The sequence below is a fragment of the Lacihabitans sp. LS3-19 genome, assembly GCF_024343575.1.
Lineage (GTDB): Bacteria > Bacteroidota > Bacteroidia > Cytophagales > Spirosomataceae > Leadbetterella.
On the sequence record NZ_RJUA01000013.1, the window covers coordinates 1 to 57671 of the forward strand.

46 protein-coding genes and 1 pseudogene (1 of these 47 running past the window's edge) are annotated in these 57671 nt (G+C 34.5%); 25 read left to right on the top strand and 22 right to left on the bottom strand.

What is annotated here, in order from left to right; genetic code table 11:
• The 10 genes from EGI22_RS10890 to EGI22_RS10935 all read left to right on the top strand — a co-directional run.
• Positions 1 to 1542: SprB repeat-containing protein (locus EGI22_RS10890; protein ID WP_255068386.1), on the top strand; the 1542-nt coding region annotated here is incomplete at its 5' end.
• Between the two features lie 15 nt (positions 1543 to 1557).
• Entirely contained in the window at positions 1558 to 2934 is a 1377-nt protein-coding gene (locus tag EGI22_RS10895) for a hypothetical protein (RefSeq protein WP_255068387.1), read from the top strand.
• 522 nt (positions 2935 to 3456) lie between these two features.
• Positions 3457 to 4227 (top strand): LuxR C-terminal-related transcriptional regulator, encoded by a 771-nt coding sequence (locus tag EGI22_RS10900; RefSeq protein WP_255068388.1) that lies wholly within the window; start codon positions 3457 to 3459, stop codon positions 4225 to 4227.
• 79 nt (positions 4228 to 4306) lie between these two features.
• A complete protein-coding gene (locus tag EGI22_RS10905; RefSeq protein WP_255068389.1) occupies positions 4307 to 6631 on the top strand; it encodes a TonB-dependent receptor in 2325 nt (774 codons plus the stop codon).
• A gap of 183 nt (positions 6632 to 6814) precedes the next feature.
• Positions 6815 to 7102 (top strand): hypothetical protein, encoded by a 288-nt coding sequence (locus tag EGI22_RS10910; protein ID WP_255068390.1) that lies wholly within the window; start codon positions 6815 to 6817, stop codon positions 7100 to 7102.
• A gap of 13 nt (positions 7103 to 7115) precedes the next feature.
• Complete coding sequence (locus EGI22_RS10915; protein ID WP_255068391.1) at positions 7116 to 7343, top strand: hypothetical protein; 228 nt, start codon at positions 7116 to 7118, stop codon at positions 7341 to 7343.
• A gap of 207 nt (positions 7344 to 7550) precedes the next feature.
• The gene (locus tag EGI22_RS10920) at positions 7551 to 8060 is read left to right on the top strand and encodes a hypothetical protein (RefSeq protein ID WP_255068392.1); all 510 of its coding nucleotides are present in this window, start codon (positions 7551 to 7553) and stop codon (positions 8058 to 8060) included.
• Between the two features lie 218 nt (positions 8061 to 8278).
• Positions 8279 to 8884, top strand: coding sequence for a hypothetical protein (locus EGI22_RS10925; RefSeq protein ID WP_255068393.1), 606 nt, complete (start codon positions 8279 to 8281; stop codon positions 8882 to 8884).
• 1 nt (position 8885) lies between these two features.
• Complete coding sequence (locus EGI22_RS10930; protein WP_255068394.1) at positions 8886 to 10568, top strand: CocE/NonD family hydrolase; 1683 nt, start codon at positions 8886 to 8888, stop codon at positions 10566 to 10568.
• A gap of 282 nt (positions 10569 to 10850) precedes the next feature.
• A complete protein-coding gene (locus EGI22_RS10935; protein ID WP_255068395.1) occupies positions 10851 to 13259 on the top strand; it encodes a TonB-dependent receptor in 2409 nt (802 codons plus the stop codon).
• A 226-nt stretch (positions 13260 to 13485) separates the two neighbouring features.
• On the opposite strand, the gene EGI22_RS10940 is transcribed toward EGI22_RS10935, so the two are convergent.
• Positions 13486 to 14001 (bottom strand): PepSY-like domain-containing protein, encoded by a 516-nt coding sequence (locus tag EGI22_RS10940; RefSeq protein WP_255068397.1) that lies wholly within the window; start codon positions 13999 to 14001, stop codon positions 13486 to 13488.
• A gap of 142 nt (positions 14002 to 14143) precedes the next feature.
• Between EGI22_RS10940 and EGI22_RS10945 the strand changes: the two genes are divergently transcribed.
• Positions 14144 to 15094 (top strand): hypothetical protein, encoded by a 951-nt coding sequence (locus EGI22_RS10945; protein ID WP_255068398.1) that lies wholly within the window; start codon positions 14144 to 14146, stop codon positions 15092 to 15094.
• An 8-nt stretch (positions 15095 to 15102) separates the two neighbouring features.
• Positions 15103 to 17790: a CHAT domain-containing protein gene (locus tag EGI22_RS10950; RefSeq protein WP_255068400.1), complete on the top strand. Its 2688-nt coding sequence runs from the start codon at positions 15103 to 15105 to the stop codon at positions 17788 to 17790.
• Here the strand turns inward: EGI22_RS10950 and EGI22_RS10955 are convergent.
• The 6 genes from EGI22_RS10955 to EGI22_RS10980 all read right to left on the bottom strand — a co-directional run bounded on the left by EGI22_RS10955 (position 17756) and on the right by EGI22_RS10980 (position 26408).
• On the bottom strand, positions 17756 to 18472 hold the full coding sequence (locus EGI22_RS10955; protein WP_255068401.1) for a hypothetical protein: 717 nt from the start codon (positions 18470 to 18472) through the stop codon (positions 17756 to 17758). The two genes, EGI22_RS10950 and EGI22_RS10955, sit on opposite strands and share 35 nt — an antisense overlap.
• Before the next feature lie 5 nt (positions 18473 to 18477).
• Positions 18478 to 19086: an RNA polymerase sigma factor gene (locus EGI22_RS10960; RefSeq protein ID WP_255068403.1), complete on the bottom strand. Its 609-nt coding sequence runs from the start codon at positions 19084 to 19086 to the stop codon at positions 18478 to 18480.
• Between the two features lie 439 nt (positions 19087 to 19525).
• Positions 19526 to 20065 (bottom strand): hypothetical protein, encoded by a 540-nt coding sequence (locus tag EGI22_RS10965; RefSeq protein WP_255068404.1) that lies wholly within the window; start codon positions 20063 to 20065, stop codon positions 19526 to 19528.
• Between the two features lie 275 nt (positions 20066 to 20340).
• Positions 20341 to 23490, bottom strand: a complete 3150-nt coding sequence (locus EGI22_RS10970) for a glycosyl hydrolase (protein ID WP_255068405.1) — start codon at positions 23488 to 23490, stop codon at positions 20341 to 20343.
• A gap of 71 nt (positions 23491 to 23561) precedes the next feature.
• On the bottom strand, positions 23562 to 25490 hold the full coding sequence (locus EGI22_RS10975) for a T9SS type A sorting domain-containing protein (RefSeq protein ID WP_255068407.1): 1929 nt from the start codon (positions 25488 to 25490) through the stop codon (positions 23562 to 23564).
• Positions 25491 to 25634: 144 nt separating this feature from the next.
• On the bottom strand, positions 25635 to 26408 hold the full coding sequence (locus EGI22_RS10980; protein WP_255068408.1) for a hypothetical protein: 774 nt from the start codon (positions 26406 to 26408) through the stop codon (positions 25635 to 25637).
• Positions 26409 to 26823: 415 nt separating this feature from the next.
• On the opposite strand from EGI22_RS10980, the gene EGI22_RS10985 reads away from it, so the two are divergent.
• Together EGI22_RS10985 and EGI22_RS10990 are read left to right on the top strand one after the other, a co-directional pair.
• Complete coding sequence (locus EGI22_RS10985; RefSeq protein ID WP_255068410.1) at positions 26824 to 28392, top strand: hypothetical protein; 1569 nt, start codon at positions 26824 to 26826, stop codon at positions 28390 to 28392.
• 168 nt (positions 28393 to 28560) lie between these two features.
• Positions 28561 to 30081, top strand: coding sequence for a glycosyltransferase family 39 protein (locus tag EGI22_RS10990; protein ID WP_255068412.1), 1521 nt, complete (start codon positions 28561 to 28563; stop codon positions 30079 to 30081).
• A 240-nt stretch (positions 30082 to 30321) separates the two neighbouring features.
• On the opposite strand, the gene EGI22_RS10995 is transcribed toward EGI22_RS10990, so the two are convergent.
• Genes EGI22_RS10995 through EGI22_RS11005 form a run of 3 tightly spaced genes read right to left on the bottom strand, consistent with a single transcriptional unit; the run spans position 30322 to position 34066 of the window.
• On the bottom strand, positions 30322 to 31947 hold the full coding sequence (locus EGI22_RS10995; RefSeq protein WP_255068413.1) for a DUF262 domain-containing protein: 1626 nt from the start codon (positions 31945 to 31947) through the stop codon (positions 30322 to 30324).
• A complete protein-coding gene (locus EGI22_RS11000; protein ID WP_255068415.1) occupies positions 31944 to 32957 on the bottom strand; it encodes a hypothetical protein in 1014 nt (337 codons plus the stop codon). Before EGI22_RS11000 ends, EGI22_RS10995 begins: the two co-directional genes overlap by 4 nt.
• The gene (locus tag EGI22_RS11005; protein WP_255068416.1) at positions 32954 to 34066 is read right to left on the bottom strand and encodes a DUF3696 domain-containing protein; all 1113 of its coding nucleotides are present in this window, start codon (positions 34064 to 34066) and stop codon (positions 32954 to 32956) included. Before EGI22_RS11005 ends, EGI22_RS11000 begins: the two co-directional genes overlap by 4 nt.
• Positions 34067 to 34347: 281 nt before the next feature.
• Here EGI22_RS11005 and EGI22_RS11010 point away from each other — a divergent pair, with 281 nt between their 5' ends.
• The 3 genes from EGI22_RS11010 (at position 34348) to EGI22_RS11020 (ending at position 36345) form a co-directional block, all read left to right on the top strand.
• On the top strand, positions 34348 to 34608 hold the full coding sequence (locus EGI22_RS11010; protein ID WP_255068417.1) for a hypothetical protein: 261 nt from the start codon (positions 34348 to 34350) through the stop codon (positions 34606 to 34608).
• A gap of 93 nt (positions 34609 to 34701) precedes the next feature.
• Positions 34702 to 35052 (top strand): DUF2200 domain-containing protein, encoded by a 351-nt coding sequence (locus tag EGI22_RS11015; RefSeq protein WP_255068418.1) that lies wholly within the window; start codon positions 34702 to 34704, stop codon positions 35050 to 35052.
• Positions 35053 to 35070: 18 nt separating this feature from the next.
• On the top strand, positions 35071 to 36345 hold the full coding sequence (locus EGI22_RS11020; protein ID WP_255068419.1) for a Xaa-Pro peptidase family protein: 1275 nt from the start codon (positions 35071 to 35073) through the stop codon (positions 36343 to 36345).
• Between the two features lie 312 nt (positions 36346 to 36657).
• Here the strand turns inward: EGI22_RS11020 and EGI22_RS11025 are convergent, their stop codons facing one another.
• The 4 genes and pseudogenes from EGI22_RS11025 to EGI22_RS11040 form a co-directional block, all read right to left on the bottom strand.
• On the bottom strand, positions 36658 to 36969 hold the full coding sequence (locus EGI22_RS11025) for a helix-turn-helix domain-containing protein (RefSeq protein ID WP_255068420.1): 312 nt from the start codon (positions 36967 to 36969) through the stop codon (positions 36658 to 36660).
• A pseudogene (locus EGI22_RS11030) lies at positions 36966 to 37145 on the bottom strand (type II toxin-antitoxin system RelE/ParE family toxin); the annotation flags it as partial. The pseudogene EGI22_RS11030 and the gene EGI22_RS11025, both read right to left, overlap by 4 nt.
• Positions 37146 to 37157: 12 nt before the next feature.
• Positions 37158 to 37313 (bottom strand): hypothetical protein, encoded by a 156-nt coding sequence (locus tag EGI22_RS11035; protein ID WP_255068421.1) that lies wholly within the window; start codon positions 37311 to 37313, stop codon positions 37158 to 37160.
• A 464-nt stretch (positions 37314 to 37777) separates the two neighbouring features.
• Positions 37778 to 38122, bottom strand: coding sequence for an ACT domain-containing protein (locus tag EGI22_RS11040; RefSeq protein WP_255068423.1), 345 nt, complete (start codon positions 38120 to 38122; stop codon positions 37778 to 37780).
• 176 nt (positions 38123 to 38298) lie between these two features.
• Between EGI22_RS11040 and EGI22_RS11045 the strand changes: the two genes are divergently transcribed.
• From EGI22_RS11045 to EGI22_RS11060, 4 genes are all read left to right on the top strand, one after another.
• Positions 38299 to 38802 carry a rhodanese-like domain-containing protein gene (locus EGI22_RS11045; RefSeq protein WP_255068424.1) on the top strand — a complete coding sequence of 168 codons (504 nt, stop codon included), beginning with the start codon at positions 38299 to 38301 and terminating at the stop codon, positions 38800 to 38802.
• A gap of 144 nt (positions 38803 to 38946) precedes the next feature.
• Positions 38947 to 39303 (top strand): VOC family protein, encoded by a 357-nt coding sequence (locus tag EGI22_RS11050; RefSeq protein ID WP_255068425.1) that lies wholly within the window; start codon positions 38947 to 38949, stop codon positions 39301 to 39303.
• A 131-nt stretch (positions 39304 to 39434) separates the two neighbouring features.
• The gene (locus EGI22_RS11055) at positions 39435 to 39980 is read left to right on the top strand and encodes a pyridoxamine 5'-phosphate oxidase family protein (protein ID WP_255068426.1); all 546 of its coding nucleotides are present in this window, start codon (positions 39435 to 39437) and stop codon (positions 39978 to 39980) included.
• Positions 39981 to 40044: 64 nt separating this feature from the next.
• Positions 40045 to 40809: a hypothetical protein gene (locus EGI22_RS11060; RefSeq protein WP_255068428.1), complete on the top strand. Its 765-nt coding sequence runs from the start codon at positions 40045 to 40047 to the stop codon at positions 40807 to 40809.
• A 35-nt stretch (positions 40810 to 40844) separates the two neighbouring features.
• On the opposite strand, the gene EGI22_RS11065 is transcribed toward EGI22_RS11060, so the two are convergent.
• From EGI22_RS11065 to polA, 4 genes are all read right to left on the bottom strand, one after another.
• Positions 40845 to 41477, bottom strand: coding sequence for a hypothetical protein (locus tag EGI22_RS11065; protein ID WP_255068429.1), 633 nt, complete (start codon positions 41475 to 41477; stop codon positions 40845 to 40847).
• A 71-nt stretch (positions 41478 to 41548) separates the two neighbouring features.
• Positions 41549 to 42181, bottom strand: a complete 633-nt coding sequence (locus EGI22_RS11070) for a hypothetical protein (protein ID WP_255068430.1) — start codon at positions 42179 to 42181, stop codon at positions 41549 to 41551.
• An 18-nt stretch (positions 42182 to 42199) separates the two neighbouring features.
• Positions 42200 to 42664 (bottom strand): hypothetical protein, encoded by a 465-nt coding sequence (locus EGI22_RS11075; RefSeq protein WP_255068431.1) that lies wholly within the window; start codon positions 42662 to 42664, stop codon positions 42200 to 42202.
• A 170-nt stretch (positions 42665 to 42834) separates the two neighbouring features.
• The gene (gene polA / locus EGI22_RS11080; RefSeq protein WP_255068432.1) at positions 42835 to 45639 is read right to left on the bottom strand and encodes a DNA polymerase I; all 2805 of its coding nucleotides are present in this window, start codon (positions 45637 to 45639) and stop codon (positions 42835 to 42837) included.
• A 63-nt stretch (positions 45640 to 45702) separates the two neighbouring features.
• Between polA and EGI22_RS11085 the strand changes: the two genes are divergently transcribed.
• From EGI22_RS11085 to EGI22_RS11095, 3 genes are all read left to right on the top strand, one after another.
• A complete protein-coding gene (locus EGI22_RS11085; RefSeq protein ID WP_255068434.1) occupies positions 45703 to 47097 on the top strand; it encodes a vanadium-dependent haloperoxidase in 1395 nt (464 codons plus the stop codon).
• A 375-nt stretch (positions 47098 to 47472) separates the two neighbouring features.
• Complete coding sequence (locus EGI22_RS11090; protein WP_255068435.1) at positions 47473 to 49920, top strand: DUF1549 domain-containing protein; 2448 nt, start codon at positions 47473 to 47475, stop codon at positions 49918 to 49920.
• Positions 49921 to 51339, top strand: a complete 1419-nt coding sequence (locus tag EGI22_RS11095) for a DUF1501 domain-containing protein (RefSeq protein WP_255068437.1) — start codon at positions 49921 to 49923, stop codon at positions 51337 to 51339. It abuts the gene before it with no gap.
• A gap of 70 nt (positions 51340 to 51409) precedes the next feature.
• Here EGI22_RS11095 and EGI22_RS11100 read toward each other — a convergent pair whose 3' ends face one another.
• Complete coding sequence (locus EGI22_RS11100; protein WP_255068438.1) at positions 51410 to 52963, bottom strand: GMC family oxidoreductase N-terminal domain-containing protein; 1554 nt, start codon at positions 52961 to 52963, stop codon at positions 51410 to 51412.
• Positions 52960 to 53544 carry a hypothetical protein gene (locus EGI22_RS11105; protein WP_255068439.1) on the bottom strand — a complete coding sequence of 195 codons (585 nt, stop codon included), beginning with the start codon at positions 53542 to 53544 and terminating at the stop codon, positions 52960 to 52962. The genes EGI22_RS11100 and EGI22_RS11105 overlap by 4 nt, the downstream gene beginning before the upstream one ends.
• A 428-nt stretch (positions 53545 to 53972) precedes the next feature.
• Between EGI22_RS11105 and katG the strand changes: the two genes are divergently transcribed.
• On the top strand, positions 53973 to 56189 hold the full coding sequence (gene katG, locus EGI22_RS11110; RefSeq protein WP_255068441.1) for a catalase/peroxidase HPI: 2217 nt from the start codon (positions 53973 to 53975) through the stop codon (positions 56187 to 56189).
• Between the two features lie 57 nt (positions 56190 to 56246).
• Here katG and EGI22_RS11115 read toward each other — a convergent pair whose 3' ends face one another.
• Together EGI22_RS11115 and EGI22_RS11120 are read right to left on the bottom strand one after the other, a co-directional pair.
• Positions 56247 to 56876, bottom strand: coding sequence for a DUF1080 domain-containing protein (locus EGI22_RS11115; RefSeq protein WP_255068444.1), 630 nt, complete (start codon positions 56874 to 56876; stop codon positions 56247 to 56249).
• Between the two features lie 356 nt (positions 56877 to 57232).
• Positions 57233 to 57671: the final stretch of an aldehyde reductase gene (locus EGI22_RS11120; RefSeq protein ID WP_255068445.1), read on the bottom strand. 629 nt of this gene lie beyond the right edge of the window; the window shows 439 of its 1068 coding nt (coding positions 630-1068); its start codon lies beyond the right edge, outside the window — the gene reads right to left on this strand; its stop codon occupies positions 57233 to 57235.

Genomic DNA, 57671 nt, shown 5'->3' on the forward strand with positions numbered 1-57671 from the left:
AATCCTGTTGGAGATGGTACAAAAAGTGTTTCGGGCTTATCGGCAGGAACGTGGATATGCACTGTAACCGATGCAATCGGAAATACTGCAACCAGTTTGTTTACTATCTCTCAGCCTTCTTTGTTAACAAGTACTGTTTTGTCTAAAACTGATGCAAGTTCGCAGTCTGCAAGTGATGGAGCAGCAGAAATAACTCTTGCCACAGGAGGTACTTCTCCATATATCTACAATTGGACTCCAGGAAATCCTTCTGGCGATGGAACTCCGGCTATAAGCAATTTAACAGTAGGCACATACACTTGCACAATTACAGATTCGAAAAGTTGTATAAAAACACTGAGCGTCGCTATTGGATCACCATTAACTCTAAATGCTGCCAGCCAAACAAATGTGAGTTGTTTTGGTGGTTCAAATGCTACAGCATCTGTAAATGAAGCAGAAGGTGGAACAGCTCCATATTCTTACAATTGGACACCCGGAAATCCAGTTGGAGATGGTACAAAAAGTGTTTCTGGCTTATCGGCTGGAACGTGGACTTGTACTGTTTCTGATGCGTTAGGAACAACTGCAATTGCAATTTTTTCCATTAGTCAAGCTACAGCTATAACGTTATCTCGCTCCCAACAAACCAATGTTTCGTTTTTTGGAGCGTCAGATGGAGCTGCTGTTGCAAATCTGCCCAATGGAGGCACACCTCCTTATTCTTATAATTGGACACCTGGTAATCCCATAGGAGATGGTACTTTATCTGTAAGTGGTTTAAATCAAGGAACTTGGACATGCCATGCCTTTGATTCCCAAGGATGCACGGGCTCTGTAACCTTTGAAATTGTCGAAAAGCTCAAAATAGATAATACAACGCAAACCAATGTTTCCTGTTTTGGGGGAGAAGATGGTGCCGCATCGGTAGGCCTAGTTGGGGGAAAAGCACCCTTTAGTTTTAATTGGACACCCGGAAATCCTGTTGGTGATGGGACCTCATCGGTATCTGGGCTAACGGCAGATAATTGGACATGCACCGTTACCGATGCTCAGGGTACAGTTTTGATTCAAAATTTTACGATTTTTCAACCTACTTTATTAAATATAAGTGCTTCTGAGTTTACCAATACATCTTGTCCAAATGGATCAAATGGTACAGCAAGTATTTTGTCTTTTGGAGGAGGCACTGGTCCTTACGCTTTTAATTGGACACCGGGAAATCCTGTAGGAGATGGTACTCCAAGCGTTAGTGGACTTCAGAACTTAACCTGGACTTGTACACTAACTGACTCAAAAGGTTGCTTTGTAAACAAATCGTTTGAAATCGGATCTGATTACGCAACAGGAAATATATTATTATCAAGTCCTGACGATAATTTAAATTCTGCTAGTTTAACTAAAAAGACAACTGGCACAATTGAGGCTAATATTATTTCTAATCAAGGCTCTACTCTTTCACTCATTTCAGAGAAGTCTATTCTTATGGATGGTCAACAGGGTATATTCGAGGTCAAAAAAGGGGCAGTTTTTGAGGCGAAGATAGAAGGATGTGAAAATTAAAATAAAACATTTATTATGAAAAAATACCTAATTGTAATTGCTCTTTCAACTATTGGATTTCTAAAAGTTTATTCTCAATCTATTGAATTGGTTCCAGCCAATGACTTGAACACTCCTGGTTTGCAAGTCAAAACTGACAATAGGAATTACGGTTTTATGTCCACCAAAAATAGCTTTGGCATTTTTGATTTCTATATTGATCGAGGTTTAACGGGCTTAGGTACAAGAATATCAAGTATCGATTTTGGGCCAGATTACGCAGCGATGTCCTCTTTCAGTGATAACTTTTTTTTTAATACTGCCAAAAGTTTCACTTTCGATAAATTGACAAACTCTTCCATCAGCCCAATTCTTCATTTAGATACAGACCTCGGTGTAGGTATTGGTACGTATGATCCTAAAAAAAGATTGCATGTAATGGGGGCTAACAATGGCAATAGTGGAGTAACACCACACCCCAATGGCCATGTTTTTTTTGAAAATAATAATGCATTTTATTTAGGGTTTGGCGTTCCAAATAACAAAGAATCAGGAATATTGTTTGGACGGCCTGATAAAGGAAGTACAAGTGGTGGGATAATTTACACACAAAATAAAATGCTACAGTTTAGAACCTTAAACAATGCCAATCGAATGGTAATTGATTCACTTGGAAATATCGGGATTGGCACGACAATTCCTTTAAATAAACTCCACGTAGAAGGTGATGCTTTTTTTAATTCAAATTTGTTTAAGGTAAATGCATCAACTATCGATTTAGATGGTACTGTATTCGCTAACAGGCTTATGATTGGGAATTTGGTTGCCAATACCCAGCTTCATGTTAGAGCAACAAACCCCACCATCAGACTCACTGAAGAAACCGGAGGCGACGGCCCAACAGATGGATTTGAGATAAATATGGATGCCACCAATGCCAACTTTAATAATTTCGACAACGGCAATATTTCTTTTCAAATCAATAATGGAGAAAAAATGAAGATTTTACCCAATGGAAATGTTGGGATAGCCGACGGTCTCCCTACCGTAAAACTTGCTGTTGGGGGTGATTTTGCTCTAAGCAGTAAAACCTCGAGCCACAGTACGGGTCAACTGAATAATTTCGCAAGAAACAACAAATCGGTAATAAGATTTAGTAGTGCTGGAGCTGTCACACTCACTGGTATTGAAGCCGGACCAGACGGCACTATTTTGTATATTTATACTACAGCATCAGTGAGTAGTTTAACTATTAAAAATGAAAATGCTTCAAGTGCTAGTGCAAACCAAATCATTACGGGTTTCCCTCCAGGACTTCCCACTGCCGACGAACAAATATTTGGTGAAGGTGCAGTTACACTTATTTATGATTCCACCTCTGAGAAATGGCGGATATTAAGTATAAAACAGTAATTCATGTCGTAGAATTTTCATAAGAATAAAAAATTGCTTTTTTACACTCTTCATTTTTTTAAAATTCTCTAATTAGTTAATTTCCATTTAGTTATCTTATAGCTTGTAAATGATTTATTGATAAAGGCTTAGGTAAAGCTGAATTCATCAGACATTAATTCTTTAATTTTTTTATTAGCATTCGAGTAAATACTAAAAATTGAATTTACAATTCATAAACAATTGAAAACCCGAAGGGGTGATGTTATTATTATAAAAATGCCCCCCATTCCAATAAAATAACCTGAAAGGGTTTAATATTCAAATAATTATAATAGGTTTTTTTATTTAGTCGTACGCCAGTAATTTTTTTTCATTAAAAATGTAAAAAAACATAACGAATCCCGTTTTTACTTGGAAGGTGTTAGAGAAAAGTCGAAAATGAACAAATACACATTGGAAAATTCCTTCATTTGCTTATTAAAAGGTAATTGATACTATTTTTGATTTTCTACCCTATATTGCCAATTGATTAAAAAATTTATGGAAGGATCAAATAATATAGCTGAGGTTTTTTTTAAATATCTTTTAACTTTTGGCTATGAAGAGGATACACTCGACTATCAAAAGGTTGAGAAACATACGAAATCATTACAAGTTTTATCTGAAATAGGAAATTCAGGAACCGGTATTTTTGATCTAAATAAAAGAGAATTTATTTTTTATTCTTCTAATTTTGGTGGACTACTAGGTTATAATTTGTCAGATTATGCCGAAAAAGGGCAAGAGTTTTTTGCTCAAAAAATTCATGCTGAGGATATTTTAAAGTGTAGTTTGAACGGAATTTCTTTCTTGAAAATATTGAATAATATTGATAATCAAGAAAAGCTAAATCATAAGCTTATTAGTGAATACAGAATGCTAAATGCTAAAAATGAGTACGTTAGATTAATAGAGCAATATCAGATTCTTGAATTGGATCAAAAAGGGCAAATTTGGCTAATGATGAATATTGTGGATGTTTCGCCCAATCAAGATGAGTTTGAAGGTGCCAAAAGTCAATTGCTTAACTACCGGTCTGGAAAAATAACAAATTTAGAAGATATTCCCAAAGCTCAAATAGAGTTAACTCCAAGAGAGATCGAAATTTTGAAATATGTAAAAGAAGGGCTTTTAAGTAAAGAAATATCCGATAAGCTTTCAATAAGTGTACACACTGTAAATACCCATCGCCAAAGATACCTTGAAAAACTAGGGGCCAATAATTCCTTAGAAGCAATAGTTTTTGCTTCTAAGTATGGGCTAGTAAATTAACCCATACTGATTTTTCAGTATTGTGCATAATAGAGCATAACCTGACCTTTGTGAATATTATCACATTAAATCAAGGTTTATGTTAGCTAGAATTTCATTATTTATTTTGTTTTCGACAAACATTTATTGTCAACATTATGCCCAATCTATAAGAGGAGTGGTTTTGGATATTTCTTCAAATCAACCCATTGCCTTTGCTAATGTTTCCATTAATTCATTAAATATTAGAACACAATCTGATAGTTTAGGGAATTTTCATTTAAAAAACGTACCTATTGGTAATCACAGTATTTTGGTATCTTCGGTAGGATATGAGTCATTTTTAGCAAATGAAATTGTTGTTATTTCGGCAAAAGAAACATTTTTGAATATTCAACTAAGAGAAAAACGAGCCACTTTAAAAGAAATTACGGTAAGGCCGAGAGTTAGTAAAGAAGAACCTTTAAATTCTACAGCTTCGGTTAGTGCCAAAATGTTAAGTGTTGAAGAAGCGAGACGTTTTGCTGGAGGATTTGATGATCCTGCAAGGTTGGTATCGGCATTTGCTGGTGTAAGTAGCAATGTCGGAAATAATGGAATCGTTGTAAGGGGAAACAGTCCGAAGTCTCTCCAGTGGAAATTTGAAGGAGTTGAAATATCAAACCCTAACCATTTTGCTGACGATGCGGCATTTGGAGGAGGCGTTTTGTCGGCATTGAGTAGCAATACCCTCGCAAATTCTGATTTTTTTACGGGGGCATTTCCAGCTGAATACAGTAACGCTCTATCTGGTGTTTTTGATATTTCAATGCGAAAAGGAAACAATCTAAATAGAGAAAATACTTTTCAGATTGGCATAACAGGTATAGACTTCGCTTCTGAAGGACCATTGAAAAAAGATGGGCTTTCCTCTTATATTGTTAATTATCGTTATTCTACATTAGCACTTTTAACCCCAATTTTGCCAGAAGGAGGAGGAAATGGTGTAAAATATCAGGACTTGTCTTTTAAGTTCAATTTGCCATCAAAAAAAGCGGGTACCTTTTCTGTTTGGGGACTTGCTTTAAAAGATTATACCGGCATTACAGCCAAATCAGATACTTTGAATTGGGAGTCGATTGACGATAGGCAGTCTCAAGATATAAGCTTATACATGGGTGCTTTTGGAGTTGGACATAAATATTTTATCAATGACCGTGTATATTTAAAATCTACTTTGGCTGCTACTTCCAATGGCTTTGATTTTAGCATAAACGAACTGCAAAAGAGTGGTAATCTTAGGCCTGAAAGCAATGTGAAAACTACTTTGACAAACTTTATATATACCACGTATATCAATTCAAAATTCAATGCTAAACACACCAATAAAACCGGAATAGTCTTTACCAATTTAAGGTATGATCTATTGCTTAATAAAAGAGTGGGGCAAAATATGGAATCGATATCGAATGAAAACGGAAGTAGTTTTTTACTAAACGCTTATACCAATTCTTCATTTAATATTTCAGATAAATTATTCATAAATATGGGCGTAAGTTCCCAGTTTTTTACTTTAAATAATAATTATACAATAGAGCCACGTTTGGGATTTAAATACCGAGTCAATCCTATACATCAGTTAAGTTTTGGTTATGGATTGCATAGCCGACTGGAGAAAATAAACTACTACTTTGCAAAAGACCAACTGAATAACAGTGAGTTAGTAAATAAAAATATGGATTTCACAAAAGCACATCATCTAGTGCTGGGTTATGATTTTAATATTTCAGAAAGCTTACATCTAAAAGTTGAATCGTATTTCCAAAGTTTATATAATGTGCCCGTAATTAAAGACAGTTCATATTCTTTTTTGAATTTAGTCAATGATTGGTTTTTTAATGAAAAACTTCAAAATACTGGGAAAGGAAGAAACTATGGAATAGATATTAGCCTTGATAAGTACCTTACCAAAGGTTGGTATTATACAGTCACGTCTTCTTTATTTAATTCTCAATATACTGGGGGCGATAATGTTTGGAGAAATACCCGATTCAATAGGAATTACGTTTTTAACCTTTTAATCGGTAAAGAAATCGTTTTTGGAAATTCAAATCAAAAATCTTTGGGGATAAATGGGCGGGTGAGTTTCCAAGGGGGTGATAGATATTCTCCTATCAACGTAATCACATCAAGTCGAATGCAAACTGTGGTTTTTGATGAAACGAGGGCATTTGAAAATCAACTTTCGGCCTCTACAGTCTCCCATTTAACTATTTCATACAGGGTAAATAAGCCAAAAACCACTCGGGAAATAGCACTGAAGGTTCTAAATGTAGGTCAATACCATGAGTTTTATGATTTTCGCTTTAACTATAAAACCCAGCTTGTAGAAGAACATCGAGAGGCTATTATAGTTCCAAATCTTAGCTATAGAATTTCTTTTTAATATTTTGAATATAGTTCTATATTTTAAGTATTGACGCTGAATTTAGCATGGACAGTTAACCAATTTTATGAAATTAATATTTCGCCTATCAGATTATAGTTCTTTGGTAAATTATTTACTGTTTTTAATTTTAAAATTCAATTTATGAAAACATCAATTTTAGTACAAATATTCAATTAGGTATTGGCATTTAGTTTTGCTCAATCAAAGCCAAGTGAACCTGAATTAAACAACACCGAATTAGAAGAAATGATGATCGTTAACCAAAAAATAAGAGAGTATTTTTATGAGGGTTTTACAAGTGAAATTGACGAAAAACACCGATTACGGGCGTTTGAATTATTGGCTGACAGAAAAGTTATCACCAAAAAGGATAAGTTTAATGCTGCTATTTTACGGCAAAATACCGATGCAATACTTTGTGATGGAAAACTAAAAAGTCTTGGTCCTGGATACTATTATTTAGCCTAGTGTATAGCCAAAAATGGATTTGGAGGAAGTATTATTACTATCACTACTTATTGATCGCTATTTGGTTTTTACGACAGGAATTCAAAAATATGGGACTCAGAAGTATTGGGACGAAGAAAAGAAAAAGCTTTTTTGGAGTCCTATTATTGAAAAAACAACTGATGAGGAAAGACGGAGAAATAAGACAAAACCATTAGCTGAGTTATTGAAGGAAATTAAAATAGCAAAGGGCCAAAACTGAACTTTTGATCTATTTTTATAAAAAGACGCTTGAAACTTGACTATTAAATTTAGGTAATTTATTCTAACTTTCTCAGCCGTTTTGAAATCTATTAAATATGAATACAAGTATTTGTGTATCCATTTCATAAGTATTAAAAAGAAAAAAAAATACAACTCAAATTTGCATTTAAAATGCTGTTAATTAACAATTTAAAAAAAATGATATATGAAAAAACAAAGTTTTATTAAAATAGGCTTGGCCTTATTAACCTCAATGATAATACTAAGTTTTGTTAAAAAAGACAAAATATTAATAGAAGGAACGTGGACCATTGCAGAGGTGAAAACTATTAGAGCAGACGGGTCTTCTTTTTCTACAATTCCACACCAAAGCCATGTTATATTTTCAAAAGATAATTATAGTTTTTGTTGGACAAGTGACACCACAAAGCTCAAAGATTGGTTTTTAGGTGATACAGAGAAATTGCAGCGTTTTAACCTATCAATCATTAATACAGGTACTTTTGAATTAAAAGATTCAATTCTTACAACGAAGGCAATTTTCGCTATGCACCCAATGTTTGTCAATGGGGAGGCCAAATTTAAATGCACTTTTATAGGAGATACCCTTGTATTAACAGGCTTAAGTGTTTTTTCTGAAGACAAACTTTCCCATCCAGTTTATGCCAATGGCTCTTATTTTATTAATAAACTTTTGAAGGTCAAAAAACAATAAAGCAAATTATTCAAAGGGATATTTTCGGTTTAAAATGAAATTAGTCTTAAAAAAATCTAATTATTGTGAGCTAAATATCAAATAAAACTGTGCAAAACTAAAAAAAATATTCCCTGGCAATGGAGAGTGTAGGGAAATTGGGGTGCTCAACTCTAGAATTAAGCTATTCAATAACCAATAATTTTATTTTGAATTCGAAGGATATAAATAATACCTTAATGACCAAAAAGCTTCATTATTTTTCAGGTTTAGTTTTAAGTGTTTTTGTTGGTTTTCATTTATTTAACCACTTCTGGAGCATATTTGGAGCCGAGGCACATATTGAAATGATGGATTCATTTCGCTTAGTTTATCGAAATCTAATAATTGAGTCGCTTTTGCTTTTAGCTGTAATTATTCAAATTTTCAGCGGCATTAAACTAATGGTATTTAAAAACGTTTTGAGTTCCTTTTTCGATCAACTTCATCATTGGTCTGGGATCTATTTGGCTTTTTTCTTACTTATTCATGTTTCTGCGGTTATAATAGGTAGATTGTTTTTAAAACTAGACACCAATTTTTACTTTGGAGTAGCGGGATTAAATACTTTTCCATTTTACTTTTTCTTTGTTCCTTACTATTTATTTGCCATTTTTTCTTTTTTTGCTCACATTGCTGCTATTCATCGCAAAAAAATGAAATATCATTTATTAGGTTTTTCTCCTGAAAAACAGTCTTTATTAATTTTAACTTTTGCCTTAATCTATTTAGGATGTACATTTTGGGGTTTAACAAACCATTTTGATGGCGTTTCAATTCCAGCTATTTTTAAGCTAAATTTTTAATATGATGAAGTATTTTTTATTATTCTTTATTCTATTTTCCTGCTATACTACAATTTATGCCCAAACAGCTATGCAAAATGGTGCTGAATACACCGTTCAAGATAGTGTTTTGATACCGACAAGAAGTGGTATTGACATTTCTGCAACTATCGTCCACAAAAGGACAAATTTTCAACCTTTGCCAGTTGTTCTTTTTTATACTACCTATTATCAAGGTAAAACTGATGATTTTTTTGCCAAGCTTTCAGCTGAGAGAGATTATATAGGAATTGTAGCTTATGCTCGTGGAATTCGGTCAGATTTAAAAGAATATGCACCTTACGAACATGAGGGGACTGATGTTTATGATATTATTGATTGGATAAGTAAACAATCTTGGTGTAATGGAAAAGTGGGAATGTTTGGAGGAAGTTATACTGGATATTCGCAATGGGCAACAGTTAAGCATATTCATCCTGCCTTAAAAACCATAGTTCCTCAAGTAGCAGTTATGCCAGGTTTTGATGCTCCCATGGAAAACAACGTACCTTATGGTAATATTTTAGGTTGGGCAAACGATAATATTTACAAAAATAAACTCTACGACAGAGGTTTAGTTTTTGAATGGTTTAATAGTGGAACTTCATTTAGAAGTTTAGATAGTTTAGGAAATCAGCCCAATCCAATTTTTCAGAAATGGTTACAACATCCAGATTACGATTCCTATTGGCAAGCTATGGTTCCAACACCTCAAGAATATTCAAAAATTAATATCCCAATTCTTTCTACCACAGGTTATTATGACGGTTCACAAATTGGTGCTATTGAATATTTTAAGCTACATAATAATTACAACAAAAAAGCTAACCATTATTTTGTGATTGGTCCTTATGATCATTGGGGTGGGCAAAGCAAACCACAAAAAAACCTTATGGGCTATGAAATTGATAGTGTTGCTAATATCAATATGAGAGAATTGGCCTTTCAATGGCTAGACTATATTTTAAAAGACCAACCCAAACCTGAATTACTTAAAGACAAGGTAAATTATCAGGTAATGGGAACAAATACATGGAAACACGCACCTTCATTGCAAGCAATTAATAATGACACCTTGACCTTCTATTTAGACCACGAACTATTGCTAAGTAAAAAGCCAAAAAAGAAAGCATACAAAAAACAAACAGTAGATTTTAAAAATAGGGAAAACCAAAACAATTATTATACTCCTGAAATTATTTTTGACTCTCTTGATGCAAGCAATGGTTTAATTTTTAAAACCGAACCAATTGGTACAGAATTCACTATAAATGGCTCTTTTACTGGGAATTTATTTACAACTATAAACAAAAAAGATATGGATGTTTCGATGGCATTATATGAACAAATGCCAGATGGAAAATATTTTTTCTTAACGCGTTATGTTGGCAGAGCAAGTTATGCTAAAGATAATTCGAAAAGACAACTGCTTAAATCAAATAAAAAAGAAAGCATTCCTTTTGATAATACCCGATTTGTAAGCAAAAAAATTAGTGAAGGAAGTCGCCTAGTTGTATTACTAAATATTAACAAGCATCCATTTGAAATTATAAATTATGGCTCTGGAAAACCAGTTTCGGACGAAACAATTATGGATGCAGGCAAACCCCTTCAAATAAAATGGCATAATGAAAGCTTTATCAATATTCCCATTTGGAAGAATTAAGGGGGGGCAAAAAGCTAAAGGTTTAAACAAACATAACTCATTTCAATGAGGTTATACATTATTGTATTTAAGTCTTTTGGTGATACTGATTTTGTTATCTTAAATCCCACCTACTTTTTAGGATTTAAACTTTCAATATTTCGAATGAAAAACTAAGTATTCTATTCCCAATTAAAATCACTAAAGGAATACTATTCAACTTAAAAAACGTTTTTCAAATATAAGCAAGTTTGTAGAAAGTTATTTTTACTAATATTGCAATTCATTTCATTTCCCTTCTCAATGAGCTTTAAAACAATTCTGAATTCTAGTTTTCTATTTTTATGGGTTTCGGGTGCAATAGCCCAAGGTTCGGTAACCGTTTCTGGTATTGTAGTTGACCAAAAAACCAAAGCTGGTTTGCCATTTGGAAATGTAGTTCTTAAAATTGAAAAAGACAGCAGTTTTGTACAAGGAACAGTTACTGACGAAGGAGGACGTTTTTCATTATCAAAGATAAAATCTGGCTTGTACCTTTTAGAAGTATCTTATATTGGGTATTTTACTAAAAAACAGACGTTATATGTCGGAAATCTAACACAGTTTTTGGACATTAAAGCTATCGAATTAGAAGAATCAGAAAAAGCTTTGAATGCCCTCGTGGTCACTGGAAAGGCCGAAGAAATTAGTGAAAAAATGGACAAAAAGACATTTTCACTTAAAGATAATATCAGCCAAAGTGGAGGCTCTGTTTTACAAGCCATGCAAAATCTGCCAAGCGTAACCGTACAAGACGGTAAAGTATTATTACGTGGAAGCGACAAAGTAACGGTTCTTATAGATGGCAAACAAACAGCCTTGACCGGTTTCGGAAGTCAGACCGGTTTGGATAATATTCCTGCATCTGCCATCGAAAAAATAGAAATTATCAATAATCCTTCTGCTAAATATGATGCCAATGGCAATGCCGGCATTATTAATATCATTTATAAACAAAACAAAAAAGAAGGCATCAATGGTAAAATTGGATTTACGACAGGCTTAGGTTCACTTTGGGTCAGGCGAGAAAACCTGCCCAATATCAGGCCTCAGTATACTTTCACACCTAAAATAAACCCAAGCGTATCGCTTAATTATAGAAAAGAGAAAGTCAATCTGTTTTTTCAGGGAGATTATTTATACACCGAAACCCTCAACAAAAACGAGTTTGTTACCCGTAATTACGACAATGGCGACATCATAAATTCACAGCTGAAACGTAACAGGAATACACACTTTACTACCATAAAAACAGGCATAGACTATACGATAAACGAGCAAAACTCATTTACGATTTCGGGACTTTACGGAGGCGAAAAAATTATAGACCGTGGCGATCAACCGTTTTTTAATGGCGATTTATCCGGCCGTTTGCGACTTTGGCAGTTTTTGGAAGATGAACTTAAAACCACATTTATGGCCACAGCAAACTTTCAACACAAATTTAAAGAAGCTGGACATTTGCTCAATATCGGCTTCAATTATACCTTTCACAGAGAAGACGAAAAATACTTTTACGACAATATTTTGTCCACAAGCACAGGAACAGACGCTTTCAAACTTTTGTCTGATGAGCAAGTTTATGATTTCAACATAGACTACATAAAACCCCTCAAATACGGTCGAATAGAAACTGGTGTAAAACTCCGCAACAGAAATATTCCCACCAATATGTTGTTTATACCCGGCACCAATTCAGTAATCGACGTCAATGCAGGTGGTTGGGCTACCTACAATGAGATTATTCCGGCGGTGTATGGCAACTATGTTTTTGAAAACAAAAAATGGGAAGCCGAGTTGGGCCTTAGGTTGGAATATGTAAAAATCCAATATGACGTAAATCCAGAACATATAGTATACAAAAGCGATGGCTATAATTACTCGCAGCCATTTCCAAATTTACGCTTGGCTTACAAAATAAACGACAACAACAAGCTATCGGTGTTTTATAACAGACGAGTTGACAGACCCAATGAAGTAGATATTCGAATTTTCCCTAAATATGACGACGCCGAAATCATCAAAGTGGGAAATCCGGCCCTTGGGCCGCAGTTTACCAATTCAGTGGAGTTGGGATACAAAACCAATTGGGAGAGTGGGAGTTTGTACAATGCCCTTTATCACAGATTTGCTGATGGTACCATAACTAGGATTTCGAGTACTGTGCCGGGTAGCAACATAATTTATGCTACTTTTCAAAACGTAAACAAGAGCTATAATACTGGTATTGAGATGGTTTTGGCTCAGAAAGTATCCAAAGTTTACGCTTTAAATTTTAACCTCAACGCATATCGAAATCAAATCGACGCATTTACAGTTACCAACAAATATCCGGTTACTCATACTTTTTCAGCCGAACAGAAGGAGGTTTTTTCGGGAAGCCTAAAGCTCAACAATACTTTTCGTTTTCAAAATGGTATCGATGCCCAATTGTCAGCCATCTATTTAGCACCTGATATTATTCCTCAGGGTAAAATCCAATCTAGGTTTTCATTGGACTTGGGTATAAAAAAGACCATTCAAAACGGTAAAGGCGAATTGTTTTGCAATGCTACCGACCTACTAAATACCATGATTATCAAAAAGGAAATTATTGGGCAAGGATTTAATTATACCAGCCAAGACTATTATGAAACGCAGGTAATTAGGGTAGGGTATAGCTATAAGTTTTGAAGCAGCACTCTTAAAAATTCTACAAAAGGCATGTCAGAACAAGATGAATGGGGTTTTTCAAATCAATTTTTATAAATAATTTTTAAGCTTTTTTTCTTTTTTGACAAAAAAATAATGTTGAATTATTTTCAATAGAACTACAAATTGTACCCATTTCCATTCAAAGTCTAAAATACGTCGAAAAGTATTTTATGATAAAAATAAAAGGAGCCGACGCTCCTTTTGATTACCAAGTTCTCACACGTAATAGTTTACCGTTTAGATCAAAATCTAACCTTATTCGGTTGCTTAGTTTCACCTCGTACTTGTTAGCTGATTTCTCCGCTTTTACAATATTTATGCCTGGGTAGTTTTTGGCAATATAGTCCAAAATTACCTGTGGTAGAGCGGCCATGGTGTCGTCAGATACTTTTGTGTCCTTTTTGTTACTTCCCGAAACCTCTATGAAAGCACCAGAAAGACTAAATTCAAGCTTGGTCAAATCCGACAATGTAACCTCAAATTTTGTCAAGTATTTTTCAGCCTTTGTTATAGTTTTGCCAGGATAGTTGGTGTTAATGTACTGAGTTATTACAGCTGGCAAAGAACTCGAAGATACCTTGACACCATCACCTGAAGCATTTTCTATTCCTGAAAAAACAGCTGAACTGTCGTCGGGAATGATGGAAGAATCTTCACACGAAGTAAACGATAAGACTATTAAGGTTAAAATAGCAAGGCCACAAAATCTGAATGTTTTCATAATATTAATTTAATTTAAAGTGATAATTGATTTTCATAACTAAGTATGAGCTGCATTTAAAAATGTAATCAGAATTTAAAATTATTTTTTTGCAACCTTCGTTTGTTTTAAACCGTAACCATATAAAAACTCCCAGATTTTAATGAATAAACATGTGAAAATATTATTATTAGTGCTAGCCGTTTGGGTGTTTGCTTGCAATCCCAACTTTACTAATGATGATATTTTGCCAGATGATAACACAAATTCTAGTTCCCAAAATAATAATCAAAACACTACAGGTCAGGGATCTACGCAGTCTGGAAATGGAGCAGCTATCCATCCAAGTTGCAATCTAATAGCCTATAGCGACACGCTTTTTTTCTTAGATAATCAAAATGACGATCTTAAAATAAAGCCTTTAATGAAACATGATGGAGAGTACGGAGCATACCCAGAAGGGCTCGAGATAAATGAATCGCACGGTGAAATAAACGTTACAAAAAGTGAATCAGGCCTTAGATATACTGTATTTTTTATTCCAAAAAACACAAAGGATACGTGTTTTACACACCTCACTATTTCGGGTGTGGACTACTTAAGTAAAATTTACTTATTGGATAAAAATGAAAAAATAGCTGCTCCAATATATAACAATAACCCAGCCTTTGCCATTCCTGGAGTAAATACTCGCACCTCGGAATTTGACGATGACGAAGACGATGACAACGGTAACGGAACACTAGACGAGCCACTACCTGGCCAACAGGTGATTGCCCAAGGATTGGATATTTCTAAAATTGATGGTAAAATTGTACTTGATAATTCAATTCGCAAAGGGCTCTTCGGTCCTAGTCCGAAAAACGGCTCCACAAAAAAGCTGAAACTTTTCTATAGATTAGATGATAAAAGTGGTAAAGCCCTTAACCGTATAGAGCTGGAGTTTCATTATTTCGAAAATGAGAGTGATGTGCCTAAAAGTTTGAAAGACAAGGTGTTGGAGAATCAAAATTCGTACTATAATCTAAATTCTGGCTTAAAATATGCTCGTATTTTTAGGATTTTCAGAAAACCTCGTCCACCTCAAATTGTGATAGTTGGCAGAAATTATTAATTTCGTTGATGAACCTTAAATATCTCTCTGTTCTTTGTGTTTTTCTAGCTGGACTTGCCATTTCGCAACCACAAATTAAAAATTTGCAAGGAGAATATAATAAAGGTCTTAGTTATTTTAATCAAGAAAACCCAACGGATGAAACAGATAATAAAGCTGTGGAGAGTTTTCTAAAAGTAGCCGAAATTACCCCAAAAAACTATGCAGAGGCCAAACTATTGAGTAGTGCTCTTGAAAAACTTGGGGTGCTTTACCAAACAAAAGAACAAAATCAAAAAGCCAAAAAGTATTATAAAAATAGCCTTTCTGTAGCCCAAAAATATCAATTAATAGATTCGCTTAGCTTTCCTTCTTTGTTGTATGTCAGTGGATTGTATTATTATGAATCGGCATATGACTCTTGCCTTTTTTATCTTTCAAAAGCCGAAAAGATTTTAGATAAATACCCGAAAATACCTGAGGCTGAGCGGCTCTATAATACAAAAGGAGTATTACTTTTTGAAGCGGGCAATTTTAGACAAAGTTTGGCTTATTTTAAAAAGGCTGGTTTTTTGACAAATGCGGTCGAGTTTGCTAACAAAAACAACCAGGCTTTAGCTTTGCAGTTTTTAAATCAGCCAGATAGTACTTTCAAGATTTTGAAACAGTTGGAAGTTAAATTTCCAGATGATTATCAAATCAAAATTAACCTCGCTTCTGTATTGATAGAAATGAATCAGGCACAAAAAGCACTTTCTTATCTCAAAAAAAATTACGGCGACTCAGTAGTTTTTTACAATACGCTTGGGAAGGCGTTTTTTAAATTAAATGAGCTAAAAAAAGCCAAAATGTTTTTTCAAACCTCTGTTTCATTGGCTAAAACTAAAAATCCAAATTTAGGTTTCGCTCATTACTATTTAGGAAAAATAGCAGCAAAAAGTGGTTATAATTTTCAGGCACTTTCGCATTTTCAGAACGCTTTACAAAACCTCGATTTTTTCTTTAATCAAAAGAATATCTACTTAAACCCTATATATAACTCTGATGGTTTCTATTCTTTTTTTATATTAGAGATTTTGGGCGAAAAAGCCGAAGTATTTGGTCAATTATATTTGAAAACCAAGGAATTGCGATATTTGAGAGGTGCCACTGGGACTTATGAAGCTTTCAGTTTAATTGCCAGTAATATTTCCAAAACTTACAATCAAGAGGATGCTCGGTTGGATATTGTAGATGATATTCATCCTAAATATCAGTCATTTACGAAAATTTTGTGGATGGCTTATAAAAACACAAATGACCAACAGTATGCCAAGAGAGCCTTTGAAGTGAGCGAAGAAAGTAAGGCCACGGTGCTGTCGTTGAGTATTAATGAAAGCCAAATAAAAAGGTCAAGTGATGTGCCTGATTCTTTAATCAAAGCCGAACAGAATCTTCAGATTTCTTTGGCCGCTCTTCGAAAAAACATTGAAAATAGCACGGAAAAACAGCAAGTTAATCAGTACCTCGCAGCGATATATGAAACCGAGATAAAATTGGGCAAACTCAACGAAAAGTTGGAGAAGTTTCCAGCGTATAAAGCCCGAAAATTTAGAGAAAATCAGAAATTGAAAATCGAAAAATTAAGAGGCTTTTTGGCGAATAATGAAGTCTTAATTTCTTATTGTGATTTGGGTGAAAAAGCTCTACTTTTTTGTATAACTAAGTCTGATTTTAGAATTCATGAGCTTACCGATAAGCAACTTTTGGAGACAGAAATCAAAAAAATGAAGGTAGATTTTAATACCTCAAGGTTTCAAAAAGAAGCAAAAACTGTATTTCAATTTCTATTTAAGCCATTTCAAGAAATAATAAAGAAGAAAAGTCATATTATTTTTGTAGGAGATGGTCTTACCAATGGTTTACCAACAGAGTATTTAATAAACGAGGAAAATAGATATTTGGTGGAAAATCACGCGGTTTCATATTTATTTTCTGCACAATTTATCCTTTCTTCAAAAGAACCTGTCGCAGTGCGGAATATTTTGGCATTCGCTCCTTTTTCAGCACCGAAATTTAGAAAAGACTTTTTGCCCAATTCTTTAAAAGAGATTCAAGAAATAGAAGGGGCTAATGTTTTAGAAGACATAAAGGCCACCAAACAGGCATTTTTTGAAAATGCCAATAAATATCAAATTATACATTTGGCTACACATGCCATAGCCAACGTTACTGCTCCTGAGAAATCTTTCGTTCGTTTTTCGGGTGGGTTGGATGACAAACTTTATTTATTTGAGTTTTCAGCAGGAATGCTAAAAAATACGCAACTGGTTTTTCTTTCGGCATGCGATTCATACGGAAACACAAATCTACAAGGAGAAGGCATTAGAGGACTCTCTAGAGGGTTTTATTTGGCTGGCAGTCAGAGTATTATTTCGTCATTATGGAAAGCAGAGGATTTTGCAACGGCCTACCTTAGCAAACATTTTTATGAGCATCTGTCTGAGGGTACTGAATTTTCAGAAGCACTTCAAATGGCCAAAGTGGATTTGTTAAATGACCCCATGATGGTGCAGTTCAGGCATCCAATGTATTGGTCTCACTTAATTTATGTGGGTTATCAGAAAAACAAAACATATGAATATGGAAATATTTTGATGTTTACGCTTCTTTTTCTCTTAATGGCATTTGTCATTTTGCTAATCAAAAAAGGCGTTCTTTTAAAGCCAAAATCTTGATTTTTGCCATATATTTCCAATTAAACGTTGCCTTGTACGGATTTTTTTCATCCATTTTTTTTATGTTTTTCAATGCTTCAGAGTATTTGTTTATGCCAAGTAAACTCTGACACATATAAAATTCATATTCATTAGCATATTTTGTCGACAGTTGCTGGTTTTCAATTTTAGTGATTAAATCTATAGCTTTTGCATAGTTTTTTAGGTTGTAGTAAGACATAATTGCCAGAAAATCAAGTTTTTCGTTTGGTGTTTTGGAAGAATTAAAAATTGCTACGACTCCATCAAAATCTTTGTTGAGGTAGCGTAATTCCGCCTCGACTTTTTCTTCATTTGCACCTCTATGCTGCGGTTCTATATATTGTATAGGTAGTTCTGCCAGCAGGTCTGACCCGTTTGTATTTCCAATCCAAAACGTACTTATACTTAGCAAACCGAATACCATCGCTGCGGCAATTTTTAGGAAGGGGATTTTTTTTGCTTTTTGAGATGAAAATTGACTGTGGGCCTTTTTAACTTCATTTTTTAATCCATTGTACTTCAACAGTTCAACAGCTGTTTGATAGTTCAAAAACGCTTCTTTCATAGCTCCATTCTCTGCCAAGTTTATTTCAAACAATTCCCTTTCTTTGGCGGGCATTTTGTCCTTCAAGTAATCATCAAAAATGTCAATCTTTTCCATCTAATCTAAAATATTTTTAATGCTTTATATAAGGATTCCTTCATTTTTGGATGCTGTTCAAGTTTTTCGGTAAGGGTCTTCATACATTTCGATTTTTTATTCCTCAAAACCTGTTCATTTTCGAAATCGGTAAAAGGCAATATCTCTTTTAGCGATAAATTTTCGTAATAATACTTATTCAAAATATTTTTACAAACCGAGCCTAGGCTGTCTAAAACATTCGAAATCAGCTCCAAGGCCTCATTTTTTTTTATTTGTTCGTTAATATCAGCTTCAAATTCGGGTTTGTCTTCAATCCAAATATTGGCTCTGTTACGTTCAGCGTTTTGTTTTTTTATTTTAACCAGCCAAATGTTTTTCGCTACAGAATACAAAAACGATTTTAAACTTGATTCTCCTTTGAATTTATCGTTTTGGATTATTTGTAAAACAGCCAAAAAAGTTTCTTGAATCACATCCTCAGCATCTTCTCTGGTACCACTGTTGTTTAAAACCATCCGCTCCAAAAAGCTATAGAATTCTTTGTATAAATACTTTAAGCAAGTATTTATATCTATGTTTTTTCTTATTTTTTCAATTACGTCGTTCTCCTTATTTAAGGTGAAAAGAGCCATGTTTTGTTTTTTAATATAACTGTTTGGTTGTTTTCGCTGTAAATGAACTTTGATACTAAGTATACACTGACACTCGAAAGGTAACCTTTAAGTGTTAAATTATTCTTAAAATTAAGTTTTATTTTTGATGTCTGAAATAAAGAAATAAAAGCCTTTATTAATTGGCTATTTCTTCACCATTTTTGGGTTTTAATCATTTATTACCGCAAGTAAAATATATCTCTTCGCTCTTAGATATATGTTCTGCAGAGCATCTCGAAGCTAGATAAATGAGATTTTCATTGCTAAAGCAATCAATTTAAAAAGGAAATCTTAGTCTCTTCTTATAAAATAATGCAAAAACTGAAGTTTTGTTTATATAGGATAAAAAATCCCTTTTATCTCGCTTCAAATTCTAAAAAATCATGAAAATATGGCCATGAATTAATCCAAAAATTACTTACTTTACTGGTAAGGGTGCACCTACTGCAACGGCACAATCGTGTCCTGGTTGACCATGAGCTGGGTTTATCTTTGCATTAGGATCAAGATTTGTTGAAGTCAAGGCAGGAGCCGCAACAGACTTGGTTTCCAAAGGCGTAGCAACAGGTATAGCTGGTGCAGCGGCTGGTTTTGCTGCCACACTACTTTTTAAAGGAGCACCTACTGCAATAGCACAGTCATGTCCGGGCTGTCCATGGGCAGGATTTAAGCGAGCAGTACTTGTAGCCGCTACGGGAGTATTAATTGGAGCACTAGAAGTGGCGAATGGTCCTGCTGGACTCAAGGATGTTGGAGGTGGTAAAGCGGCAGAAGGTGGGGGTGTTGACTCAGGAATTGAAGACAAAGGCGGATAATCATCAGGTGCTTCATTTGCTACAGCAGTAGGAGCAGGGTTGTCTATTACCACGGTTTGTTCGGTAGTATTGTCAGAATTACATGCAATCAATCCTAAAAAAACAAAACCAATGGCCAAGAAAGTACTTTTTTGATTTTTCATAAATTTAAATTTGATGTCCTAAATACTCTTATACAATAATATGGCCAAATTTTGTAAATATCAAATTTAGAGCATATTAAAGAAGTCCTCAGAATGAAGGTTAATCTTTTTGCCTTAACAATATATCGCTTTTGATAGCTATGAAAGAAACGTTTCCATTGTCCGACATCTTCCCGATGTCCAAAGGCTGAAAAAAAAATGAAATTCGGATTACCAAAAGCTCAAATTTATTTCACCTTTAAATACCTACTTGAAACAAAAACTCTTATCTAAATCTACTCCCAAACCGCCCCATAATTGGCCTCCCATAACTTTTTATTGAGTTCGGTTAATCGATCATTCTTAAGTTTAACTCCTTTTTCTTTAAAAGCTTGCCACTGAGGATCCATTTGGTTTCTTAAATCTATCGATGGCTGATTTAAGCGATACCAGTCGTTTTCGGTTTGATTGATGAGATAGAGATAGTCTGATGTAAATTTATTTGGAAAGTTCTCCACATCGTCGTAGGCTTTTGACTTACGTTGTACCAAGGCTTCGTCCCAAGTTTTGAGATCTTTAATCAATGAATCTACAGAAGCAATTAATTTTGAATCAGCTGCCTTTTTGCTTAGAGAGGTTTTTAATTTGCCTAACTGTAGTTGTTTTTTATACAATTCATTGATCATTTCATGCATTTCTTTGATGTTGCCGTGCATTTGTCCCATGGCTATTAAATAGGCTGTTTTATCAATATCGGCGTCCTTCAATCCTGGATTCGGAAGTAATTCAGCCTGTGTTTTTAAGGTGTCTTTATCTACAATCATTTGTATTTGATATTTGCCTTCAGCCACTTTATATCCTTTATAGTTTCCTTCAATATATACATCAGGTATGCCAGGTAGTGTGTTAGTACGCATATCCCATACGAATCTATTCAATCCCATTTTTTTTGTGAGTTTGGGCTCAATACTAGGCCCTCCATCGTATTTTTTATAGTCAGGATTGGCTTCAGAGCTTAAGGTCCTTACTGTTTTGCCATTGGTATCAAAAATATTCAAAGTAATCTTCTTTACGGAATCAGTTTTTGACAAATAGTAGTTCAAGACCAAACCTGTGGCAGGATTGATGCCGGCACTTTGGCCTTCTCCTTTAAACTCTGTTAAACCTTGATTCATAACACTGCTACTATTGGTAATCCATTGGTTTTGAGGCACAAATAGTTTATGTTTTTTAGGGGCTTCTTTCAGCAGTTGTCTTAGCAAATTCAAATCATCTAATATCCAAATAGACCTACCCGAGGTACCTGCTATTAATGAATTTTGATGAACCTTTAAATCTGTTATTGGGCTAACAGGCAGGTTTAACTGAAAGTATTTCCAATTGCTACCGCCGTCTGTAGAGTAGTAAAGAGCATTTTCTGTCCCGGCAAATAATAAATCTTTCTGCACATTATCCTCTCTTATTACCCTTGAAATACTATTTTCGGGTAAGCCATTGTTGATTTTAATCCAAGTTTTACCGTAATCTGTCGATTTGTAATAACCTGGTTTGTGGTCGTTGAATTTATATCTATTGGTGGCTATATACACGGTAGATTTGCTATTTGGCGAGACTTCGATCGCGTTTATTTGGCATTCTTCTAATCCTTTTGGTGTTACGTTTGTCCAAGTTTTGCCATTATCTGTGGTAACTTGTACCAAGCCATCGTCACTACCTGTGTAGATCACGCCTTTTTCTAAGGTAGATTCAGCAATGTAAGTAAGCGTTCCGTAGTTTTCTGCACCAACAGCTTCATTGGTAAAAGGGACTCCCGCTTTTCCTTGTTTCGATTTTTCATTTCTGGTCAAATCAGGCGATGCTTCACGCCATGTTTTGCCTAAGTCATTGGTTTCTAGAAGCATTTGTGAGCCGTGGTAAAATACTTTGGGGTCATGAATACTACAAATGATAGGGGCATTCCAATTAAATCTGTATTTCATATCTTTGGCATCCTTGCCCAAATATTGAATAGGTGCTGCCATAACATTCACAGAAGTTTTATTTTTAGTATCTAATACTTCTATAGTACCTTGGTAGCTGCCACCCAATACATATCTTGGATTGTTACGGTCAAAAGCCAGAAAAGCACTTTCTCCACCCGCTGAATATTCCCAGTCTTTGCGTTCTATACCACTTCCACTCATATTCCAAGAAGGTATTTTTACAGAGGTATTGTCTTGCTGACCTACGTAAATATTGTAAGGCAGTAAGTTGTCAGTATTTATTCTATAAACTTGTGCAGTGGCCATATCTTGGTGAGACCAGCTTCCACCTCCATTGAAGCTTACTGCCGAACCGCCGTCGTCAGAAATAATCATGTTTCGGCTATTTTTAGAATTAATCCACAAATCATGGTAGTCTCCATGTGTGCCAGACATTACTTTCCAAGTTACACCTCCATCCGTGCTATTTAAAGCCGGAGCACTCATGACATACACATTAAGATCATTGTTTGGGTCTACAAATAGCTCAATATAATACCACGACCTTTGAATCAGTCTGTGGTCTCCACTTACCTGAGACCATTTTTTACCTCCATTCATTGATACATAAAGCCCACCTTCATTTTTCTCCCAGTCGGCTTCTAGGAGTGCATACACTTTTTGTGGGTTAGATGGGCACATAGCTATAGCAGTTTTACCAAGCATTTTGGGCAAACCCTCAGTTAGTTTTACCCAGGTTTCGCCACCATCTGTAGATTTATAAAAACCACTTCCAGGCCCTCCGCTTTTTACTTCCCAAGGTTTACGGCCATGGTCCCACATGGCTGCGTATAGGATTCTAGGATTTGTAGGGTCGATAGACAATTCACTACAGCCTGTTGTTTCGTTGATATACAAGGTTTTTGTCCAGTTTTTACCGCCATCGGTGCTTTTGAATATTCCGCGTTCTACAGAAGGTCTATGAAGCGGACCTTGAGCAGCCACCAATAGAATGTCTTCATTTTTTGGATGAACCACAATTCTAGATATGTGTTGGGTTTTAACTAAGCCAACGTTTTTCCATGTTTGTCCAGCGTCAGTGCTTTTATATACACCATCTCCAAAACTCGTCATCACTCCTCTTGGAGCGTGTTCACCCATACCTACATAAACCACGTTCGGGTCATTTTCGGCAACAGCAACAGCCCCAACGGTTCCAGTTTTAAAAAAACTATCCGAGACATTCTTCCATTGATTTCCGGCATCTACGGTTTTCCAAAGTCCCCCACCGGTTGTTCCCATGTAATAGGTAAGGGGATCATTTATTACTCCTGTTGCACATACAGAGCGGCCACCTCTGAATGGTCCAATATTTCTAAATTTCAGATTATTAAATAGTGAGCTATCCTTTTGGAAATCTGGATAAGATTGTGAAAATGCGGTAAATGAATTACAAATTAAAAGTACAAGAGCGAGTTTTTTCATGTTTATAAAGGGTCAGTTTGATATTTTAAATGGTTTATTTCTCAATTTACTTTTAACTATTTTAAAAGTAACTATTTTGATGCAATAATTTTTTTTGTCATTTTTTTTCCGTTTGCAAAAGAAAATACAAAATAGACAACCGGTGAATTGGTATTTCTAATTTTCCACCCAGCCGCTTCCTCTACTTTTCTTATGAAATCTTGATTTTGGAAGATATTACCATTTATTTCGGTGTTTTCCATTTCTAAAATTGGTTTTCCTAAGTTATCTAAAAGGGTTATTTTTCTTAAAAGACCTTCAGTAAAAATATTCAAATATCCATTATTCGGGTTAGGATAAACGGTAGTCTGTAGTTTTTCTTTAATTTCATTAAAGCTCCAATCGTCTTCCAATTCAATCCATTCTAAATCTTCATATTTTATATCTGATTTTTCTAATTGAAAAAGATTGGTATTATCCCAAGATGCTAAATTTCCAAACCAATAAGGGGTTTTAGAAGTATCATACTCATCTATTGAAATATTATAGTAGTCATTTTTTATTTGACCTAATTCAAATATTTGGCTGAAATTATCCATATTAAGTATTATTCCTCTTTTTCCTTTCGACAAAACCACATAATCTTTATCATAGAATGGGTTTTCTAAAATCCACGAAAGTTCATAGCTTTTTTTGGAGTTCAAATCAGTTCTAATTAGCTTGGATGAACCAGATTTGATGTCGAAAAAAGTAAAATAGATATTTTCATTTTTAATCTTAAAATAAGTATTTGGAATAGAATTTGAATAGCTTATTTCAGTTTTTTTACCATCTTCAATATTTGTTATTTCTATTTTGGTTGGAGAATTATAATTGAAATCTGATGCAATTAGAAAATATGGCCAATTGAATCCTTGAAAGCCAGTTAAACTTTTGTAAGGGAGATATATCTTATTTAAATTTTCTAAATCGAAGTATTCAGTATTGACAACTTCATAAATAGAATTTAATTCATTGTAATATAAAATTCTCTGGTCGCTATTATGAATAAAATTGAACCATTTGTTCTTTAATTCGGGAATTATTTTAATCTCCCCATTTAAAAAATAATAATAATCGACTGTAGTATTATCTTCAATTTTGAAAAGAATTTTCTTGGTTGGCTCATTAGTGTAGTATGCTAAAACGTTTAAGGACCCGGACTTTAGGCCAAAATTTGAACTAATTTTTAAATTATGATATCTATTAACACCATTAAAACTAATAATTACCTCATCGTTACTCAAAACATAAATCACTGGAAAATTTGATTTTTTTTGTAAGCCAATATTAATTTTAACGGTATCGTTAGCATGTTGTAAAAATAAATACTCGTCTTCTCTTTTTACGAATTTAATTTTTCTATTTCCATTTACATAGCTAATATTTACTGTTTGATTTTGAGAAATGTTTAAATCTTGAAGTGTTATTGGATTATATTCAATGTACTGGTAAGTTTCTTTAATTGTAAGAGTATCCTTAAGGAAATTAATAGGGTTTTTGTTAACTTCTGTAGCATAAGGTAAATAAAAATTATCCTCGTCTATGTTTATAGAAGTTCCAATTTTTGTTGGATTTTTTGCTAAACTAGTAACGTTTCTGTCCTTATAAGTGTCCTTTATCAGTTCTATTTCAAGGGTTTGAGTGTCAAAATAATAAAAGTAATTTAAAAAGTCTTTAACAATCCATTTTTGCGAATTTAGTTCGGTTACTTTTTCGACTATGAAAGGATTTTTATTTTTTGATTTATTCTGGAAAATAAGTAATCTATCTGTCTTGCCTATGCCTTTAATAATAAGGGAGGTTGACTTTTTGGTTTTTTTAAAAATACTGGTTTTTGAGTTGATTTCAAAGTTTGAGTATTTTATCATACGATCCATGAAATTTAATAATGGATAGTCAACACTATCATTTTTTGAATAAAATGTAGAAGTATAAAACCATGTCGGCCCTGCAAATCCACCATTTATTCCAAAAACCAACTTTATACTGTCATTTTCAAAAAAGGCTCCTTTTTTATCTGGAACTTCATCTTGTAGGTCTATTAATTTCTTATTTTCAAGGTTAAAATAAGTAATTTCAGAATTTAAATATTTCCCAAAAACATACTTTTCGTTATATTTTCCTTAATAAAATAATCCGGCAGTACTCGAAACATTTTCTAAAACTGGTTGACCGTCTATTACTTGAATCTCAAAAAGACCGTATTTAGTTATTGCAAGAAGTTGATCTTCGATTTGTTGCAAACGGTATTGAGAGTCATTAAAAAATAAGCTCGCTTTAATAACTTTTTTAGAAGTAATTAGGAGGTCGTTGTCAGAAATAAGCCAATCATTTTGAGTTTTGTAAAGGCTATGGTTCTGACTTAATTGGATACTAATATTATTTTGTTTGGGAATTTCAACAAGTTGTAAATTCTTGAAGTCATAACTATAGAAATCATTTAAAATAGTAAAATAAACCTCATTCTTAATTCCTACCAATTTTGGATTTAAATCGATATTGGGTAATAATTCTTTTTTTTCTATAATCTTGCCTTGGTGATTTATCACTACAAAAAATGGAAGAAAATTTTCTTGATTCTGCATGATAAAAAAGCCAAGATTTTTGGATTGATAAAACTGCCTTACAAATATCTTTTTAGGTAATTTATCATCCTTTATAACTATTATCTCTCCTTTTTGGGTATCAAAAACCGAAAGTTCATCTTCATTGCTAGGATTGTTTTTGGTTTTTATCCAAAAAACTCCGTCTTCACCTTGATAAATATCTATTTCTAAACTTTTGCTTGTCTGTATTTGGTAAGTAAAATCACTTAGCTTTTTCTGTGCCCGAATATTCGAAAAGCACAATAAAAGTATGAAAAAGATAAGAAAAGGAGATTTTTCTGGATTTTGCATAGCGTTTGCCGGAGTTAAAAATTAGTTCTAATAAAGGTAATTGTTGAATTTTCAATAAAAATATACATTCTTAATGAAAATACATTTGTTTTCCATGATTTGGGAATAAAAAATAAGCAAGGTTGATGATAAATATAGGTTTAAGTGGCTTGCTTTCATGATATTACGTCATGGGGGTTATTTAAATAAAAAACTTAGAACTGTTAAAGTGTATTTAGTAAACTTGGTAGAAGCTTTATTTACTAAGTTAAATATTTTTATTTGAAAAGGTATAGTTGTTGAATTAGAAAATTGCATAGCATAAAAGTAGAGGTCAAGTATTTTAATATTCTGTTTTAGGTTTTTTGAAAGCTTATACGATCAACTTTGTTTTTAATATCTTTGAACAATAATTCTATCTAAACCAAACTAGATTATGAAACTATTCTATTTTTTGTTTTTTATCTGTAATCTTTTTACAAGCCATAAATCAGTATTTTCTTTAAATGTTAAAGAAGCACAAGAATCCATCATAAAAACCAAAACAGTAAAATATAGTGATTTTGGAGCAAAAGGTGATGGTAAAACAGACGACATAGAAGCCATAACAGCTGCTCATGCCTATGCAAATGAGCATAATCTTAAAGTAAAAGCCGATGACAAGGCTATCTATTATATTGGAGGTAAAGACCGCACGGCCATCATTCAAACAGACACTGATTTTGGCACGGCGAGTTTTATAATTGATGATTCAAACGTGGAAAACAGAACCAGTTCGGTCTTTTTGGTAAGTTCTAAAATGAAAGCCGAGAAGATTGAAGGTATTCCATCATTAAAGCGAAACCAAACCAAAATTGCGTTAAATCTAAAGCATAGAAGCCTTATAACCGTGACAAATTCTAATGTAAAACACTACATTCGTTTTGGGCTGAATCAAAACAATGGCAGCGATCAAACAGATATTTTCTTATTAAATAAAAAAGGCCAAATAGACCAATCTGCCCCTATTATTTGGGATTTTGACCAAATTACTGACATAACCGCTTTACCAATAGACGAAAATAAATTGACCATAACTGGTGGGAGATTTAAGACAATTGCCAATAAGGAACCTTCTAAATACAATTATTACAGTCGCAATTTGGCAATAAAACGTTCGAATGTTGTTGTTTCAGGCTTATATCATGAGGTCGTAGATGAAGGAGAGCAAGGTGCTCCCTATGGAGGTTTTATTTCTATAAGCGAATGTTGTTTTGTGAAAATAGAAAATTGCATTTTAACGGGCCACAAAACCTATGAGACCATTGGCAATGCCGGAAAACCTGTTTCTATGGGATCTTATGACCTCTTGGTTAACAGAGCTCTGAATGTTTCGTTTATAAATTGCACCCAAACTAATGATATCGACGATCGTAAATATTGGGGTATTTTAGGCTCGAATTTCTGTAAAAACTTATTGTATGATGGCTGTAAACTTTCCCGATTTGATGCTCATCAGGGAGTTGCCAATGCCACCATACGAAACTCTACACTCGGTCACATGGGCATCAATGCCATAGGAAGTGGTACTTTTTTGGTAGAAAACTCCATAATAAGAGGAGGGAGCATAGTAAATTTAAGAAGTGATTACGGCAGCTCTTGGGATGGTGACCTAATTATCCGTAATTGCCTTTTTATTCCTCGTCAGAGTGGCCAGGAAAAAGTACAACTCATTTCGGGATACAATTCAGGCTTGCATGATTTTGGATATCCGTGCACTATGCCGGCCAAAATATGGATAGAAAATCTCAAAATTGATGACTCCAAACTATCCGAATCCTATCCAGGACCAGCCATTTTTATGGATTTTAATCCAGAAATGAAAGATGATACCTATTCTGAAAAATTCCCCTATCAAACTACAAAAGAGGTTATTCTGAAGAATGTAAAAGCCTTAAGTGGTAAAGCTATTCGTTTAAGTGATAATGACTATATGTTTAGGAAAGTGAAGGTAAGTGAGAAATAAATTGTTCAGTCTGATAAAAAATGAGTTTTTAACCGCTCTTCCACATGTTCCGAAGGGCATGTCGAAGCTAGAGCTGATGTTACTTCTTGATTACCAAATACTACCATTCATCCTAAAACTTCAGGAAGTTTTTGAGTAGCTAATGTATATTTGAAAAAAAATACCTTTTTGAAAAAGCAAACCTTAATCCTATTCGGTTTAATAATTCTGAAATTTGTGTTGCAATACCTCGTTTTGAGTGACGATTATGAACTCCACCGCGACGAATTTTTGCATCTCGATCAGGCACATCATTTGGCTTGGGGCTTTTCTTCTGTTCCGCCATTTACTTCTTGGGTTTCTTACATTATTCTACTTTTGGGCAATGGTATTTTTTGGATTAAGTTCTTTCCAGCACTGTTTGGAGCACTTACGCTTTTGGTGGTTTGGAAAACCATCGAAGAATTAGACGGCGACCTTTTTGCCTTCGTTTTGGGAGCAATTTGCATCGTTTTTTCGTCACTTTTACGCATCAATACTTTGTATCAGCCCAATTCTTTTGATATTTTGAGTTGGACGAGCCTGTATTTTTTCATCATAAAATACTTCAAAACTCATAACCCCCAATGGCTTTTTGTGGCCGCTGGGGTATTTGCGATAGGATTTTTAAACAAATACAATATCGTGTTTTTGCTCATCGGACTCATCCCAGCCATATTGCTTACCGACCAACGTAAAGTTTTTGTCCGAGGTAAACTTTATCTCGCACTTTTGCTTGGCTTGCTATTGATCGCACCCAATCTGATTTGGCAATACCAAAATGATTTCCCGGTATTTCATCACCTTAAACAGCTCGAAGAAACCCAATTGGTACATGTGGACAGACTCGGATTTCTGAGGTCTCAGCTTTTGTTTTTTATAGGTGCCTTGCCCGAAATCCTCTTGGCTTTGGTGGCATTGCTGTTTTACAAACCCTTTCAAAAATACAGGGCCTTTTTCTGGTCTTTTGTATTTACGCTTTTGGTTTTTATCTATTTCAAAGCCAAAGACTACTACGCCGTTGGACTTTACCCTGTTTATATCGCTTTTGGTTCTGTGTTTTTGGCAAATTACGTCGCCTCAGGCTGGAAAAAATGGCTGAGAATACCAGCTTTAGCCATACCGCTGTTGCTGATTATTCCGATTAGTAGAATCGCATTTCCCAATAAAAGCCCGCAATACATATTGGAGCACCCCGAAAAATACAAAAAGTTTGGCCTTCTACGTTGGGAAGACGGCAAAGACCACCCGCTGCCACAAGATTTTGCCGATATGTTGGGCTGGAGCGAACTTGCCCACAAGGTAGATTCGGTATATAGCCACCTGCCCAATGCCGACAAAACCCTCATACTTTGTGACAATTACGGACAAGCCGGAGCCATAAATTATTACACCAAAATTGGCCTAAAAGCCGTCTCTTTCAACGCCGACTATATAAACTGGTTTGACCTCAAAACCCCATACCGAAACCTGATACGCATAAAAGAATACGAAGAAAAACACGAGGAATTTGCCAAAACCAGCCCCTATTTCGAAGCCTCGACCCTGGCCGACTCCATCACCAACCCCAACGCCCGAGAATACAAAACCCTGATTTTTGCCTTTTCAGGTGCAAAGATTGATATTAATAGGAGGATTGAGCGGGAAATTGAGGAAGTGAAATATTTTTAAAATCGTCGAGTTTTGAAAATTTGATTTAAATTCGCTATTTGAAATGTTCCTAAGGTCATGTTGAAGTTAGATACATAGGTTTTCTTTTATAAATGAAGTAAATTTAAAAAGAAACTTTCTTTACTTCTTTTTTGAAATTAGGTAAATTGAGAATATCTAAATTACAGATTTAAAATCCAAATGTTCTCGTTTAGATATCAAGAAGATGTCGAGAAGCCAATTAAATTAAGAGTATTCAACTTAATAAAAAAGGTATTTTATGGACAAGTTTTCTACAAATTCTCTTTCTTTTGCAATAATTAACTCTTTTCTTTTTAATAAGACATCAGATTTACTTTGTTTCTCCTTAAATAATTCTTTCATTTCATATGTTATAAAAAAATATGAATAATCAACTTCGGAGCTTAACCATTCAGAAAGGTCTTTGTTTTGTTTGTTTATAGAATATCTACCATCATCAATAACCAAAACTGTGTTTTCAGAAACATTTATATCTTCCACATCATTAAACAAATAATATTTCTTGTATCCACTTACTCTATTTATATCTAAGAATAGATTTACAAATTGATATTGAAGCATAAATAACCCCAATGCTTTTGAACGTACACTACCCATTTCAATTTTAGAAGGAAATTCAACTGTCTCGAATGTAATATTAGGTTTATCGTAATAAATAGGATTATGATTTTCGTTCACAATAAATTTTTGAAATTCTTCGTAAGCTTTTCTTTGTTTACTCAGATTATAAATGGTGAAATAATTGGAATATGTAGTAATCCAAAACCAATGTTTTAACCTATCTAACTGTTTTTGACTTGGTTTTTCTAATTTATTAAAAAAGTCAGTAATAAAAATTAGCTGGTTGTTATATGGTAGAAACTTGCTGTCAAGCACACTTAACTCTTGGAATAAAAACCTTACTGTAATCACTATTGATTTTAGTGTATTACGAGTAATTGGAATGAAATTGGGGTTATCTACTAATTTTTTCAATTTGCTTATATCTCCTTGACTTGATTGGTCAAAAAACAGATTTCCAAAGGAGTTTGTGAGGCATTGAAAAATGATTTTTCTCTGTATTTTTTTAAAGTTATAAATATTTAGTCTTTCTATTAACTCGTCTATTTCCGTTCCAAGCCTAAAATTTTCTTCTTTATTAAAGGATAAAGCTGATAATTTCCAATCGTCAGTAATCTTAGCACCTTCAGAATTTAGTCGAGTAAAGATTTCAATTGCTTCCTCTATTGAACCTCCATACATTTCAACTGCAGGCATATCATAAGTTGATAAGGCTCTCCCAAATGTCCTATACCTTTTAATAAACAATTCGACAGTATCTTTGCTATAATTTAAGTTAAAAAGTTGCTCTTGTAAATCATAATAGCCATCTCCATCTACAAATTCAAACAATGGTATTTCATGAATATCATATTTAATTTTATTAATTGCTTTTATCTTATCTAATTGTATATCATATATTAAATTGAACTTTTCTTCCCAAACTTTATCGTTTCTTTTTAAATTTGTTTTATTAGGATTTATTAAACTTCCAAAAAGAGTAGAAAGTCGTTGATAACCATCCAAAATATAAAAATAATCTATGGCTCTCTCCTGTAAATAGTAAGAGCCCATCACGTTTGTCTCAAAATTTCTAAAGTCATCAAATTTACTAAAATCAGGTCTCCAAAATAGAATAGAGCCTATTGGATATCCGTTTTTTATGCTCTCAAAAAGCTTTATTTTTTTTGCATTGTCCCATTCAAAGTCTCTCTGAAATGCAGGCACACGAATTACCCCTTTTTCAAAATCACTTAAATAGTGAAAAAGTCGCCTCACTCTCGTACTGATTTGTAATTCATTCATAACAATTCGTGAATTTTAAGGAGAATTTGTTCTAATTCGTCTTTCCCTGTTGAATTAGCTCTTTTTTCTAAGTTTTCTCTTGTGACTCTTCCTGATAGAAATAATTGAGAAAAACGAGCTTTAAAACTATCTTTTTTTCCACTTATTTTATAAAAAATAAGTTTTTCTTTTCTTAACGTCCTACGGTCATTTTCAGGAATAGATGAATATAAGTTTTGAAGATTTTGATCTAATTGATTAAAATTTTTATCTGGTAGGCCATCTTCTAAATCAAAAAAGTCTAATTGTATAGGCGTTAGTCTTTTTATTGCTTGAATAAAATTTTCGTTATTCTCAATTTCATCAAAAATTTCATTTGGTAAATAATTTTCTTTTTCTCTCTTTTTTAATACATAATACGGTAAATAGCTTTCTGATACAGCAGTATGTAATGGTTTTATAGTTGGGTCATTTGGATATTTTTTGTCACTATCTAACAATATGAATGCTCTAACATATCTATGACTATCTTTAGGGAAGTTTTCCTTTTGCTCTTCGAATCTTGCTTTAAGAATTACCACTACATTAGAAATACTTTCGCCTCCACCATTTATATATTCAATCCAGCCTTTACTTTGTTGTTCTTTTATTTTTTGCCCCCACTTTGGATAGCATGAAATAATTGCATCTAAGAAATAAGAATCATATTCAATATTCTCTAAAATAATCTTTAAGGGAGTAGTTAATATTATTTCTGCTTCACTTATTGAATAAGAATCATCATCACAAGAATTGGAAATAATCATTTTACTTGATTTTTTGGGAATATTTGCACTTTTTATGAATAAGTTTTCCAACTCTTTTTGGCTACTTCCTCGCAATCCAATATACCAATTTGATGATTTAATAGCTTCAAAATTAGACAGATATAAGTCATGTCTGTCTTTGATGTTATGCCAAAGCTTATCTAAATTAACTGTTATGTCAACTTCTGATTTGTCAAAAAAAGAATCACTAAATGTATAAATCATTTTTGCTCTTGAGCTTTTCTTAAGTTAATAACTTCCACTAATGTATCCTCAAAAATTCCTTGAGGCCACCAATCTACTTCACCATCTTTATCTACCTCAATCATCCTCAAGTTGCTCTCGTTTCTATCTTTGTCAAAATCAACATAATATATAGCCAAATCATTCGGTTTTAATTTCCCTGTGGCTACCAAACGTCTTATTCGCAAAACAAAATTTTGTGAATGCGTTTCAATTAAGTATTTCTTATTATTGTCTTCTAAGTATGATTCCGCAAATCGTTGAGCCAATACTCCATGGGCAGCAGGGTGTAAGTGTGTTTCTGGCTCTTCTATAACTATGACTGTTGGATTTTGTGTAGGCATATAAGAACGAACTATTAAAGGTAATGATTGGCGAATTCCAGAACCTGTATTAACTATATTAATTGCCTTAATCTTAGATGTGGATAAAACTACTTCAAATAGTGGACTACTACCGGCAATATCCTTAACACCAATTTCCCACCCTTCAAAGTTATCTTTATACCATTCTTTTATTTGATTCAGAATAGGATTATTTTGATTATGATATTGTGCCATAAGTTTATAAGCACTTTCCCCAGAAACCCCAATTTTTAAATAATCTCCGTATATATCGCTGAATTGTGGTTCAGGAAATTTTCTAAATGAATCAATATAATCAAAGTCAAATAATTCTGGCTTTTTACCCTTCATCTTTTCGGGAATAAAGCCATTATATTTTGATTTTGAATCAGTTTCTTCTCCGTTGATAACACATTTTGAAATCCGTATTTGATAGTTTCTATCTCCATTTATTGAAGCTTTTAAATTATCATTGGTTAACTTAATGTCAAATTCAATAGGCTCCAAAGTAATTTCACGATTATAAAATAATTCCTCATTTGAGTAGCCAATTCGGATTCCCTCATAATTTAGGTTAATTGGTGAAGAAAATGAGCCACTTATACTACCTGCTACTAATACAGGCAATTTAGCTACTGCACTTTTTCCGCTATTATTTTTCCCTATTAATATTGTTATTGGTTTAATTTCAAGTGTCTGCCAATTTTTAAAAATTTTAAAATTTTTGAATTTTATTTGCTCTATCATGATTTCTTTCAGATACTTTCATTTACTGCAAAGATAATTATCTTTGTTAACTCAACATGATATAGAAAGTATTTTTACTTCGTTCAAGCTAAATATAGTTTTCATGAGCTATTAAAAGGATATTCCATCTTTCGTGCTAAATTAAGGTTTTTATCTTGAGAGAACCCAGTTATACTAAGGATATTTCCTTGGTTCGAATGAAAATCGGGTTTTACCTTCTAAAATGAAAGACATATATTTGTAGCATAAATCATAAAAACTAACTCCAAAAACCCCAACCCATGTCACAAATAAAAGATTACACAAAATTGCCTTTAGAAGAGTTGTTGATAGAACAAAAAAAGATAAAAAAACAACAATTGTCATCTGCCGTCTTAATAGGCATATTGATTGGACTTATGATTTATGGGATTTTTTCTGGTGGTTTTGGATGGGTTTATATATCTATCTCCATTTTTATGATCTATATTATTTACAATGGCTCCAAGAAACTCAAACTGCATCTGGAGCAGATAACTGCCGAAATAAATAAGAAGGCTTAAAACAGAAGGATTGATTTAAGCTATGGAATTAAAACCAATTTTTGATTTCGGTTAGATTTTTATATATTTTTGAGTTTTCAAATATTTGATTTTATGGATGTTAATAGAGTACGTAAAATGTCTTTTGCGGGTGTTTATCCGCACTATATTACTAAAGTCGAGCGAAAAGGAAAGACCAAAGCCGAAGTGCACGAAATCATTTTTTGGTTGACAGGTTATGATGAAGTTGCCTTGCAAAATCTTATTGAAGAAAAGAGAAATTTTGAAAATTTCTTCGATTTGGCACCTGCATTAAACCCCAATGCTACGAAAATCACTGGCATGATCTGCGGATATCGTATTGAAGATATCGAAGACCCAATAATGAAAAAAGTGCGGTATCTCGACAAACTCATTGACGAATTGGCCAAAGGAAGAGCCATGGAGAAGATATTGAGGAAATAATATATAAATTGTATTTCAATGAAATTTAAAAGAAGAGATTTTTTAGGTATTTCGGCTTTAGCTGCCACTTCTGGTTTAGCAAGCGGGCTTGTTTCCTGCAAAGAAGAAACTGAAAAAGAAAATGCAGAAAGCGAACTAAAACCTATGGCAGCCGATGTGGTGCCTATTTCGGTAGCTGAACGAGAAACCAGAATAGCCAAGGCCCAGGTTTTGCTTAATGAAAACAAAATGGATGCTTTGGTGCTTGATGCCGGCACTACGCTGAATTACTTCACTGGTATACGCTGGTGGCCAAGTGAAAGAACAATGGTGGCCATTATTCCTGCCAAAGGCGATATTAAATACGTCTGCCCAGCTTTTGAGGAGGCCCGTTTTCGTGAGCAAATTAGCTTTGGGAAGGATGTATATGTTTGGCAAGAAGACGAAAGTCCGTATAAAAGAATTGCTCAGGCGATAGAAGACGCTGGCATAGTTTACGGCAATGTAGGCGTAGAAGAACAAACCCGTTTTTTTATAGTCAATGGACTGCAAAAAGCTGCCCCGAATCTAAAAATTGTGAGTGGCGACCCTGTGAGCATACCTTGCCGCATGATAAAATCTCCCGCTGAAATTAAGTTGATGCAAACAGCCTCTAATATCACATTGGCGGCCATCAAACACAGTGTGGCTCAACTAAAAGAGGGTATGACACAACAAGACCTTTCCTCCATGATTATGTCAGCACAAAATCAATTGGGCGGAAATGCAGATTTTGCTTTGTGCCTTTTCGGAAAATCTTCTGCGTTTCCGCATGGGTCTAAACAGCCTCAGGTGCTCAAAAAAGGGGATATTGTATTGATGGATTGCGGTTGTCTGGTAGGTGGCTACAATTCGGATATTACGCGAACGGTTGTTTTTGGAGCAGAACCAAGCAAGCGTCAGCAGGAAGTATGGTCGCTGGAGAAAGAAGCTCAGGCTGCTGGTTTTGCTGCGGCCAAAAATGGTGCTCCATGCGAAGCGGTAGATTTTGCTGCCCGAAAAGTTCTCACAGATGCAGGTTTTGGCCCTGGCTACCAGTTACCTGGACTTCCACACAGAACAGGCCACGGCATAGGAATGGAGGGACACGAATGGGGCAATATGGTAAAAGGCAATACGAAATTGCTCGAACCGGGCATGTGTTTTAGTATCGAACCGACGATTTCTATCGTTGGCGAATTCGGCGTAAGACTGGAAGATTGTGTATATATGACGGATGAAGGTCCAAAATGGTTTTCTGAGCCAAGTAAATCTATTTTTGAGCCTTTTGGGTAATTTAAGAAATCTGAAATTTGAAGATTTATTCTTAAAAGTCTTTTTCAGTCTGAAAGTTTATTCAAAACGGATAAGGCCTTAGCTATATCTCGGGAATTAACGACTGGGCTTTAAGTAGTGCGATTTAATAGCTCAAATGCTTGCATACCTTGTAGCCAAATCTTTGATTTGGGTCTTTTTAATTTATTCTAAATGTGGCATATCAAAGATTCGGCGGTTTTTCAAATGGCGATAAACTTTCAAACTGCTGATATGCCAGCATTACTTCAAGCATCGTTTCAAGTGATGGATTTCATCTTTTCGCCATATACTTCAATCTATCGCCATTTTTTGATTTAATAGCTCTACATTAAAATTAATCTTAGCATTTAAGGCTTTAAATACCTTTAAAATTGTATCAAATCTTGCGTCTGTAAAACTGTTTTCAATTTTAGAAATCTGAGCTTTTTTCACTCCAACAAGTACGCCAAGTTGCTCTTGAGTTAAGTTTCTTTCTTGTCTTATTTCCTTTATAGTTTGGCCAAGTATTTCAAGTCTTAGTTCGTTTTCATAAGCATCTCTATTAGGTGTTCCTTGTTTACCTATGTGCTTATCTTTCATTTCTTCTAAACTGTACGTTTTCATTTCTTTGTTTTTTTTTGATTGAAATAATCTGCTCTCTGTTGCTTTGCTTTTTCTATCTCTTTCTTAGGAGTCTTTTGGGTTTTCTTTATCAGTCCTTGTGTTGAGATTACTAAAGTGTTTGAATTGTCCTCTTTGTCCCAGAAAGCAAAAAGTCGAATAGCTTGTTGTTGATAGAGCGTTCTGAACTCTCAAATGTCGTCTTCCAGTTTTTTGAAAACTTCTGGGTCGTTTATATAAGTTGCCTTGTCGATGTTGAAATAAACTTTGTTTCTTGCTTTATCAGATAAAGAGTCAAGAAAATCTGCTGCTTCCTCAGTAAAAACAACTTTGAATTTGGGATTCATTTGCTTTTTATTCCAAAGTTAATAGTTTCTTATTTAGGAAACTAATTTAAATATTATTTTGTAAATATTTTTACCAAAACTTCCACCATGGTTTACCACTTTTGTTATGCCATTTTCCTTCTTGCAAGATTAATAAACTATAATTTCCATCGCAAAATTCAGTTGCAGTTTGCAAAAAAAAACATTTTCATTGCCTCCTGCACATTGGAAAGTGAGACAATTTTTGGTTTGGGTAACAGTAATTCCAAGTTTGCCTCCGTTTTAATTATATTTCTGGCCAGATTCACTTTCCGATTCAAATTCGTATCTATAAAGTTTTAATCTCTTCCTAAAGAGCTCAAACAGACTTTCTGAAAAATCATTAACTGAGGATACATCATCTAAAAAATCAAGATTCTTGTTCTAACTTCTTCTTTGAAATTTTTTAAATTGTAGCACATTGTTGGTTTGGTTTATTTTTGCTTTCACTTAACAAATAGATGGTCATGATAGTATGCTGCCACTACATTACAAGAAATGTTTGCTTTGGCTAGGGCATTAGAAAAAGCTGCCGTAAAGCCAACAGCTTCTAGAGAGGAATGGATAGCTAGAGTTATCCAAGCTGCTGTAAATGAATATTTTAGGTTTAATGTGTCAGCATATTCCTTTTTTAAGATTAAACTAATACCTTCTGATTCCTTAAATAAAAGCTGGATTTCATCTATGTTTATTTTGTTTAAATCAGCAACTGTACAAAATACATAATCTCCAGGATTATGCTGAGCTTTTATTCCTTTCAAAAGTTTATTTAGGTCTATTTCTCCTTTCATTTTTATAGTTTTTTTTAAAACTCAATTTCAAGGATTTTTTGCATTAAATGAAAGAATAAACATGGATAAATTACCATTTTATTCCATAAAATAAAAAACTGCCAAATTTATTGAGTGCTTATTTGAATTAAGTGGTTTACGAAATTAATTTTAAAGAGTATATAAACCTAAATTGGATGAAGATAATAAGTAATGAATCTGCCTACAGTGCGTTTTTAAAAGGCGACGCGGTAATAATTGATGTACGAGAACAAGCAGAATTTAAAGATTCTCATTTACCTGGAGCAATAAATTTCCCTTTTACAAAGTACCAAAAAGCTTATTTTGAGCCATTTAACGACAAACAGATTTGTTTGATTTGTCAGTCTGGTAGGAGAGCAAAGGCTATTCTTGAAAAACTAAAAGAAGATGGATTTTCGAACCTTGCAATAATGGAAAAACAAATGGAAAACGTAAGCGAACACAAACAAAGCCATGGTTGGACCATTGACCGACAGTTTAGAATGACATTGGGAACTTTGATGTTGATATTTTTGCTGGGTTATTTTAACGCTTCCGAGTATTTTATAATCATCCCTATAATCTTATGCACTGGGCTTATTTTTACATCTATAATTGATCGCTGTTATATGCGAATGGGCATAGCTCTTTTGCCTTGGAATCGTGGGAAAAACGGCTAGATTTTGAAGATTGATTGAAAAGTTCTTCATTCGATAAAAAAAAAGGTAATCATTTTTTTATTCTTTTTGAAATTTAAGTAGCATATTGTTAAATTGGTCAATATTTCATCAATTGACTCAAGGTCGATATTAACCTAAACATATATGCTAACTGAAATTCATCCCAAATTACCCATGCGTAATAAGGCCCAAACACGAGATTATTATATAAAAAATCTGGGATTTTCTGAATTTGGAATGGAAGATTTTGAAGGTTATTTAATGGTAAAAAAAGATCAAATCGAAATACATTTTTTTGAATTTAAAGAATTGGACCCTAAAGAAAACTACGGTCAAGTGTATATTCGTACCAACGATATTAAGGGATTTTACCAGAAATTGCTAAGTAATAATGTAAGAATTCATCCCAATGGAGCCCTAGAAGCTAAGCCTTGGAGACAGGTGGAATTTTCACTCTTAGATCCAGACAATAATTTGTTGACATTTGGTGAGGCGATTTGATTCTTAAAAAGTTACAAGATTTTGATTAATCAATTTCTAAAACGAGGAAATTTTCTTAAAGGGCATAAGTATCGTATTTAATTGAATCTTCAAGAAATACTTAGTGTTTATTGATTTTAAACAAATAATAAATGGGGAAGAAATTAGAGAGAATTACGCCTGAATTAAAAGAATTTATAGAAAATCAAAAAGTCTTTTTTGTAGGAACTGCCGCCACCGAAGGCAGTGTAAATGTCTCTCCAAAAGGTACAGATTCGTTTAGAGTTATCGATGAAAACAAAATCGTTTGGTTAAATCTAACTGGCAGTGGAAACGAAACTGCAGCTCATCTTATCCAGAATAGTCGAATGACCGTTATGTTCTGTGCATTTGAGGGAAATCCAATGATTTTAAGACTTTATGGTCATGCCAAAATATTTCATAAAAAAGACGACACTTTTCAAAAATACAAAGGTTTGTTTCCCGAAAACTTTGGTTCAAGACAAATTATTGAGATGGAAGTTGATTTGGTTCAGACCTCTTGCGGTTTTGCTGTTCCGTTTATGGATTACAAAGCAGATAGAAGCATATTAAATGATTGGTCAACAAAGCAAGGTGAAAAAGGAATAAAAGAATACTGGGAAAATAAAAATAGGAAAAGTATTGATGGTTTTGATACGCAAATGCCTATTGAATGAGTTTAAACTGCAATTCTCTTATTTTTAAAAAAGAACAAAACAATTTCGCATTTTTAAAATTCCCATGAAAACAAAACATATTCTATTAGTTTTAATTTTACTTAGCTTTAATTTTTCCTTTGCCCAAAGTCCGAAAGAAGGTTTAGCTTTTGCGAAAAATATGCTTTCTCTAATCAAACAAAACAAAGCTGCAGAATTGGCCACCATGGTTTATTTTCCATTGGAAAGACCGAATCCAATTCCAGATATCCAAGACGAACAAGCATTTGTCGCATATTTCCCAACGTTATTTGACGAAAAATTTAGGAAGATGATTCCTGCAACCATAAAGCCAGAAAATATTTTGGCAAAAAATGGTATTTACGGATTGGTAGGAGGGCCGTTTGCTGGCGAAATATGGTTTGATGAAGAAGGAATAATGAGTATCAATTATAATTCAGTAGCTGAAATGACCCTCGAAAAAACCTTGGATGCAAAAGTGAAAGCTTTGATACATCCTTCTGTAAATCAGTGGGAAAGCAATATTTTTGTCGGTAAATCGAAGAATCTATTGGTTCGTATTGACCTTATGAAAGATGATACGTATAGATATGCATCTTGGAGCAAAGGCAAGCCGATTTCGGAAAAACCAGATTTGGTGATATTAGGTGGAGAAATGGATATTCAAGGTACAATGGGAGGTCCATCATGGCTATTTAAAAACAAAAATTGGGAGTATTTTGTAATGGAAGATTACGAATGTGAAGAATGCGAGGCCAGTGATAAGGTCTTGGTTTTGTCAGAAAATGGAGTGGTAAAAAGTAAGATAATTTTGAACTCATTTAAATAGTAGGCCAGTTTTAATGGCCTACTATTTCGAGATATCTAATTTTGACTAAAAAATCTTACTTCTTTCTCACTGCCATCTTCAAAATATACTTTAAAACCGACTATACCGAATTTGTGGTTTAATATGTATTCGATTTTGTTTACTCCTGCTACTGGTCTACCAGTTTCTCCTACTTTCATGACTTTAATATCCATAAATCCCCAAGCGTAATCATCAACAGTTGATTTAGATTCTACTTTTCTTTTTATGGTTTTCCCGTCAATTTTTATCGAATATTCATCTCCAACATTGTCATCATATTTAACCAAAGTGAAATTTCCTTCATCATATACATTCTGAATACCTTGATCTGTTATTCTATATTTTTTTGTTACAGACAAAGTATTACCATTCCAAGTGAATTCAGGGACTGATTTTGCCATTTCCAAAACCAAAGGATCGGTAATTGTAACAGTGGCGGTAATAGAACTAATTCCATTCTCTAAAGATTTTACCTCGGCGTTAAAACCACTTACTCCAGAAGTACTTCCAAGGCTAAATTTATTCCCAACTTCGCCCATAACAGATTGAGTTCCACCAATATTTCCATCTGGTTTTATAGAATCGATGAGATTACAAGAACTTGTCATTAGAAACAATGTGCTCAATAAAAATATTTTCGTTTTCATAATGTTAAAAATTTAAGTTTAAAATCATTTAAATAGTAGGCCAGTTTTTATAGCCTACTATTTCGAAATTTCTAATTTTGACTAAAAAATCTTACTTCTTTCTCGCTTCCATCTTCAAAATATACTTTGAAGCCTACTACCCCAAATTTGTGGTTTAAAATGTATTCTATTTTAGAAATTCCAGCTATCCCTCTGCCCGTTTCAGCTACGCGAATTACTTTTATGTCCATAAATCCCCAAGCATAATCATCTACAGTAGATTTCTCTTCAATTTTTCTTTTAATAGTATTACTGCCTACTTTTAAAGAATACTCTTTTCCAACATTATCATTATATTTTACTAAAGTCAGATTTCCTTCATCGTATACGCTTTGGATACCTTCATCAGTAAATTTGTATTTTTTTGATATTGTTACAGTATTGCCGTTCCAATTAAGTTTTGGAATAGTTTTGGCAATTTCTAAAAATTTCGAATCGGAAATTGTTAAACTCGCATCAATAGTGCTAATGCCGTTTTCTAATGCCGATACTTTAATGTTTCCGTTACTTATACCCGGAATAGACCCTAAAGTAAAAGTATTACCAACCTCACCTTGAGGAGATTGATTGCCGCTAAGTTTATCTTCAGGCTTAATAGAATCTATAACTCCACATGAACTAAAAACAAACATTCCTAATGTCAATAAAAATATTTTCGTTTTCATAATATTAAAAATTTAAGTTTAAAAAAAGTTTGCTTTAGATTTATATAAGTATTTGAAATACAAATAGTAAACTATTAAAAATAGAACAAACAATGCCATAGAAATCGGAAAAATGATATACCCAAAAAACAACCAATAGGTCAAAAGCCAAATGATTAAAGTGGCTTTTATTGCAAAGAAAAATGCCTTCAGTCTAAAAGTGTTAGTGATCTCATTTTCAAATTTTTCTTCAGTAAAAATCATTATAAATAAGCCAGCTATAAATAAACTCATCCCAATCTCATCCATGGCATTGGTTTGAACGATTTGACCGAATCTATTCTCCATATAAGTGCTCGCCAATGCAAACACTTTGATATTTAAAAAATCAGGCTTTATACCTTCCAAATATGCTCCCAAAAAAATTAAACCCAACGGAATTAATACATAAGAGAGTTTTTTGTATCTATTTGGAAATAAGGTATTTGTGTTTTTGTTATTCATATTATAGGTGAGAAAAGCTTTGTTTTTCTTCTACAATAAAAGAAAACAATATAAATGAGAATTACTATGAGAATGGTCAGGTCTTTATATGGATATAGCTGATTTTTGAACAAAAAAAAAGAGGAACGATTGAATTCATTCCTCTTGATTTTAAAAATTTCTAATTTGGATTAATGTGCCTCCAACCAATTTTTGCCTACACCAATTCCTGTTTCAATTTTCACTTTCATGGGTATGGCATTTACCATAAAATAATCTACTCTTTCTTTTAGATAATCTATCTCAGAAATATGAGCATCAAACACCAATTCATCATGTACTTGAAGTATCATTTTTGATTTGAGTTTTTCGGCTTTCATAAATTCATGGATGTTAATCATTGCCACTTTTATCATGTCTGCAGCCGAGCCTTGTATTGGAGCATTTATTGCGTTTCTTTCGGCAAAACCTCTATTGGTTTGGTTTCTAGAATTTATGTCTCTCAAATATCTTCTTCTGCCTAAAATCGTCTCCACATATTCCGTTTCGCGGGCTTTGTTTACACATTCGTCCATAAAGGTCTTGACATTTGGAAACTGTACAAAATACGCATCAATGATATCTTTTGCTTCTCCTCTCGGAATACCCAGCCTTTGGGCCAAACCAAATGCCGAAATACCATAAATGATACCGAAGTTGACCATTTTAGCTTTTCTACGCATGTCGGAGCTAACGTCTGTAAGTTCAACGCCAAATACTTTGGCAGCCGTAGTTGAGTGAATATCAATGCCTTGGTTGAACGCTTCCACCATACTTGCATCTTCGCTAAAGGCCGCCATTATCCTTAATTCTATCTGAGAATAATCGGCAGAAAGTATCAAATGGTCACTGTCTCTAGGAATAAAGGCTTTGCGTATTTCTCTACCTCTTTCAGTTCTAATCGGAATATTTTGTAAGTTCGGATTGGTAGAACTTAAACGACCAGTGGCCGTAACAGCTTGATTATAAGAAGTATGAATCCTTCCTGTTTTTTTAGAAATCAATAGAGGCAATGCTTCTACATAAGTGCTTTTTAGCTTGCTTAATTCTCTGAAATCCAATATTTTCTTTACGATTTCGTGGTCGGCTTCATAGTTGCTTAACACATCTTCGCCTGTGGCATATTGGCCAGTTGGTGTTTTCTTAGGTTTCTCATCGATTTTCATTTTCTCGAAAAGAATCTCACCTAATTGCTTGGGAGAACCCACATTAAACTCCATTCCTGCTATTTCAAAAATTTCGGTTTGGGTAACTAGCAAATCTTTATTTAGTGTCTCTGAAAGGTCGCTGAGGGCTTTAACATCCAATTTTACACCTTCTCGCTCCATGGTACTCAACACACTCACCAAAGGCACCTCTACTTCGTAGAGTAATTTTTCTTGCTCGGTCTTTTTTAGTTCCTTATCAAGTATTGTTTTCAGTTGTAGCGTAATATCTGCATCTTCAGCAGCATATTCTTTGATGGATTCCAAAGGCACATCTCGCATATTGCCTTGTTTTTTGCCTTTTGCACCTATCAGCGTTTCTATGCTTACGGGCTCATAGTTTAGGTAATTATTGGCCATGTAATCCATTCCATGCCTTTGCTCTGGCTCAATGATATAGTGGGCAAGCATAGTGTCAAACAAAGTACCTTTAATTTCTATTCCATAATTGCTCAATATGGTCATGTCATATTTAAGGTTTTGAGCAATTTTCATAATTTTCTCACTTTCAAAAACTCCCCTGAATTCTTCCAAAACAGCTTTGGCTTCTTCAAATCGTGGCGGACATGGCACATAAAATGCCTCTTTGGCTCTGTAGGCAAACGAAAGTCCTACTATTTCTGCATCTACAGCATCCACATCGGTGGTTTCCGTATCAAAGCATATTTCGTCTTGAGCCATCAAATATTCTATCAATTCAGCTCTTTGTTCAGGACCCTCTATCAAATAATAATCATGAACTACCGTGTTAATGGTGTCTTTTTCTTTTGGCTCATGTACTTCTTCCACTTCTGTAGCACCGAAAAGCGACATTTGGTTGGTTTCTGCTTTTGGCTTGGCTTTGGTCTCAGGTTTATTAATATCCTGATTCGAACCGTCTGATTTTATTAATCTGTTTTTAAGAGTTTTAAATTCAAGTTCGTCTAAAAGCGTAGAAAGTTCCTCGGTATTTGGCTCGCACATTTTTAGGTCTTCTTCGTCAAACTCTACCGGGACATTTATATCTATCCTAGCCAAATGTTTAGACATCAAAGCACTTTCTTTTCCAGCCCTGATTTTCTCTCCGATTTTATTCGGAATCTTATCTGCATTTTCTAGAATTCCTTCCACAGAATCATATTCAGCCAAAAGTTTAACCGCTGTTTTTTCACCTACACCTGGAATTCCCGGAATATTATCGACTTTGTCTCCCATTAAACCGAGCATATCAATTACTTGATCTATTCGGCTAATTTCCCATTTGGCCAAAATCTCAGGAACACCCATTACTTCTATTCCATTGCCCAAAAATGCAGGTTTGTAAAGAAATATATGCTCATCCACTAACTGACCGTAATCCTTGTCTGGGGTGTACATAAAAACATCAAACTCGTCTTTTGGTGCTTTTTTTGCCAAAGTACCTATCACGTCATCTGCCTCAAAGCCATCCAATTCTATCATTGGAATACACATAGCTTTGATAAGTCTTTTTACCAAAGGTATCGCCACCGTAATATCTTCCGGTTGAGCTTCTCTATTGGCCTTGTATTCTGGAAAGTCCACATGACGGAAAGTAGGGGCTTTGGTATCAAAACACACCGCCAAATGCGTAGGTTTCTCCTTTTTTATTACTTCCAACATGGTATTGGTAAAACCAAAAACTGCACTGGTATTGAGACCCGTGGAGGTAATTCGTGGATTTTTGATGAAAGCAAAATGAGCTCTGTAAATGAGAGCCATGGCGTCAAGCAAGAACAATTTTTTAGACCGCATTTGAACTTATTATAGGTTTATGATTAATTTAGCCTTTATTTAAAAAAACAAAATACGTTAATTTTGAACAAGGATAAAATCTATTTTGCAATATTACTATTTTTTATTGCAAATTTAAGCCAAGCCCAACAAGCTCCTTTGCTTCAGTTTCAAGAAAGGAATACCACCACTTTGGTTCTGAATGAGTCTGCACTTCCACCCAAAAAATATGATTTGACAAATTCTGATTTACAAGTAAAATGGCATCTGATCATTTTGGACTTAATTGAGCAAACCACAGGTTACACGCCAAATGTTGCTGCGAGGTCAATGGCCTATATCGATTTGGCTGCTTATGAGTCTATTTTGCCCGCCTATCCGCACCTAAAAAGTCTTTCGGGTCAATTACAAGGATTTATTAAACCCCAAGAGTATGAGATTGATTCCACGGATTTTATTCCACAATTGGCACTCAACAATGCAATGTATAAAACAGTGGATAGGTTTTTTATAGCTGCACCTTATGTTTGGATGGAAAAAGTAATAGCTTTGAAAGACTCTGTAGATGATATTTTTTCAAAAGATCAATCTAATTTGGCCATCATGAAATCAAAGAATTATGGTATTTCTATAGCTGACATGGTTTTGAAATATGCTGAAAAAGATAGGGCAGGGGACGGTACTTTTAGAAGTTATGACATGGATTATCGTTTACCGGTGTGCGAGTCTTGTTTTGAGATAAATAGAGTGGCGGATTTGGAAAATACAGGTCCATTGCATCCAAGATGGAGCGATAATAGGACTTTTTTGGAAGAAAATAATACTGATTTTGATATAAAACCTGATTTTGAGTTTTCAAAGTACCCTGGTTCTGAATTTTATAAAGCAGCAATGGAAGTTTACAATACATCAAAAGAAGTCACCGCTGGGTCGGAAAAACACATTATTGCCAACTTTTGGGACGATGCCGCCACTTACACTTATACCGCAGTTGGGCATTCTGTTTCTATTTTGACGCAGGTATTGCGAAACAAACCTGTTTCTTTAGATTCTTCGGCTAAATATTATGCTATGCTCACTTTGGGACTAAATGATGCCCTTATTTGTGCTTGGAAAGGCAAATATAAATACAATTTAATTCGACCAATCGCTTACATTAAACGCTACATAGACAGCAAATGGGAGCCAACTTTACTAACTCCTCCATTTCCAGAGTTTCCATCTGGACATTCCGTACAATCTGCCACAATGGCTACTGTTTTGACATCTGTTTTAGGCGATTCTATTAGTTTTACGGATTATTCGAAGTATTGGGTAGGAGAACCTAAGAAATTTGAAAGTTTTTGGAAGGCTGCAAATGAAACCAGTATTTCGAGACTTTATGGTGGAATACACTACATGCAAGCCTTAACCAAAGGTCAAGAAATGGGGAAAAGAGTTGGAGAGAATATCTTGAAACTGAAGTTTGAGAAGGAGTAGTTTATAAAAATTTTTTAATAGTATCATCCCTTCGGGATTTTATTTTGATGTTTCATTTTTGATTTTATAATAGTGTCATCCCTTTTATAATCTTATTTTGAAGTTTCATTTTTGGTCTTTTTATGATATATTTCCATTGGATTTTTAAAACTCCATTTTCTGCTTACTAATTTTGAGTAATTCTTTCAGGTTTCTTGAAAAATCCAATATTTTTTGTGTCTATAATTTCCTTTCTCGATTTATGATTTGAGATATTCACCTTTTGCCTAAAACTTTCAACACAAGTTCTTTGTGTTATTCTTTTTTAAAACTTATATTCGTGTAAAATCTAGAACTTGGTTTTAGATAAAATATTCAACCTTATAATTCTTATCAATGCCTTTTAAATGCCCAAAATATCCCATTGGTGGTATTTTTCTATTCTTTTTTCTTTTTTGTAGGAGAGCGTTTTCTCAAGAAATTGTGAAGGTTGAGGATAGTTTTAGCATATTAGTATTTTTCGGGCGTTTGCATGTTTTAATTGTTCATTTTCCAATTGCGATTTTGCTTTTTGCTGCAGCTTTAGAGTTGTATACTTTCCGGAATTTTAATTCAAAACTTAGACCTGCTATAAATCTTGCAGTTATTATTGGTTCAGGCTCTGCCATTTTTTCAGCTGCCTTTGGATATTTATTAGCTCAAAATGAAGAAATCACTGGACGAACCTTAGATCTACATCAATGCGGAGGCTTTATCACAGCTGCTTTGGGTTTAATAAGCGTCTTATTGCTCTGGATGGTTATTAGGAAAAATCAAACAGATAAAATTCCAATATACCGATTAGCATTATTAGCAAGTATACTAGGTGTGATTTTTACAGGCCATTTCGGAGGTTCTTTGACGCATGGTGATGATTATTTTAGTTTTTCTAGTCAAAGTAAGCATACAGAGGAAAGTCAGTTTTTGGCTATGGGTGAAGGAAGTGATAGTCTAAACAATGAAAATCAAATCAAATTGGTTGGTGAAGTTAGAGCCATTTTTGCACATAATTGTTACAAATGCCACAGCTCAAACAAACAAGAAGGCAAACTCAGACTAGACCAAAAAGAGTTTGTTTTTGCTGGTGGAAAACATGGCAAAATCATCGTAAGAGGCGAACCTGAAAACAGTGAATTGATAAGAAGAATTTCTTTGCCGCGAAATCATAAAGAGGCCATGCCCACAAAGGGTAAAGCTTTGAAATCCGAAGAAATTGAATTGTTGAATTATTGGATAAAAAAAGGGGCACCTTGGCCTGATGCTTCGCTACAACCCAAATTATTTAAAGTAGCAAAAATGGAGCTTATAAAGCCCATGCTTCCTGCTGCAAATGGAGATTTACAAAATCCGATTGATATTTGGGTAAATGAGTATTATAAAAAAAATGAAATTAAATGGCAAAAAACAATTGATGATAGAACGTTTTTAAGGCGTGTCTATCTTGATATTGTAGGTTTATTGCCATCAGCTTCGCAGATTATAGATTTCGCAAAAGATACAAACCCTAACAAAAGAGATGCTTTGATTAAGCAATTGCTTCAGCAAGATGAGGATTATACACAACATTGGATTTCTTTTTGGAACGATGCCCTAAGGAATGATTATACAGGTACTGGTTATATCACCAAAGGCAGATATAACATAACAGATTGGTTATATACTTCTGTAAAACAAAATAAACCTTATAATGAATTTGTCAAAGAATTGCTTTCACCTAATGAATCTTCAAGAGGTTTCGTAGAAGGCATCAAATGGAGAGGAACTATCAATGCCAGTCAAAGAGTAGAAATGCAAGCCGCACAAAATGTGGGTCAAGTTTTATTAGGTTTAAATCTTAAATGTGCTTCTTGTCACGACAGTTTTATTAGCGATTGGAAACTGGAAGATGCATATGCTTTCGCCAATATCTTTGCTGAAGAACGTCTTGAAATCAATAGATGCGACAAACCGACGGGCAAACTTGCTGATACAAGGTTACTTTGGCAAAATTTCGGAAATATAGACAGCACAGCTTCAAAGGCGAAGAAAATGGAACAAATGGCCAATTTATTGGTACAGCCAAGCAATGGCAGAATGTACCGAACGATTGTTAATCGTATTTGGAAACAAATGATGGGAAGAGGGATCATTGAATCACCTGATGAAATGGACAACGAGCCTTGGTCGCAGGATTTATTAGATTGGTTGGCCGCTGATTTTGTTGAAAAAAATTATGACATTAAAGACCTGATTTATCTAATTGCCACTTCAAAAATCTACCAATCGCCATCTGAAAGTGTTAAAAGTACGAATTTGCTTTTCGACAATAATTATAGATTTAAAGGAATGACGCGAAGAAGAATTTCTGCTGAACAGTTTTCTGATGCCGTTAGTCAAATCGTTACACCAATATTTACATTGAAAGAAATGAAATATTCTGGAACCAAAATGGATACTATCCAACCGGCTTTTGCTCGAGCCTCATTGGTGGCTAATAATGCTTTTTTAACAGCTTTGGGTAGGCCAACAAGAGAGGTGGTTTCTACCAATAGGGACTCGCAAGCCAGCCTTTTACAAGCTTTAGAATTGACCAATGGCGAAAGACTGACACAAGTTTTAGCAAGAGGGGCGAAATATTGGAAGGCCCAATTTAAAACCAGAGACGTAATAATCAGAGTTTTATTTAGCAAAGCTTTGGGAAGACTACCCACTAAGTCGGAAATGAGCACGGCACAAGCAGCTATGGACGAGAATCCGTCTGTCGAACAAATTCAAGATTTGTTTTGGGCGGTTTTACTTTTACCCGAATTTCAATTGATATACTAAATGAAAAATAAAAGGAGAGATTTTCTGAAACAAAGTGCTGCTGCTATAGCTACCATGGCTGTTGGCTCGCCTATCAGTCAGCTGTTGAGTTCATGTGGCGTCAAAAACGCAAGCAATGCTACAGCAGATTCGGTAATTGTTCTTTTTATGGCGGGAGGAATGGCACATACTGAGACTTTTGATCCTAAAAAATATACGCCTTTTAACAAAGGAATGACTTCGGATAGTGTTTTGAGTACTTTTAAATCAGTTCCAACGGTTTTAGATGGCGTTCATTTTTCAGAAGGTTTAGAATCAATCGGTAAGGTATTAGATAAAGGCACCGTAATCAGATCCTACGTAGCAGCGGATTTGGGGCATATATTGCATACACGGCATCAATATAACTGGCATACATGTTATGAGCCACCTCAGTCTGTGGTTGTTCCGCATTTAGGTTCTTGGATTGCCAAAGAATTAGGTCCTAAAAATGAGGTTATTCCCCCATTTATCAATATTGGCCAAAGGTTCGACGTAGGAGAGGGTGAAGAACTAAAGGCTTTTCATAGTGCAGGATTTTTAGGAAGCGAATATGGACCATTTATGATCCCAGACCCTACGAAAGGTTTAGATAGTGTCCGTCCTCCTGTCGGTATGTCATTGAAAAGATTCGAAAGTCGTAATCAATTGTATGAAAAACTCGTGAAAGAATCTGCCATGGGCGAATTTGGTAGCGATTTTCAAAAAGAATCTTTAAAACGCTCCATGGAGCAAGCTTATATTTTATTAAACTCTCCGGAGGCAAAGGCTTTTGATTTAAGTTTGGAAGCAAAAGAGAAATACGATGTTTATAATACGGGTAAATTTGGCTTAGGATGCCTGATGGCCAAGCGATTGGTAGAGCAGGGTGCTAGATATATTACGGTAACCACTGAATATGTGCCTTTTGAAGGTTGGGATACCCACGAAAACGGTCATACGAGATTGGTGGATATGAAAAAAATGATAGATGCACCTATAGCTCAATTAATCAAAGATTTAGACGAAAGTGGCCGATTAGATAAAACCTTGATAATTGTAGCAAGTGAATTTAGCAGAGATATGCTAATGGAAGGGCGTCCTGATTTGAGAGTATTGGACCAAGTAAATCAACCTGACATTATTGAAGATATCAAAAACTATGGCATGCACAGACACTTTACGGATGGCTGCTCTATGCTGATGTTTGGTGGAGGAATAAAAAAAGGAAGTGTATTTGGAAAAACTGCTGACGAACGTCCTTGTAAAACAGTGGAAAAACCTATTAAAATTGCCGAAGTTCATCAAACCATTTATCATGCTCTTGGTATAGCACCAGACACCAATTATGAAATAGAAAAACGACCTTTTTACACTACACCTGATGGGAAAGGGAAAGTGGCGAAGGATTTATTGGGTTGATTTGGGTAATTCCATTTTTACAAGTAATTTATTAATTAGCCTATTGAAGCTATTTAAATGGTGGATAGTTTCACAATCTATTAATAATCTCTTTGGCCACAATATAACTAAAGGCCATAATAGTAAAACTTGGATCGACCGATGGCCCAGTTGGAAATACAGAAGGGTCTGAAACAAAAAGATTGTCATATCCATGAACCCTGTGTGTATAATCTACTACTGAGTTTTTTGGATCAGCACCCATTCTACAGCCACCAAATGGATGTGGTGCTACTATCATCAAACCATTACTTGTAATCTTAATTTCATCTATTTTGTTGATTTCAGCAAGTGAATTGATTGTAGTGCCTTTATAATCAGCAATAAGCACTTTTTTTGCACCGGCTTTAAAGTTAATTAATACTTGCTTTTTCAAAGTATCACGAATCATTTTTTGAGTATTAGGCCCATAAGGATAATTAATGAGCCTTTTACCATCACTATTTACCGAAATTTCTCCCAATTCTTCCTCGCAGTCATCTAGCCAAGCTATCGTGCCGCCCACTTTATTAAAGTTTTGCATCCACTCATGTGCTTCTGCAGTAAAGCCCCCTAAAACTGCCGCTGTAGCTGCAGGTTGGGTTTGATTGGGTAGAAGCAAATAACCGCCCTCTTCATATTCATTTTGGTCGTTATAGCTAGCTAATCTATATTTTTCTGAGCTCCAAGCGGCTGGTAAACCTCTATACATAATGATATCTTCCTCAAATAAAGCATAGGCCATCACTACAGGATTGAAACCGAAATATTTTCCTAAGGCGGGTAGTTTTTCTTTAAGTTCGGGTTGGCGGAGCAAAAAATCTGGCGAATTATATCCACCTGCCGCTACCACAAAATGTTCCGCTTCAAAGGTGTATTTTATTCCGCTAGGCTTATTGGAAGGTCTATCAATGGCAGATGCAATCAGCTTTTTTACTTTTTTGCCTTCAAAAACCAGCTTTTCCGCTTGCATATCCGCATAAAGTCTGGCACCAAGGTCCAAAGCAGTTGGTAAGTGTGTGATTAATTGACTTTGTTTGGCATTATAAAAACATCCTTGTTGACAATGACCCGAACCTTGACAGTTTTTTCGTGCAGAAAGTATTGGGTCACTTCCCCATCCTAAATCTTCTACGGCCTTTTTGAACAAAATATTCATTTTATTCCATTGGTTTTCAGGAGGATGAGCTACGCTTAAAGTTTCAGTAAGTTCGTCCCAAGCTGGGTCAAGATCAGCTTTTGTATGTCCTTTGATGCCATATTTTTGTTCCCAATGTACAAGTCTGTCGGTGGGAGTTCGGTAAGTATCAGCCCAATAATGTACCGAAGCACCGCCAACGTTGTTGCCATAAAGTAAAAATGTGTCTCCGTTTTCAGTAGATGCAAAATTTCGCTCTCCATCTATTTTGCCAGACATGTTCAATTCTCTATTGTCAAAGACATTTGGGGTATAATATCCTCCTTTTTCTAAAACCACCACGTCAATTCTATTTTTTGCCAGTTTTTTAGCCAAAGTGGTACCGCCACAACCAGAACCAATTATGCAGACTTGTGCCTTGATAGTTTGGTCTTTTGTATAATCAGTATATTCAAAAATGTTCTTCATTTTGTTGTAAGGTTTTTATAGTATTTCCTTTGTTCACTTTCTACTTCTGGCAGTCCTCCAAATGGTCCATCATAACCGATGGCTTTCCAGGTGGATGGATGTCCATAATACATCATGCGGGTTGTAACCCTGATATTGGCAATGGCTACTCGATACAAATCGTTCTCAGTATCTTGCATTTCATTTAAAAAAACCAATCGTTTTTCGGTGGAAAGTCTCGAAAACCTTGAAAAATAGCCATTAGCAATTGGCATTGCTTCCAAAAGATATAAAACAGCCTTAAAATCAGACTGAATATGTTCATTAGCAAAAAAGAATTCCTCGTCCATTCTTTTTACTACTTCAGCTTCTTGGTGAGTTGGGAATCCGTCTTTGGCTTCGGGCATTGCAACTTCGCAAAAAGCATGTAAAATATCCGTTAAATGCCCATCAAATAGCAATAATTTGCCATAAATTTTGTCGTATTTGTTTGAAAGAAAGACACTTGTACCTACGGCAGAAGCTCCTATTAATCCTCCAATACCCAATAAGGAGTATTTCAGGAATTTTCTTCTTTTAAAAACTGATCCGTTTTGATTCATTGACATAGAGGGTAACTGATACGAATATATTTCTTATTTGTCAGATTTCTTATTTTTAAAATCTAAATATTTTACCCAAAACTTACATTGTCTACATTTAAAAAAATGATAATTATTCGTATTGAAGTTTATTTTCTCTGTTTTTAAAAATGAATTTTTTTTTAACAAATTATTCTTGATTTTTGATCTAAAAAAAACTAAATTTAAACGAGGATGAGATTGAAATTAAATACTTGATAATATCGTATTTATATTTAATGCGATGGATAAATTGTTTTTATGATATAATTTTTTCTTATATGAAAATAAAAATTATCTATTTGACTTATAGTCTTAAGTTTTGCACCTTTGTAAAAGGAAAATAAATATTGGATTTATTTAATAATTTCGAAATAATAATTTAGCAATCATTTTTTAAACAATAACAAATGGAAAATCATACATCAAGTGAAAGTGCTGGAAAATGCCCTTTCAATCATGGAGCGGTTAATCAAAGTGCAGGCGGTGGTACTAGAAACCAAGATTGGTGGCCAAATCAATTGAATCTCGGAATTTTACGCCAACATTCAACCTTGTCAGATCCCATGGATCCTGGCTTTAATTATGCAGAAGAGTTTGCTTCTTTAGATTTAGCTGAACTTAAGAGTGAAATATTTACTTTGATGACTACCTCTCAAGATTGGTGGCCTGCTGATTACGGTCATTACGGTCCGTTTTTTATTCGTATGGCTTGGCACAGTGCGGGTACCTACAGAATTGCTGATGGTCGTGGTGGAGCTGGTGGAGGTGGTCAACGTTTTGCACCATTAAATAGCTGGCCAGATAATGGCAATTTGGATAAGGCTCGTCAATTGTTGTGGCCAATAAAACAAAAATATGGGAAGAAAATTTCATGGGCTGACTTAATGGTTTTGGCTGGAAACTGTGCTTTGGAATCTATGGGATTAAAAACCTTTGGTTTTGGTGGTGGACGTGCGGATGTTTGGGAGCCAGAAGAAGATATTTATTGGGGATCTGAAGGAGAATGGTTGGCTGACAAACGTTATTCTGGAGATAGAGAACTAGAAAATCCTTTAGCAGCAGTGCAGATGGGACTTATTTATGTAAATCCAGAAGGACCGAACGGAAATCCAGATCCGATTGCAGCTGCTAAGGATATTCGTGAAACTTTTGGTCGTATGGCCATGAATGACGAAGAAACAGTTGCATTGATAGCAGGAGGACATACATTTGGAAAAGCCCATGGAGCTGGAGACCCAGAAAAATACGTTGGTCCAGAACCAGCGGGTGCAAGTATAGAAGAGCAAGGCTTAGGTTGGAAAAACTCTTTTGGTACGGGTAGTGGAGAATACGCCATCACAAGTGGATTGGAAGGTGCTTGGACTAGCACACCAACACTTTGGGACAATAGCTATTTTACCAATCTTTTTGCTTTTGATTGGGAGTTAACCAAAAGTCCTGCGGGAGCACAACAATGGATTCCTTCAAATGGTATGGCCGCTGGTACAGTGCCTGATGCTCATAATCCGAGCAAAAGCCATGCTCCAATTATGTTTACGACTGATTTGGCTCTAAAAATGGATCCAATATATGGTCCAATATCTAAAAAGTTTTTTGAAAACCCAGATCAATTTGCGGATGCTTTTGCTCGTGCGTGGTTTAAACTAACCCACCGTGATATGGGTCCAAAAGTACGTTATGTTGGACCAGAGGTACCTTCGGAAGATTTGATTTGGCAAGATCCGATTCCTGCAGCAACTTTTAAAATTATTGATGATGCAGACATCGCTACATTAAAAAGCCAAATATTAGCCTCAGGTTTAACCGTTTCTGAATTAGTTTCTGCGGCTTGGGCTTCAGCTTCTACATTCCGTGGCTCTGATAAGCGTGGCGGTGCAAATGGTGGACGAGTTAGGTTATCTCCTCAAAAATTTTGGGCTGTAAATAATCCAGTTCAACTTTCTAAAGTTTTGGATACTTTGGAAGGAATTCAAGCCGCATTTAATAGCTCTGCAACTGATGGAAAGGCAGTTTCTATGGCTGATTTGATAGTTTTGGGAGGATGTGCTGGTGTAGAGCAAGCCGCCAAAAATGCAGGACAAAATATTAGTGTTCCATTTACGCCAGGGCGAACGGACGCTTCTAAAGAGCAAACAGATGTGGAGTCTTTTGCCGTTTTGGAGCCTTTAGCTGATGGATTTAGAAACTATAGAAAAGGTCATTATACTACTCCTGAAGAGAAAATGCTTTTAGACAAAGCTCAATTGCTGACTTTGACCGCACCAGAAATGACGGTTTTGGTAGGAGGTATGCGTGTTTTGAATACCAATTTTGATAAATCTAAAATGGGCGTTTTTACAAATACTCCAGAAGCTTTGACCAACGATTTCTTTGTAAATCTATTAGATATAAGTACTGTATGGACACCAACTACAGCCCATGCTGATGTATTTGAAGGTCGCGATAGAGCTACGGGTGATTTGAAAGGAACTGCCTCAAGAACAGACTTAATATTTGGCTCAAATTCTGAACTTCGTGCTGTTGCTGAGGTTTATGCTTGTGCTGATTCTCAAGATAAATTCTTGAAAGACTTTGTAGCTGCTTGGAACAAAGTAATGAATTTGGATAGATTTGATTTGGTTTAAACTTTGATTGATTGGAATTTAAAAAGGGCGGCTTGGTGACAGGTCGCCCTTTCTATTTCAATCTGGCAATATCTTTACCATAATGTCTTTTACATAAACTTTGCTTTTGGGGTCATGGGCTTGAATAGCAAAAGTACCGCTTCCAATTTTTCTACCATTTGAAGGATCGATATCTTCTGGTTCAGTATAATTTACCACAACCTTGTCGTTTATTTTCGTAATGATATGTTTGCCTTGTACGATGATAGTTTCGGTAAACCAAACATTATCATCCACAAAAACTTCTTTTACATCTTGAATGTTGTACAAGCTGGCCGTACGCTTCCAGTCAGTGTGAGAATTGTTCACTTGTACCTCAAAACCTATCGAAGGCCAACTTTTTTCTTGGTATTTTGTATGAAAATATAGCCCCGAATTAGAACCCGGTGTTGTCATTACTTGGGCTTTGAACTCAAAATTTTTGAAATTATGGTTACCGACTATTCCATCATAAAATAAATGTCCAACAGGTCCATTTACCACAATGGCACCATCTTCGACTTTAAACGAGCTCGCATTTTCTCCGACTTTCCAACCATTGAGGGTTTTTCCGTCGAACAGTGAAATCCATTTTGGTTTTTTTGCTATAAAACTGAAACCGACTGAAATTAAGAGAATAAGAACAGCGGAAGTGTTAATTTTTTTCATGATATTGTTTTTTTAAGGTTGAAATAAATGTTTTGCAAATTAGGCAAAAGGCTTATTTATTCTTTTAAAAGCAGAAAAAATATAGATTTTTTTATTCTAGTATTTTTTAAGTTTTTCATTATTAGGGTTTTATCTAAATGAGTTAAAAGATATTTCAATATTTTACAATAGAAAATTTTCAAAACTATTTTTATGTAATTTATTTATCAGTAGGTTTTTATGGAGATTTTGATAGAAATACCTTTTCCTTTTTTTTAATATTTTCCTATAAATTATTTTTAGCACTTTAAAAAAAATGGACAGGTTTACCCATCCATTTCCAATAAATATCACTTAAGAAAATTTTATTCCCAATATCATTTCTCTTTTAAAATACCTTCATTTATCAAAGTTTGAAAAGAATCTTCCATCGTTTCTTTTAGTGGTCTAAAAGTCATTCCCAACTCTTTTTTGGCTTTTGAATTGTCCGCAATCCAAGGTATATCTACATTGTTTCGGATGAAGTTTCTTGTGAAAAGCTTATTGGTGATCGGTCCGATAAGCATCAGTAACCATTTTGGCAAAGCTTTTTTTGGCAAAGGAAATTTATCGCCATACTTGGGCAAAAGTATAGTTCCCATTTCCAATAAATCTGTATTATGCCCAGAAACGATATATCGCCCGCTCGCTGCAGGTGTAAAGCCCGCTCTGAAATGAGCTTCAGCTAAATCACGAATATCTACTACGCCAACACCCATTTTCGGTGCACCCATTTTCATCTGTCCATCGCCGAGCATTTTTATGATGTTCATACTT

Excerpts from the sequence above, each read along its gene's own strand:
- EGI22_RS11050 (WP_255068425.1), top strand. The coding sequence starts at position 38,947 with ATGCTAACTGAAATTCATCCCAAATTACCCATGCGTAATAAGGCCCAA.
- EGI22_RS10960 (WP_255068403.1), bottom strand. The coding sequence starts at position 19,086 with ATGGCTCTTTTCACCTTAAATAAGGAGAACGACGTAATTGAAAAAATA.
- EGI22_RS11065 (WP_255068429.1), bottom strand. The coding sequence starts at position 41,477 with ATGAAAACGAAAATATTTTTATTGAGCACATTGTTTCTAATGACAAGT.
- EGI22_RS11055 (WP_255068426.1), top strand. The coding sequence starts at position 39,435 with ATGGGGAAGAAATTAGAGAGAATTACGCCTGAATTAAAAGAATTTATA.
- EGI22_RS11070 (WP_255068430.1), bottom strand. The coding sequence starts at position 42,181 with ATGAAAACGAAAATATTTTTATTGACATTAGGAATGTTTGTTTTTAGT.
- EGI22_RS10920 (WP_255068392.1), top strand. The coding sequence starts at position 7,551 with ATGAAAAAACAAAGTTTTATTAAAATAGGCTTGGCCTTATTAACCTCA.
- EGI22_RS11105 (WP_255068439.1), bottom strand. The coding sequence starts at position 53,544 with ATGAATCAAAACGGATCAGTTTTTAAAAGAAGAAAATTCCTGAAATAC.
- EGI22_RS10925 (WP_255068393.1), top strand. The coding sequence starts at position 8,279 with ATGACCAAAAAGCTTCATTATTTTTCAGGTTTAGTTTTAAGTGTTTTT.
- EGI22_RS11010 (WP_255068417.1), top strand. The coding sequence starts at position 34,348 with ATGTCACAAATAAAAGATTACACAAAATTGCCTTTAGAAGAGTTGTTG.
- EGI22_RS10900 (WP_255068388.1), top strand. The coding sequence starts at position 3,457 with ATGGAAGGATCAAATAATATAGCTGAGGTTTTTTTTAAATATCTTTTA.
- EGI22_RS10955 (WP_255068401.1), bottom strand. The coding sequence starts at position 18,472 with ATGGAAAAGATTGACATTTTTGATGATTACTTGAAGGACAAAATGCCC.
- EGI22_RS10895 (WP_255068387.1), top strand. The coding sequence starts at position 1,558 with ATGAAAAAATACCTAATTGTAATTGCTCTTTCAACTATTGGATTTCTA.
- EGI22_RS10945 (WP_255068398.1), top strand. The coding sequence starts at position 14,144 with ATGAATAAACATGTGAAAATATTATTATTAGTGCTAGCCGTTTGGGTG.
- EGI22_RS10905 (WP_255068389.1), top strand. The coding sequence starts at position 4,307 with ATGTTAGCTAGAATTTCATTATTTATTTTGTTTTCGACAAACATTTAT.
- EGI22_RS11040 (WP_255068423.1), bottom strand. The coding sequence starts at position 38,122 with ATGAAAGGAGAAATAGACCTAAATAAACTTTTGAAAGGAATAAAAGCT.
- EGI22_RS11060 (WP_255068428.1), top strand. The coding sequence starts at position 40,045 with ATGAAAACAAAACATATTCTATTAGTTTTAATTTTACTTAGCTTTAAT.
- EGI22_RS11020 (WP_255068419.1), top strand. The coding sequence starts at position 35,071 with ATGAAATTTAAAAGAAGAGATTTTTTAGGTATTTCGGCTTTAGCTGCC.
- EGI22_RS11015 (WP_255068418.1), top strand. The coding sequence starts at position 34,702 with ATGGATGTTAATAGAGTACGTAAAATGTCTTTTGCGGGTGTTTATCCG.
- EGI22_RS10985 (WP_255068410.1), top strand. The coding sequence starts at position 26,824 with ATGAAACTATTCTATTTTTTGTTTTTTATCTGTAATCTTTTTACAAGC.
- EGI22_RS11095 (WP_255068437.1), top strand. The coding sequence starts at position 49,921 with ATGAAAAATAAAAGGAGAGATTTTCTGAAACAAAGTGCTGCTGCTATA.
- EGI22_RS10980 (WP_255068408.1), bottom strand. The coding sequence starts at position 26,408 with ATGCAAAATCCAGAAAAATCTCCTTTTCTTATCTTTTTCATACTTTTA.
- EGI22_RS10935 (WP_255068395.1), top strand. The coding sequence starts at position 10,851 with ATGAGCTTTAAAACAATTCTGAATTCTAGTTTTCTATTTTTATGGGTT.
- polA (WP_255068432.1), bottom strand. The coding sequence starts at position 45,639 with ATGCGGTCTAAAAAATTGTTCTTGCTTGACGCCATGGCTCTCATTTAC.
- EGI22_RS11025 (WP_255068420.1), bottom strand. The coding sequence starts at position 36,969 with ATGAAAACGTACAGTTTAGAAGAAATGAAAGATAAGCACATAGGTAAA.
- EGI22_RS11090 (WP_255068435.1), top strand. The coding sequence starts at position 47,473 with ATGCCTTTTAAATGCCCAAAATATCCCATTGGTGGTATTTTTCTATTC.
- EGI22_RS11005 (WP_255068416.1), bottom strand. The coding sequence starts at position 34,066 with ATGATAGAGCAAATAAAATTCAAAAATTTTAAAATTTTTAAAAATTGG.
- EGI22_RS11100 (WP_255068438.1), bottom strand. The coding sequence starts at position 52,963 with ATGAAGAACATTTTTGAATATACTGATTATACAAAAGACCAAACTATC.
- EGI22_RS10930 (WP_255068394.1), top strand. The coding sequence starts at position 8,886 with ATGATGAAGTATTTTTTATTATTCTTTATTCTATTTTCCTGCTATACT.
- EGI22_RS10940 (WP_255068397.1), bottom strand. The coding sequence starts at position 14,001 with ATGAAAACATTCAGATTTTGTGGCCTTGCTATTTTAACCTTAATAGTC.
- EGI22_RS10970 (WP_255068405.1), bottom strand. The coding sequence starts at position 23,490 with ATGAAAAAACTCGCTCTTGTACTTTTAATTTGTAATTCATTTACCGCA.
- EGI22_RS10995 (WP_255068413.1), bottom strand. The coding sequence starts at position 31,947 with ATGAATGAATTACAAATCAGTACGAGAGTGAGGCGACTTTTTCACTAT.
- EGI22_RS11115 (WP_255068444.1), bottom strand. The coding sequence starts at position 56,876 with ATGAAAAAAATTAACACTTCCGCTGTTCTTATTCTCTTAATTTCAGTC.
- EGI22_RS10965 (WP_255068404.1), bottom strand. The coding sequence starts at position 20,065 with ATGAAAAATCAAAAAAGTACTTTCTTGGCCATTGGTTTTGTTTTTTTA.
- EGI22_RS10915 (WP_255068391.1), top strand. The coding sequence starts at position 7,116 with ATGGATTTGGAGGAAGTATTATTACTATCACTACTTATTGATCGCTAT.
- EGI22_RS11000 (WP_255068415.1), bottom strand. The coding sequence starts at position 32,957 with ATGATTTATACATTTAGTGATTCTTTTTTTGACAAATCAGAAGTTGAC.
- EGI22_RS11045 (WP_255068424.1), top strand. The coding sequence starts at position 38,299 with ATGAAGATAATAAGTAATGAATCTGCCTACAGTGCGTTTTTAAAAGGC.
- EGI22_RS11075 (WP_255068431.1), bottom strand. The coding sequence starts at position 42,664 with ATGAATAACAAAAACACAAATACCTTATTTCCAAATAGATACAAAAAA.
- EGI22_RS11035 (WP_255068421.1), bottom strand. The coding sequence starts at position 37,313 with ATGAATCCCAAATTCAAAGTTGTTTTTACTGAGGAAGCAGCAGATTTT.
- katG (WP_255068441.1), top strand. The coding sequence starts at position 53,973 with ATGGAAAATCATACATCAAGTGAAAGTGCTGGAAAATGCCCTTTCAAT.
- EGI22_RS10950 (WP_255068400.1), top strand. The coding sequence starts at position 15,103 with ATGAACCTTAAATATCTCTCTGTTCTTTGTGTTTTTCTAGCTGGACTT.